General features: G+C 49.5%; 23 protein-coding genes, 8 tRNA genes and 1 riboswitch. Of the genes, 6 read left to right on the top strand and 25 right to left on the bottom strand.

Annotation, left to right across the window (positions count from 1 at the left end):
* Positions 1-259: 259 nt before the first annotated feature.
* The 11 genes from DW720_RS04495 to DW720_RS04445 all read right to left on the bottom strand — a co-directional run bounded on the left by DW720_RS04495 (position 260) and on the right by DW720_RS04445 (position 29,613).
* On the bottom strand, positions 260-1,663 hold the full coding sequence (locus DW720_RS04495) for a sodium:alanine symporter family protein (protein ID WP_118742869.1): 1,404 nt from the start codon (positions 1,661-1,663) through the stop codon (positions 260-262).
* 149 nt (positions 1,664-1,812) lie between these two features.
* Positions 1,813-1,917, bottom strand: a riboswitch (glycine riboswitch).
* Positions 1,918-2,037: 120 nt separating this feature from the next.
* Positions 2,038-3,021, bottom strand: a complete 984-nt coding sequence (locus tag DW720_RS04490) for a hypothetical protein (protein WP_107000467.1) — start codon at positions 3,019-3,021, stop codon at positions 2,038-2,040.
* A gap of 142 nt (positions 3,022-3,163) precedes the next feature.
* Entirely contained in the window at positions 3,164-16,759 is a 13,596-nt protein-coding gene (locus DW720_RS04485) for a prealbumin-like fold domain-containing protein (protein ID WP_118749292.1), read from the bottom strand.
* Between the two features lie 59 nt (positions 16,760-16,818).
* A complete protein-coding gene (locus tag DW720_RS04480) occupies positions 16,819-17,763 on the bottom strand; it encodes a hypothetical protein (RefSeq protein ID WP_118742871.1) in 945 nt (314 codons plus the stop codon).
* A 106-nt stretch (positions 17,764-17,869) separates the two neighbouring features.
* On the bottom strand, positions 17,870-21,772 hold the full coding sequence (locus DW720_RS04475) for a peptidase A26 (RefSeq protein WP_118749291.1): 3,903 nt from the start codon (positions 21,770-21,772) through the stop codon (positions 17,870-17,872).
* A gap of 116 nt (positions 21,773-21,888) precedes the next feature.
* Positions 21,889-23,118 carry a DUF6273 domain-containing protein gene (locus DW720_RS04470; protein WP_147353102.1) on the bottom strand — a complete coding sequence of 410 codons (1,230 nt, stop codon included), beginning with the start codon at positions 23,116-23,118 and terminating at the stop codon, positions 21,889-21,891.
* Positions 23,119-24,043: 925 nt separating this feature from the next.
* Positions 24,044-25,495 carry a 4Fe-4S dicluster domain-containing protein gene (locus DW720_RS04465; RefSeq protein ID WP_107000472.1) on the bottom strand — a complete coding sequence of 484 codons (1,452 nt, stop codon included), beginning with the start codon at positions 25,493-25,495 and terminating at the stop codon, positions 24,044-24,046.
* Between the two features lie 15 nt (positions 25,496-25,510).
* The gene (locus DW720_RS04460) at positions 25,511-26,695 is read right to left on the bottom strand and encodes a SpoIIE family protein phosphatase (RefSeq protein WP_107000473.1); all 1,185 of its coding nucleotides are present in this window, start codon (positions 26,693-26,695) and stop codon (positions 25,511-25,513) included.
* Positions 26,696-28,411 carry a [Fe-Fe] hydrogenase large subunit C-terminal domain-containing protein gene (locus DW720_RS04455; RefSeq protein ID WP_118468124.1) on the bottom strand — a complete coding sequence of 572 codons (1,716 nt, stop codon included), beginning with the start codon at positions 28,409-28,411 and terminating at the stop codon, positions 26,696-26,698. It lies immediately after the preceding gene.
* A gap of 37 nt (positions 28,412-28,448) precedes the next feature.
* On the bottom strand, positions 28,449-28,694 hold the full coding sequence (locus tag DW720_RS04450; protein WP_107000475.1) for an NAD(P)H-dependent oxidoreductase subunit E: 246 nt from the start codon (positions 28,692-28,694) through the stop codon (positions 28,449-28,451).
* Between the two features lie 304 nt (positions 28,695-28,998).
* Positions 28,999-29,613, bottom strand: a complete 615-nt coding sequence (locus DW720_RS04445; RefSeq protein WP_118468125.1) for an HAD family phosphatase — start codon at positions 29,611-29,613, stop codon at positions 28,999-29,001.
* A gap of 188 nt (positions 29,614-29,801) precedes the next feature.
* On the opposite strand from DW720_RS04445, the gene DW720_RS04440 reads away from it, so the two are divergent.
* Positions 29,802-30,137 carry a cyclic-di-AMP receptor gene (locus tag DW720_RS04440; RefSeq protein ID WP_022358984.1) on the top strand — a complete coding sequence of 112 codons (336 nt, stop codon included), beginning with the start codon at positions 29,802-29,804 and terminating at the stop codon, positions 30,135-30,137.
* 149 nt (positions 30,138-30,286) lie between these two features.
* Here the strand turns inward: DW720_RS04440 and DW720_RS04435 are convergent.
* From DW720_RS04435 to DW720_RS04395, 9 genes are all read right to left on the bottom strand, one after another.
* Positions 30,287-30,370, bottom strand: a tRNA-Leu gene (locus DW720_RS04435).
* 11 nt (positions 30,371-30,381) lie between these two features.
* Positions 30,382-30,461, bottom strand: a tRNA-Leu gene (locus DW720_RS04430).
* A 277-nt stretch (positions 30,462-30,738) separates the two neighbouring features.
* Positions 30,739-30,811, bottom strand: a tRNA-Ala gene (locus DW720_RS04425).
* A 103-nt stretch (positions 30,812-30,914) separates the two neighbouring features.
* A tRNA-Thr gene (locus DW720_RS04420) sits at positions 30,915-30,987 on the bottom strand.
* Between the two features lie 234 nt (positions 30,988-31,221).
* A complete protein-coding gene (gene rlmB / locus DW720_RS04415; protein WP_022358985.1) occupies positions 31,222-31,986 on the bottom strand; it encodes a 23S rRNA (guanosine(2251)-2'-O)-methyltransferase RlmB in 765 nt (254 codons plus the stop codon).
* 19 nt (positions 31,987-32,005) lie between these two features.
* Positions 32,006-32,443, bottom strand: a complete 438-nt coding sequence (locus DW720_RS04410; protein WP_118749290.1) for a ribonuclease III domain-containing protein — start codon at positions 32,441-32,443, stop codon at positions 32,006-32,008.
* A complete protein-coding gene (cysS, locus tag DW720_RS04405) occupies positions 32,428-33,837 on the bottom strand; it encodes a cysteine--tRNA ligase (RefSeq protein WP_107000478.1) in 1,410 nt (469 codons plus the stop codon). The genes DW720_RS04410 and cysS overlap by 16 nt, the downstream gene beginning before the upstream one ends.
* A gap of 18 nt (positions 33,838-33,855) precedes the next feature.
* The gene (ispF, locus tag DW720_RS04400; protein WP_107000479.1) at positions 33,856-34,431 is read right to left on the bottom strand and encodes a 2-C-methyl-D-erythritol 2,4-cyclodiphosphate synthase; all 576 of its coding nucleotides are present in this window, start codon (positions 34,429-34,431) and stop codon (positions 33,856-33,858) included.
* A gap of 97 nt (positions 34,432-34,528) precedes the next feature.
* Positions 34,529-35,476 (bottom strand): diacylglycerol kinase family protein, encoded by a 948-nt coding sequence (locus DW720_RS04395; RefSeq protein ID WP_329750704.1) that lies wholly within the window; start codon positions 35,474-35,476, stop codon positions 34,529-34,531.
* Positions 35,477-35,717: 241 nt separating this feature from the next.
* On the opposite strand from DW720_RS04395, the gene DW720_RS04390 reads away from it, so the two are divergent.
* From DW720_RS04390 to DW720_RS04370, 5 genes are all read left to right on the top strand, one after another.
* Positions 35,718-35,790, top strand: a tRNA-Val gene (locus DW720_RS04390).
* Positions 35,791-35,808: 18 nt separating this feature from the next.
* Positions 35,809-35,882 (top strand) — tRNA-Met (locus tag DW720_RS04385).
* A gap of 8 nt (positions 35,883-35,890) precedes the next feature.
* Positions 35,891-35,963, top strand: a tRNA-Val gene (locus tag DW720_RS04380).
* Between the two features lie 18 nt (positions 35,964-35,981).
* A tRNA-Met gene (locus DW720_RS04375) sits at positions 35,982-36,055 on the top strand.
* Positions 36,056-36,291: 236 nt separating this feature from the next.
* The gene (locus DW720_RS04370; RefSeq protein ID WP_107000973.1) at positions 36,292-36,957 is read left to right on the top strand and encodes a phosphatase PAP2 family protein; all 666 of its coding nucleotides are present in this window, start codon (positions 36,292-36,294) and stop codon (positions 36,955-36,957) included.
* A 288-nt stretch (positions 36,958-37,245) separates the two neighbouring features.
* On the opposite strand, the gene DW720_RS04365 is transcribed toward DW720_RS04370, so the two are convergent.
* The 5 genes from DW720_RS04365 to DW720_RS15605 all read right to left on the bottom strand — a co-directional run.
* On the bottom strand, positions 37,246-38,265 hold the full coding sequence (locus tag DW720_RS04365) for a glycosyltransferase family 2 protein (RefSeq protein WP_107000480.1): 1,020 nt from the start codon (positions 38,263-38,265) through the stop codon (positions 37,246-37,248).
* Between the two features lie 14 nt (positions 38,266-38,279).
* Positions 38,280-38,873, bottom strand: a complete 594-nt coding sequence (locus DW720_RS04360; protein ID WP_118491577.1) for a hydrolase — start codon at positions 38,871-38,873, stop codon at positions 38,280-38,282.
* A gap of 224 nt (positions 38,874-39,097) precedes the next feature.
* Entirely contained in the window at positions 39,098-40,378 is a 1,281-nt protein-coding gene (locus tag DW720_RS04355; protein ID WP_118749289.1) for a D-alanyl-D-alanine carboxypeptidase family protein, read from the bottom strand.
* A gap of 69 nt (positions 40,379-40,447) precedes the next feature.
* On the bottom strand, positions 40,448-42,547 hold the full coding sequence (locus DW720_RS04350; RefSeq protein WP_243099696.1) for an aminopeptidase: 2,100 nt from the start codon (positions 42,545-42,547) through the stop codon (positions 40,448-40,450).
* A gap of 100 nt (positions 42,548-42,647) precedes the next feature.
* On the bottom strand, positions 42,648-42,899 hold a 252-nt coding region (locus DW720_RS15605), incomplete at its 5' end, for a hypothetical protein (protein ID WP_207665581.1).

Genomic DNA, 42,899 nt, shown 5'->3' with positions numbered 1-42,899 from the left:
AAAGTAGGGCTGCCGCCCAGCAAAAATATTTGCTAATGCGACAGCCCCTTTTTTGAATGCTTGTTTAACGCTCGCTTTTTACGCTTACAATTCACTTTTATCGTAACTGTTCAGTACCTTCACAGTCACACGCAAAAATCCATTAAAAATTGCCTACGGCAATGGGATTTTTGCCTGCTGGCCCATGTTTTCGTACGGTCAGCGCAGTAAATGCGCAGACCTACTGAACAGTTACCTTTTATCTTCTCTTTATTTGCTCTTACTTTTCTTCTGCAGCCCGATATGCCTGTGTCACATTTTTCGTGATCGCTTCCGCTTTCCGGTCAGCCGCCACAACCACATGACTCAATGCAAGTAATGCCAAAACGTTCGGAATAACCATCAGCGCGTTGAAGAAATCTGCCAGAGCCCATACTAAATTTACCTTTAACATAGAACCAATGACAATACAAATCACAACGATGAAGGAATAAACCTTTGCCGCGCCCTCGCCGAACAGATATTTCGCATTCGTCAGACCAAAGAAATGCCATCCCAGAATCGTCGAAAATGCGAAGAACAGCAGGCAGATCGCAATAAAAATAGAACCAAAGTTTCCAAAACTCTGCATGAATGCCGCCTGTGTCAGCGCTGTACCATCCTTGCCGGAGCTCATCGCATCCGTTGTCAGGACTGCAAATACGGTCAGATTTAAAATAACAAATGTATCAATAAAGACACTGATCATCGCACAAAGCCCCTGATGATGCGGGCTTTCTGCTTTCGCACGTGCGTGAGCATGCGGTGTGGAACCCATACCTGCCTCATTGGAGAAAAGTCCTCTCGCTACACCAAAACGGATTGCTTCGCGGACGGTGATACCAGCACCAGCACCCATTACCGCTTTCGGATCAAACGCGCCCTTGATGATCATCATAAATGCTGTCGGCACGTAATTGATATGAAGACCAATCAGAATCAGGCTTCCTACAATGTAAACGCCTGCCATAACTGGCACAACCTTCTCTACCACAGCTGCCAGACGTTTGGTTCCACCAATGAAAATGAATCCTGCCAGTACTGCCAGCACAAGACCGATCGTGATCGGCGGAATATTGATTCCATATACCTGAAATACCTCTGTAAACGCAGCACCGATCGAGTTGGACTGTACCATATTGCCCATAAACCCAAGTGCTAAAACAATAAAGATAGCAAACAGAGTGGATAATACCTTTCCAAAATTACCTTTAAATGCCGCCTTGATGTAGTAGACAGGTCCGCCTGTCACCTCACCATTTACCTCTGTTTTGTAGGTCTGTGCCAGAACCGCCTCGGAGTAGATGGTCGCCATTCCGAAGAACGCGCTCAGCCACATCCAGAAGATTGCACCCGGACCGCCGCCAAACAGCGCTGTCGCCGCACCTGCCAGGTTACCAGTACCAACCTGTGCTGCGATCGCCGTCATGATCGACTGAAACGGGCTCATTTCCCCTTTTTCATGTTTTTCTCCGTTCAGGCTGAAATGTCCAAACACATGCTTGCAGCCCTCGCCAAATTTTCTTACCTGGATGAATTTGAGACGAATCGTGTAATAGATGCCCGTTCCACACAGCAGAATCAGCAGAAGAAAACTCCACAGAAAATCATTGCCTTTGTTTACCAGTGTCAAAATCGTGTCCATTTTTTATCCTCCTCTATGTTTTCGTTACGATTCCGGCTCTTTTGTAAATCCGGGATCGAGTAATAAAATAAGAGCTGATACAAATCAGCTCTCCAAAGAGTAGAACATATGCATACAATAGAACTCATCCCCTGGTTCCATTGTGATTGGTTGTATGCCCTGTCCTTTTGCCTGAGAGATCAACGAATACCATGGACGTGCATCCGTCTTACACCTTCGGCGCTCCTTCTTGGAGACTCTCCAGAGTGTCCCTGCCTGACTGACCTTCGATCACTCGTCAGGACGGTTCAGTAAACAGGAACGAACTTATGTGAGGTATGCTATCACATTTCTTCTGCTTTTTCAACTGATTTTTATAAATTATACGAAAATCCTCAAAATATTACGGTTCGCGACACGTTTTCCCCCTTTTCATTAAACTGCTCATACTTTTCCCCAATCAAAAGAGAATCCATCTGCGGGTATGCACCATCTTTTAAAATATACGATGGAATTTCCCCTTCTGGCTGCCATCCCGGCTTTTTCCCTCCCCATTCTTCCCGGTTTTGAGCTGCCTCTGCCTCCGTCACTTTCCTCCATGCCGATTCTGCTGCCTGACCACGCTTTCCCTGCTTTGTCAAAGGAATCACTTTAAAATGATATACGCCCGCAGTCTGCATCAACGGTACAAAATCGTACTGTTCAGCACTCGTCCGATGCGGATGTCCGACACGCTTCGCATCCCGGTAAAGCATCACCAAATATGCCGAAGCCCCCGGCGCTTTCTTCCACCTGCCAATTCCTCTTTTCTCCCAGTCTGCTGCATCCACCGTTCCTATTATCTCTCCGGCATCCTGTAATTCGATCGTCAAAAGCAACGTAGTGCCATTATCTTTCCGAACTGCCTTGCTGCATACCGCGCCAAGCCCTGAAAACTGGATGTCCTCCTGGCGAAGGACGGAAAAAGAATCATCTGCGTCGGATTCCAGTTCTATTTCGTATAGAATTTCCGGAGCAGGTTCTTCTGCATGGATTTCTTCTATCTTTCGTTCTTCTAAAGAAACTTCTTTGGTACCTATATTTTCAGAGTCGGCTTGTATGCTCCCTTTATATTGTTCATTTTCTTTTTTTCCCACCTCTGCCCCATCCATCGCCGGTCCGCTTGCCGGATCACCGGAGATTCGTTCCACACCAGTGACGCTATATGCCCTGTCCCGGCTTTCCGCCTCCAAAACAGGCATTCCCATTTCATCCAGCTCTTCTGCTGCCAGCCGAATCCTGACCCGATCGATGGATGCTGCGGCAGCGGAGAAACATCCCGCAGCCGTCTGGCTCAGTACGGCTGCTCCGAAGAGCAGCCCTTTCGCCATCTGATTCATAAAATTCCTCCTCTCCCACTTTATGTGCTCTCGAAATCTTTCTGTGCTTGATTTTGTAAAATGTTTTTTGTTAGCCGCAAAAGCAAGTGCAGAAAAGACTCCGAGAGTACATCTTTCTTCTGTTCATTTTTCTCTTATTTTTTTACTCCTCCTTGCCCTTATCATTCCTCTCCATATTCTTTTTTATATTTTCCTCCTTTCTTAGCCGCTCTACGAGCGCCAGTCCAGCCCCAGCGCTCATACATATCAGTCCAATCACCAGTTTCCACTTCCAAATCAGTGAAATCACTTCATTCAGACGCTCTTTTTCGTCCTCAACCTGATAAGCACCTTCTACTTCCCAGGTGGCTGATTCTCCATATCCCATCTTCGGAAGCGGCTTCATCTGTCTGCCGTCGAGAACAATTTTCCCATCTCCACAGATCGACTCTGGCACATGAACTGTTAAATAGCCCTCTTTCAGATCTTCTATCACTTTCTTTGGATGTTCCGGCTGACCGTGTCCCGGTCGCCCCGGATTCTCCGGCTTCAAGCAGTCATACATCCGCACAACCGTCACCGTTCCGCCCTCTGAAACCGTAAATGAAACTGGTTCGGCTTTTTCGTAGCCCTCCGGCGCTTCCAGCTCTTCCAGAATATAGCGGCAGCCCTCCTTTAAAATGCCCTGTATGCATTTCTCCTTTTCTTCAGAAATCCATTCCAATATTACCTTTCCAGTCTCATCAGAAATCCTCAGGCGGGCACCTTTTACAAATTCGCTATCTCCTTTCTGCTCCCTCCATTTCCGCTTCTCCACCTGCACTTCCGTCGGCCTGTCATACATCTTCACCTGATCGACTCGACCGTCCAGTGATACCGTAAATGTCACTTTTTCTGCTTTCCAGTACCCATCCGGCGCTATTTTTTCTACCAGCACATAGTTTTTTCCAGCGTTTAACTTTCCTTTTATCACATGGGCGCCCCGATCAGATACCCACGAATCAACCAAGGTTCCGCCTTCCTTCTCCTCCCAGAGTTCCATCCGCGCCCCCGGCAGTTCCTTTTCTCCCGTCACACTGTATTTTGTGATTTCCACGTGCGTCGGCTTATCCTGCATGGAAATCCGCTCGACCGTTCCATCCTCGGAAACAGTAAACGGAATCTCTTCCGCATACGCAAATCCATCCGGCGCTCCCGTCTCGCGCATTATATAACTCTTTCCCGGTGTCAACGTTCCAATTATCTCATGAGGATGATCCGCAGAAATCCATGATTCGATTACATTTCCAGACTGATCCAGAATCTCTATCTGAGCACCCGGAAGCTCCGTTCCGCCCAGATCTGTCTTTGAAAAGACCAGCTTTGTCGGGGAATCTATCATTCCAATTCCATCTATCTGTGCATCGTCCCCCAGAGAAAAAATCATCTGATTCGACTCCACCTCTTCCGTTTCTCCACCGTCCAGTTCCAGCAGTTCAACCAGGCGGTATCTATTCCCACGTTTGAGCACTTCGCGCACCGACCGATCATTCTGATGAAATTCCCAGAGCGCTGTATTTCCCTGCCGAGAGGTTCGTCCCGTGCTTCCTGTACTCTTCCACTCGATCGGCAGTCCATCCGGAGTCTGTGCCGGAACTTGTGCCCGAACCTCATAGTTTGTGCCCCACGGCATTCCTGTCAAAACAACCGATTCGCCACAAGAAAGCGTCAGGCTTCCTCCACTTCGCAGCGTTCCCGATTTAGAACCTGTGTACGAAATCAAGCCTGGAAGCTCTTTTCCCTCCGCATTCTTTAAGTATAACGTATATGTTATATCTACCTGCCTTAACAACGCCGCAGCAGTTCCCGTCACCCGCCCGGCGATAGCAATTGCGCCCGGAGATAGAATTGGATGGAAGGATTCATAGCTTTTGCCCGTTTTTCCCCATATCGTTGCCGTTACCGTCATACCAGAATGATTTTCCTGTCCGTTTTCATTTATATGCTCTCCAACCAGAACAGCCACCCGCAAAATGCCTCCTGATCCGGCTGCCACATTCTCTATATTCCAATACCAGGATTCACCTATTTGTTCCGCTCCGCCCATCGAAGCCGCTGTCATTAGTTCACACCCAGCTGGAATTTCCAGTCCAATCTTCATATTTTCTTTTTTATCTGACTGGTTCCGATATGTAATTTCATATACAATTACACTTCCCGGCAGCACCGCTGCTCCGTCTTTTCCAATCGTGGAAACGGCGCGGATGCCACAAGGGTCGCTGTATTCCGGATTTCGTATTTCATGGATATATCCCAGGCCATCTCTGTTTTCCGGGATCCAGCTTTCCACTTCCCTGCCATCTGTCTCTTTCTGATGATATTCTTCCAGACGATACCTCGTTCCTTTTAATGTTCGAAGCGTCAGCGGATAATGTCCGTTCTCATCCCAATTCAGACGGAATGTATTTTTTCCTATCGTCCGGCGGCTGCCGTCACTGAACTCAATGATCTCCCGCAGTTCGAAACGATGTCCTTCCGCCACCCCCTCTTTTTCACATTTTTCTCGTTCCAGATAAGGCACAGAAGCTTCCATCAGTGAAGAAAGTACAAATTCTTCCCCACTGTCCAAATCCCACAGAGTTCTCACCAGACGAAGCGCTTTTCTTCCCTGCACCTGCAGAGACGTTATGCTGTCAAATAAACCGTCTGCTGTCTCTGTCTCCAGCGCATTTACACCATCTCTGGCTGCGTTAATCCCCCTGCCTGTATCTGACACCGTGAAAATCATCGGTTTCTGCACAGTGTATCCATCCGGCGCTTCCAGTTCTTTCAGAAGATACGTGTGCCCGGCAATCAGCTTTCCTTCTATCACGTGTGTTTTCCCATCGCAGATCCAGGTTTCCAATGCCTCACCCGCTTCAGTGTACACACCATCCAAAAATCCCGCTTCATACACTGCCAGCTTTGCTCCTGACACAAAGAGACCCGTATCGAAATCCAGCTTGGAAATTTTGATTTTCGTTGTTTCATTCGGCACCGTCAGATTATACGTTAGCACCTCGCATTCCTTCTGATCTTCCATCAGCACCTCGTACACGCGCGGAATAAGTTGATATCCATCCGGCGGCATCGTCTCACGGACTTCGTAATGGTACGGAATCCAGCTTCCATTCCCCCCTATCGTTCCGATTGGCAGCAATGGGCTTTCCGCCTGACCGCTCTCGTCTGTCTCCATCTGAACCTTTTCTCCCGTCTCTCTGTTTTTCACTTCAAACACCGCACCTGCCAGTTTTTCCTCTGGCTTTCTCTCATCCACCTTTTCAACCCGAACCCGTCCCTGTTTCAACGTATTAACTGCTTCGATTGTCTCCCCCGAAGCAGCCGCCACCGTAAATTTCTTAGGTTCCATGAGGCGATAACCTGCCGGTGCCGAAAGTTCCACCAGATAATACACTCCATAGGCAATCGGAGAAATCCGATGCGGCTTCCAGTCCCCTGCCTTCCAGCCTGCCGGAATCTCCTGTTTTTCTGCTTCTTCCTCTGTAAATTTTCCATCCGATCCAGAAATCCAGCGTTCCACTAAATATTCTTTTTCCTGCATCAGGCTTCCATCCTGTGCCGCCCGGAAAACAGCAAGTTCTGCGCCTGCCAGATAAATTGCCTCTTCGGATGCCTCTCCTGAGCTTCCCAGCTTGGAAATATAGACAGACTTTGCCCTATTTTCCAGCCCGTAAAGCTGAATTTCAGCAGTTTCTTCGACAATCACCGGCTTCGGTGCTGCTTTCTGATAGCCGCTTGGTGTTTTCGTCTCCACCAGAACGTAATAGCCTTTCTTTCTGTTCGAAGCCAAATCATTTTTCGTCGGATTCAGCGGTAAATAATCAATCCGGTGAATCCCATCGGAGGTATCATAACTGACCAGAGTCCCCTCCGTCTGGTAATTCCAGCGGAAATCATAGCTGCAGCCTGCTTTTCCATCCGGCTGCAGATTTTTCGTTACCTGAACAAGCACCTGCGAACCATTTCCCAGATTCCAGAGCTGACGCACTGATTCGCCCTGTTCTGTCGCCGTTTCTTCCTGTTTTTCAGCGGTATATCCACACCATGCAACCGTGTTAAACCTTGTGTGATATTCTGCATACAGCTCCTGATAGCGGGTTGCAAAGCTGTCGCTTCCTTGGCTGTAGGCTTTCGCATCTTCGGTCTTCCAGCTCGTCACCCGTTTTTCCCGGTCATAGCGCGGTGTTCCATCCGCTTCCATGACAATTCCATTTTCATCTGTCACTGCCTCATACAGGGTCAGCTCCGCCGCATATGCATTCGGCAGACATTCTTTTTTTCCATCCTTCTTCTCATATTTGAAAAAGGCGGTTTTTATATGATCTTCCTGCATCGTGATGAGCTGCAGCTTAGAAGTTTCCTGGATTTCCACCTCCATTTGATTTGTCAGATATCCCGGAGGCGTCTCTATCTCCTCGAGAATATAATCGCCTGCCGGAATCCCCTCCCATGCCATTGGCGTCTTTCCGACGGTCCATTTGGCAGTCACTGTCTTTTTCTGGTTTCTCTCATCTAGTACCGTCCAGTTCGCCGGAAGTTCCCCTTTCTTTTCCAGATAATACCCGGACGGATGTGTTTCCAAATCATCACTCGCAACTCTTTTTGCTGGATAGAGCGCTAACACGGCTCCTTCCACACTTGAAAACGTATAACCTCCTTTTCCTTCCTCCCAGGTCTTAGAATCCGATTCGTTCAAAATGTGATCATAGTCCCGGACTGGCTGCTGATATTGTTCTGGCGCGTCGATCTTTTCGATCTGCACCGTGATCGGGCGGTTAGTAAGGCGCAGCTCCTGTACCTCACAGGTTTCCTCTACCGTAAGCCCTGTCGGCATCCGTTTCGCATAGCCGGATGGGGCGCGTGTCTCCTCTAAAATATACGTTCCCGCCGGGACGCGTTTTAAAACATCCACCTGCCCATCTCTGATCCGTGTATGGAACGGATCGTTTGGCGTTTCATCCCCGGTTATCCAGCTGTTTTCCATCAGATACGCCTCACCCTGACGGTGGTACAGCGGTCGATCATCTTCCCGTTTTTCCGGATCATTTCCAATATCATAGAGTGCTGCCTTCAACTGCAGATCCCATGCATTGGCATTGTAAGCTCTGAGAAGATCGCTGTATCGGTAACGCACATAATCGCCATCCCGATCATAAACGGGATATCCTTTAATATAGGTCTGAGCGGAACGCTGGTAATAAACCGGCAGCCCATTTTCATTCAAAACCGGATTGACATGGGGCTGCAGCAGACCTCCGTCATATGTTCCAATCGTGTACTCCTGTTCCGTATCAGCATACATCGTTGCCACACGACCGGTCTTTATCTTATCCCTGGCAATCACATTTCCATAGTGATCCTTAGATACCTGGATCGCCCACACCAATGTTTTGCCGGTTTTTTCCTCCGTCACATATGCCATTCCCGTGTACGGTTCTACCTCGCTGTCCCGGCTTCCGTCTGATGCCAGATGATAGAATTTTGTCCCAGACGGAACGTATTCAAACCGCCTTTCTTTCCGACTGTACGCCAGTTTTTCATAGCTGGGGCTTACAATTTCCAGAAATGGAACACCGTCTTTCATCGCATAGATCGGTTCGCCGTCTTTTGGACGCACCAGTTCGCCCTTTTCGTTATAGGCATACCGCACGCCCCGGAGTGTCGTAAATACCTCCAGAGCCCCGAGATCGTAATATAAAATGTCTGTATCTTCGCGTTCAACCCACTTGAGAATCCATCTGCCTTTCCCCTGGTCGTTGAACCGGTCATCCTGCGTATATCGTGTATAATTGTTATTTTCTCCTTTGTTATCTTCCCCCTCTTGTTCTTTATCCTTCACATACAGAAGCCGGTTTCCCGCATAACCTTTCTGCACATACATCCGGATCACATTTCCAAACGAATCGCGCACCACATTGACACCGGCATACGCCCGATCCTCACTGTCCCCGTTCTTCTTTACCTCGATCGCATCATACAGGCACATCGATGCACCTGGAAGATAGCGGTTGAGTGCGTGCGCCGTATCTGGAACCCGATGCCAGATCGCCTTTCCAGTAAAAACCTGATCCTCATAAATCAGGTCAATCCACTCCCCGGCTTCCTGTTTTGCCCTCAGACTATCCAGCCAGCCCTTTGACCACCCATATCCAAGGAACGTTCCCGACGCATTGTACGCCAGTTCCAGATTTTCAAGACCATAACGGTTCGAAAGCTCGGTCAAAGTTCCCTCTCGCCGATCGCTCAACTCAAACAAAATCTCCTTTTCCTCCTGTTTTACTTTCGCGATTTCCAGCCGGATCGGCGTATTTCCTACATAAATCCGCGCCACATCCCCCCGGTCCTGCGGCTTATTGCCATTTGGCTTCGTTCCATCCGGATTCTGGACTGCTTCTCCGTTGCTGCTTATCCGGGTTACCATTTCTCTATACACGGCAGCTGCCACCCGCTGACCGCGCTCTCCGTCCCGATAATACGTCACTTCATCCGAATACACTTCCACCGCTATCGGTTTCGTTCTCACGTATCCTTCCGGTACAGATAATTCACACAACACATAGGCTCCTGCTCCCAGCGGCTGCGGCGTGATCAGATATCCTGTATTCTGGTTGGACGGCAGAGTTTCCCCCAAACCACCAAAATCCTGCAGCGTCGAATAAACCCGGAATGTGCCCGTCCGCGTCCCAAAGGCATCCTGCATCACCACCTGATCGGTTTCACTGCAAATCGGAGTTCCTGCCGGGATTATGCCTGTATATTTTCCTGTATAAGGTGCTTTCCAGGGGTATTTTGACGGAATTAGCGTTTTCAAATCAACCGGCGCGATTTTCTTTGCCCCCATTGCCTCCAAAAATTCCCGGCTGGCTGTCACCTGTGTATCTTTTTCATAAAACTGCACCTCCCCCTCGCTGTACTTCGACGTGTCCCGGCTGGCGGCATAAATAGCGAACACCGCATCATCATGCAGAATATTCTCTCCCGTCTCCGAATCTAGTTTTTCAATCCGAAGCTTTGCAGCATAAAACGTATTCCGGTATTTTCCATCCGCGTAGCCGGTAAATCCCAACGCATCATAGGCAGACTCCGCCGCCGGTTCTGTCACACTGTAAGGCACCAATCCCTGAAAATACCGCCCGTCAAACCCGGTCAGCGCCCCGGTGATTGTCCTGACATGATCTTTCAGATAAAATCCCGCCGGATTGTTATCATCCGTCTTCTCTCCATACGGATATTCCACTGAATCTGCCCACCCTGCCTGCTCTGAGACCGAACCATAGCGGTAATAGCTTTCTACCTTCTCGTTGCTCCGGTACCGGCTGTTTGCATTTTCAGACCGATAAATGTCCTTGTACGGCGCCATTTCCCTCTGAGCGGGCGAAAATCCGCTGTAGTCATAGCTTCCGCCTGGATAGGAGATCGTTCCCTGCCGTTTATCCGCATCCAGACCATACTTATAAATCTCATAATTTCCATCCTGTCCATGTGCGCGGATCACATATTTCCTCAAATCCGCCTGATTCGTATCTCCCCACTCTTCATTCATCCGGATCTGATAGTTCGCCGCCAGCGTTTCCGGCGATGCCGAGGCGTCATATTGATAATCCGCTAACTTTTTTTCCGGAGATACGAGGTTTCCACCTGCCTCATAAACCGACGGGACTTCTATTTCTTTCGGCTGGTCGATCCGATAATGCTGGTTTTTGAAATCTTCCAGTGCTCCCGAATACGGCTGCTGCTCGACTGCCACATAGGTTCCGTAAGGAAGGTATTTCGAAACGCCATAATAATAACCTTCCTCGGATTTTTTTAATTTTTCTGCTGACAACGTTGTTTTGTCCCGATCGGAACCTCCATTTTCCGCGCTGTCCCACTCAATCGCGTATAAATCGTCCAAATCATAGGAGAAAAACGGCTTCAAATATTCCTCTGCTTTTAAAATTGCCTGATGTAATGCTTCATCATAGATATAATCCGGGTAGCCTTCCTGTCCGCCCGATGCTTGAATGTTCTGCTTCTTTACCTCATCCTTCAAATACCAGTCCATCGCAAACTGACGGACAGCATCCGACCGTTTTGCATTTTCTATGGCTGCTTCTGACGTACGGCTCTGGTTCTGTATCGCCGCATTGTTATGATGCACCGGATCTTTTATTTCTCCGCCACCGGTTCCAAAAATGCCCGTACGGATCCACGCAAACGGCTTAAAGGATGTATCTGCTGCATCTGCCCGCTGCCATTTATCCCGGTTCGCCACCGCCATCGCATCGAAAAATTTCTCATACTGATAGCCGGAAACTTCCCGTACCGCTCCCGCTCCATCTTCCTTGGTCCGCATGACCGTCTCAAGAAGTCTTGTATATCCCTGATTGACCTCTTTCGAATCCGCGATCTGCCCGTCTTTTCCATATTCGTACAGACGTTCCTTTGCCGTCACTGCGCTGTCCCAGACATTGTTATTGACGGAACCAGCCGTCTGGGAATCTTTTTTATGAGTTACCTGCGTGAAAATTTTCTGAACCGGAGCAAAGGATTCTCTAAGCAGTGGAAAATTCTTTTTTACCTCCGGCAACGAGACGACTTCCCCATCCCGGTTCATCCACACGATTTCGCCATCCGTATTTCGGTACAGACGTTCCAGATTGGATTTCAAATAGAGTTTAAAGCGGAAATTTGGCAGTGCTGAAGCGACATTTTCGTTTCCTCCCTCTTTTTCCGTAAACAGATCGGTGTGCCCACTTTCCGCATAAGTGTTATGTGCATAGGTGCCCTCCGATGTCGTCGCTATATTTTTGACGATTTTTATCTTCTGGCGGATCACTCGCTCCAGTACACCCAGCGGTTCTTTCCTTGTCCCGGCATCCTGATAGGTGGTCTCCTGCCCCGGGTACGCCAGTGCCACCGGGACCACATAGGAATCATCCCCTGTCAAGCCAGGACCTCCAGAATCGACATATGCCTTTGCCCGCGCCTGTTTTATCCACGTGTAATAGCTGGAACTGTTCATCTGGTGGCCGGCAAAGAAACCATTTCCAAGCATTGCGGCTTCTTCCTCGTTCAGTGTAACCTTCTTCTCTTTCAATACCGCCTTAAATCCCAGCTCTTCCAGCACGCCTGCATTTGTTTTTTTCACGCCAAAACTGTCGGTAAAATTCGCGTTGACCCGCAGTATGTATCTCCCATCTGCATTCCGGGCTGCTGCCTGATGAACCCATTTTGTCTCCGTTACCTCCCGCTGCTGTGTTTCTGTCTTTTCCCGGTAAACAACTACCTGGATCGGCTGCCCATCCGCATCATACGGAATTTCCCCGGTTTTGTAATAGACATTTACCTCATTTTCCTTCGGAACAATCGTACCATCTCCCTCAATCACAGCATCTGTCTGCAAAAGTGCCGACGCCATCACCTGATTTCCAGCGGTAGTTTCCCTATAATCAGTATACGTTCCAAATGCGTCCCGACCTCGATTATTTGAATATGGTATATACACATAACGCGGACACATTTCCATATTCTCCGGCAGCCACTCTGCCCGGTGAAAAATCAAGCTGTCTTTCTCCGGATCACTTCCCAGTACCATAAAATTTTCCGGTATTCCTAAAATTCCTGCATATACCGTAAATTCAAACGAATCCGAATACTCTTGCACCGCGTCCAGACCGCCATAGCTGATATATGGATGGGTATGATAAAAATCCAGAATGGAAGTGATCACGTCTCCCACTGTTATTGAGATTCCATCTTTTGTTTTCGGCACCGCAATCGTCTGGACTGGCGAACCATACACCGTTTTTTCTGCCTTTTCTCCCGGTGTCACACCGCTGACGCCGTACACGTCCCGCTCTCCTTCCCGGACGCCCCGGTCAAATACGCCGGTATAGATACTGGAATATGCATTTTCTCCTGCTCCCGGTGTCCTCGGTGTTATTTTCGCATGTCTGCGGAGTACCCGCTCGGCTTTCCCTTTCAGATAACAAAAGTCATCCACATCAAATATCTTTGCCAGCTTGTCCGCATTTTCTTCCTCGGTCATTCCCGTTTCTGCCTGCAAAAGAACTGATTCCACTGTCTCCGGCACAAGTTCCTGCACCCGGACCTGGCGCATCCACCCCGCCGCATACTCAATCGGAACTTTTTTATTCATCGGCGTGCCATCCGCATTGTACTTTGGATACTGATAGTCGTTCTCTGCCACTGCCAGTTCCCCGGTATAAACTTTTTCATACTCACCTGTCCCAGCTTCCACCGAAACCGTTCCTTTTCCCTCGTCTTTTCGATAAAAGCTCACGCCCTCCGGCAGCCCTGACACCACAATCTCATAAACTCCCTCTTTCGTGTCCTTTGACTCTGCCGAAAAGAAAATTTCATTCGTGTCAGCTCCGCCATCGCCTGCCTGCTCTTCCCCATACATCTGCATGGAAATATGGGCATATCCTTCTCCCGGTTCCAGGACCGCCGCCTCCAGATCCTGTCCCAGGTTTGTAACTGCGTGAAGTTTATTTCCAACCGAAAGTTCAAAGCCCTCGGATCGGCTTAATTCCTTGACATAATATTCCCCCATCAGAAGTGGGCGTCCAATCCAGGCATTCCCATTCTTTGACGTATTGTTATAATAAATCCGCTCCCAGGCTTTATCTGCCGTATAGTCATCGATCGCCGCATCTTGTGTATACAGATTTCCCGGCGCTTTCTTTCGCCATCCATCCGCTGCATCCGCAATCGACCCTTTCGAATAATCATAGGTTCGCCCCGGCGCCTCTGTACATGCCAGAAACGAGGCATCTCCATTTTTGTCTGTCGTCGCCACCGCCACCAGATGATTGGCCCGGTAAACTACCCCTGTTTTCCCATCCGGATGCAACAGATCTTCTGCTGCAAACAAGCCATACACTGCGCCTTCCAGCGTTGCATCCCCCTGTGAGTCCCCAAGCGCATTGTAAGACTCATTTTCGCCCTTTTTCAGATCCAGATCCTTTTTATTGATATGTACCTCGCCCTCTGTCCGGTGATCGTAGATCCTCCAGGCATCTTTCTCGCCGTCTGCCCCATTGCAATGGCTGAAATTGCCAGCACTTCCCGGCTCTATCGCTGAACCCACACTCGCGGAAACAAGCGCCGATTCATAGGCTGGGAAAAATAGAGACTCTGCTGCCGCACCCGCCAGTGTTTCCGTTCTTTGTGACAACTGAGGATTTTGATATAACAAAGAAGGTGAATGCCAGCTTGTATAAAAACCTGCCTCGGTTGTCAATAAATCTGAGCCGGTTGCTATATATCGCCGAATACTTTCACGTTCCGCTTTTTCTGCTTCTTCTAAATCATCATCCGCTTCATCAATAAACACAAAACCTTTCTGGACGCGATTTACCAGATGGTCCGAAATAGATACTTTCAGCTCCGAGGCAGTTGCGTCCTTCTTCTCCTGTGTCAATTTTCTGCCTTTTTCATTTATGTCCTGTTCGTTTTCACTTGTCTTACTCCTATTTCTCCCCGCTTTGCTTCCTGTATCTTGCGGTTTTTCTCCTATCTCCGCCTCCGACGGTGTCGCTTTCCCCAGAAGGGCTGCATCCAATGCCGTAAACAAAACGATCCGCTGCGGCAAAGCACGCATTTTTAACGGCCCTGGAAATACAGGACTCTCCCCCAGAAAAGCCGCTAAATCTTCCCGGATTGTCCAGCCAGACGCACTTCGACGCTCCCAGCCATTTTTTCCAGAAATTCCTGTCTTCCCCGCACTTTCTCCATTCTGATTTTCGGAAGCCTCTCCGATGCCCTGACTCTTTCTCACACTCTTCGTTCCCAGCACCACATCACGCGAATATCCGCCTCCAAAGGCTGCATTTGCCCCATGCTCAGATGCATCGGTTGTGATAATCTCAATCGGCAGGTCATCTGCATGTCCATCATGCAGAATATATCCATCCCGCGCTTTAAATTCTTTCCAAGTATAACTGTACTTCATGGAAATGAACTTCTCATACGTCTGCCCACAGTCCTCCTGGCAGCCAGACTTTGCATACGAAGTTTCCCCGTCTGCCCCTGTCGTCGGTCCCGCATCGGGTGTTTCTCCCTCGGAGCCGCCGTCTGACGCGATACCTTCTATCTCCCCTGCATCGACCTCCTCCATTATCCAGTGGAAATGGACGCCCTCAAAGTCTCCGCCCGCCTTTCCTTCACATTCCTCTTCACACAAAAGCCAGCTATTTGCCAGGCGGATATTTTCTGCCTGCGCCGCCTCAATCTCATCCTCATTGATGACTTCTCCCTCTTCGTCCTCCTCTTCCTCTGGAACAGGTACAAAGGCCGGTGCCGGATGACCGTCACAGAACGTCTTATCATAGTGATAACCGTGTTCCACTGTCTGGGAGGCGTAGCCATCGCCATCTGTTACCACCGAACCCGCTTGTCTGAAACCATCCCAGAGAACCGGCTCATCCTGATAATGACTGGCATATGGTTCTCCGCCCTCATACAATTCGGCAGCTCCGTCCCGCTCAGTATTTACCCTGTTTTTATCGTCAAAGCGCTCAAAGAAGCCAAACCGCGCCCCTTTCAGCGCTTTCCCTGTCTCATGATCGTATTTATACATCTGCAGATTATAGGTGGAAGTAAAATCCTCTTCATGCCTAAATACCTCAAACTGAATGCCTCCCTGCTCCGGTACCGGGGTTGGATCGCCCGCCAATGCAGCAAAATAATTGACCGGAACCATTCCGAGCTCCATCCATGCCATCCGCTGATGAATCCACGGATCACTTTTGGCAGGCGTTCCGCCTCCGTGTGTCCCCGAACAGGTCACACACTCCCAGATTTGAAGCGACTGGTCAATCGCCTCCTCCGCCGAAGCATATCCCCCGCCGCCCGAAGCGTATGGGGTTCCTTCCACCCGGAAACGAATCAGGGCTTTCGACGGTTTTGGATTTGGATTTTTAAATACAATCTGCGAGTCGGTTTTTGTATACGTCCATCCATCGGTCGGAACCGGACTGAATGAAACACCGTTATTGTTTGAAAATTCAAGCGGTACAGAACGGATAAAATCCCAATCCGAGCCATCCGGCGCAAACGACAGCGTCAGAGTCGCCGCATCTACCTGTTTTGCCGTTCCCAGCGAGGTGCTGGAAGCTATCACATTTGGAATCTTTCCGCCGCCGACACCGGTATTTTCCTTTCCGCTGCCTCCGCCAGACAGCATTCCTCCCATTTGCATGTACGCCTCACTATTTGACGCAGCTGCCTCCAGCCACGGATATTTTGCCCGCACAGCTGGAACATAGAGGATTGTTTTCAGATCTTCCTCGGACACCATCTTGATAATTTCCGGTTTTCCCTGCGCTTTTGCTGCCACATTGATCGCCCGGATAAATGTATTTGCCTTTTCATCCCCCAGCGCTGCTCTGAGCGAGAGCATCGCCCAAAATACATATTTCTGTTCCTGACTGCTCAGCGGAACGGATGCCTGGGAGGGACGGTGTGCTTCATAGAGATCCCCTTTTTCTGCAATTCCCCAGATCGCATAACCGCCCTTATCGATACAATAAAGCTTGTGTCCCAGCAGCGTATCGCCATGGGCTGTCGTCAGTGTTGTCTGCTGACCGCTCGCAGGTGCCGCTTTCGCCGGAAAAACCGGGAATCCTGGCAAAAAAGCCATTCCTCCCAATATAATTGCCAGTACAAACGCCATCCCCCGTTTCACATTCTCTCTGTACCGATACTCCCCCATAAACTTCCTCCTCATTTTTACTGCCCGCGCCCCTTAACACCGGCAGTCCCTCGTTTTCTTTATTTTTCAGTTCCCCAAACTGATTTCAGTAGCGAGATAATCCCCGTTTCATACTCCTGTCTTGGTATTTCCTGTCGTCCCCACTTTTCTTCTATCTGCCCCATCGGTGCCTGTATTTTCTCCCAGGCAGCCTCGGAAATCGTCCCCTCTCCCCGCATACTCAAGGTCAGCGCCAGCACATTGGCAAGACTGTCTGGATCCGCTTCATAGTCCTTTCTTCTCTGCTCCCGCTCCTTATTTTCATAGCGGTAAAACTCCGTCTCAAAGTCAACCGGGTACGTTTTCGCATTTGAAAATAGCGGCAGACTGGAGGTCGGATCCGTCGCATACCACTGTGTGCCGATCCGCACCAGGCACGCATCATGGAGATATTCCGGCGTGTAGGTCACACACTCCAGCCCTACGATCCGGCATAGGAACTGAAATTCTTCCGCGAAATCCCGGCAGACGCCAACGCCTCCTTCCAAAACCGGGAAATCCTTTGCTTCTTCCGGTGAACCGTAATGATTCTGGTTAAAGCCTCCCTCTCCGTTTGCAATCCGGTTATGCACATACAGAAGACGCGTTTTTTCATCCGAATGAAGCCAGTCAAAGCTATTGACAAATTTCTGCAGTTCCTCGAGCGAAGCCCAGCTATAATTTGCTTTCGGTTCCCCTTTCGTATTCCACCCTGGATTTGCTTCCCCCGGATAACGGACTGCCTCTTTCAGGTAATATTCCGGATCGGTGATCTCTGGGTGCTGCTCTGAAAAAATACTTCCATTTCCATAAAAACTCATCTCTCCATTCTGCCACTCCCATATCAGGCTTTCTGTGTCCTTCCATTCACCGCCATGCGTCCCCTGATTGCCCGCATAAGCGCTGAAACCTCCGGCTGCGATCATGGCTGCTGCCAGTACGGCTGTACATCCCGATTTATTGGTTGTTTTCTTATCCTGTTTCATTTTTTATACCCCCATTTTTCATTCTTTTTGTCTCATTCCACTTCATTTTTATGGAAAAAATCCCTCCTTTTTCCTGTTTACCTCTGTTTTCTTCTTTCCTCCTCTCTCAGCTTCTCGTCTGTACTATTCCGTCCAGCACCCAGGCACCATCCGCATTGACTAAATTTCCATCGGGCGTGTGCGTATTTCGATACAAACGTCCCCTCATTCCATCAGATTTTTCCTGAAAATAGTAACAATGAAACACTCCATCGCTTCCCGGCAGCCAGTTCCAGCCAGTCAGCATACGCCCCTGTGTTCCATCTATTTCCTTCCAGAGATAATATGTGTTTCCATCCACATCCGTATACCAGCCGTTCACCATCCTGCCATCTGCATCAAATCGGAACCAGTCAAACGTACTCTGCCCCTTTGCCGGATCGGCATATGGATTGTGGACAGCCGCCCATTCAGAAGCATAGCTTCTACCGCCCGCTTCAAACTGCCAGCTTCCATCTGCATTCTTCCGCCAGTTTCCAGCTACTACATATTCCGGTATGACTGCCGCATCCGCATTCTGCCCGGGGCCTGCCTGTCCTTCTGTCAGATTTCCAATACCCGCTCCTGTCAAATCACTGAACCCCGATGCCGGTCCGGTTGCATTCGCTGCACTGCTTCCTGCCGCTGCCCCCTTTCCAGAAGAAGAGCCTCCACCCAAGCCGCCGCCCGAATGAGAACCTCCGCCCGAATGGGAACCTCCGCTGTATGTCTGATCGACCGCCTCATACTGAATTGTGACTGCCGCCCGGTCCGTGAAGCCACCATCCTCGGTTTTCACGGTCACATATGCCGTATGGCTGCCTGATTTTAAGTATTGACGGTCAAGCTCCTGTATCCAGGAAGCCGTCGTATTGACCGTCACGGTTCCATCCGATGATACATACAGCGAATCATCACTTGCCTGATATGTCACTTTCTGGTTAAACGCCTGCGCCGGAAATACCGACGCTGCCAGCTTTTTCGCACCGGTTCCCGTCCATGCCTCCACCGGACGATAACCCGCCCCCGTCCGTGTGCGTTTGATCTCGTATTGCAGCGTTTTCGGTATAAGTCTGATGCCTTCCACACAAATCTTCGATTCGTCCACTGTCCGGAAATCCACCTGTACTCTGCACGATGCCGTCTGCCGGTTTCCAAGCATATCATCGCCGATCACTGTCACCTTCGTCGTGCGGCTGCCGGAAGCTGTCTGTATTTCATATGGTGTATTCACATGTCTGCCCTGATCTGCCGCGATCAGATCCCGGATCCATTTTGCATCCTTTTTCGCCTGCACACCGGCAGACTTGTCCTCGCCGTCCACCGAAATCAGTGCTGCGTCACCGACAGTCCACGATATATCTTTCCGGTCAAAATAATCGGGTGTAAAAGACGCACTCAAGACCTGCGGTGCCGTAACCCGGATCATTTCATCTGGATGTTTCCGATTTCCGTTTAATGTCCGCACCACCTCAAATTTCAACTGATCCTGATTTAGTGCCGCACCTTCATTGGCTACATAGGTCTGATCCTTGATCTGGAACGTAACCTCAATCCGCGCATTTCCCCGGCACGGCTTCCCATCAAAGCTCGCCGCCGGTTTCGTCTCTGCCGTCAGCACCGCTACGCCGCCGTTCTGATACCCTGCTCCGTATATGTCGCTTCCGATCGCATACTGGTATCCGCGGTCTGCCTGCTCTTTTTCCAGCTTCCGTACTATATCAGTGATAAACGAACTATTTAAATTTACCTGAACCGACGCGCTCTTTTTCGTATAACCATTTTCCTCATCGTCATTTGGAAGTAACGTAATCAAATCTGAATCATCGATACTCCAGCGCACCGATGCATCCGCCACATCATTATTCCGATCCACAATCGCCTGCACCGTCACCGGCTGCACCTGTGTTCCCGCCTGCAGATTTCCATGGATGTACGTCGCAATTAATTTTCCATTTCCATCCATCACGCGTGTGACTTTCGTCGGATGTTTCCGGTTTCCGGTCCGCTCCTGCACCACCTGGAATTTCGTCACGCCCGGCGTCAGCCCGACCGAAACTGCCACCTTTTTATAAACCGCCGACACCTGCGTATTTTCCTCCGGCATCGTAAAACAATACTCGCCGCCGTTTACATAAGTAGTATCTTTCCGGCTCTTCCCACGCGTATACGTCGGAACTCCCTCCATCTGAAAGCGTGCTTTTTCCGCCTGCTTTGCCGAGGTGCTGACCGTCACCGTCTTTCCCGGTGCCACCGCACCGCGGTGTTTTTTATCGAGTGTCCGGTAATACGCGCCATTTCCCCACGCTTCCAGCACTGCCACATCGTAATAATTCGTTCCATTGGAGACGGTATCGACCTGCGGAATCGTAATCAGATAACCACGGACCGGGCGTCCCGCATCATTTGGTGCAAAATGGTCAAGATCATACCCGACCGACTCCGCATCCATCTCCCCGCCCAGCTCTTCATCCACAATCGAGAGAATCCCCTGTTCCAGTTCTTCATAAAAATATCGCTCGTCCACATCCCGCGTGACACCGCCGGATACCAGCGTGAAGAAATTGTCCTTCGCGTGGGAATATCCGATGTGCGCCGCGTATGTATACTGGTTATCATCTGAAATGCCGCTTCCACAGACATTGTTTGCGATTTTCGCTTCCGTATCCGCAAACAGGTACGCGATGTCATCCCCATATTTAAAATAATTAGCTGGTGCGCGGTATCCGATGAAGGTTCCTCTGTGTCCGGCAACCCCGGTTCCCGACTGACCGATCATTCCCTCAAACCGCCCCACTTTCAAGTCTCCGCTGATTCGTTCTCCAACGAGTCCTCCGACATTCTGGCTGCCAGAACCGCCGATCGTGCCATTTACATAGGTATTGTAGAGAGCCGCCCCATTCTGAAGCCCCACAATTCCGCCGACAGTCGCATCCGTTCCCTGAATCCGCGAGGTACTGTTATCCCCGGTGCGGACCTGGCAGTCAATGATACGAGAATCATCCGCCGCTTCCCCGGCGATTCCGCCCGCAAGCGCCTGCGCTCCGGCTGCACGTCCCGTCGTTCGGACGGTTACCTGTGCCATTCCGTTTTCCACCGTGCTGCCTTCCATGTGCCCGATCATTCCACCGACCGCTCCGGTTCCTTCCACATCGCCTTTTACCTGACAATTAAAAATCTTGGAATTCTTCGCATTTCCTGCCAAAATTCCCACCTGACGCACTCCCTTGACCGGCTTTCCTGGTTCCAGAGTCAGATTTCGGATCTCCGCCCCATCCAGCGCACCAAAAAATCCAACATTCGGCGAACTGCCTCCTGCAAACCGGAAATTTGAAATCTTATAACCGTTTCCATCCAGATTTGCCATAAACGGGTGCGTCACCTCCCCTGAAAATTCCGAATCATCCCGGTAATAACCGATCGGATTCCAGTCCATTCCTCCCAGATCGATGTTCGCCGTCAGCTCAAACCATGCGCCCCGGTAATCCCCTACGATCTCTTCTTCCACCTCGCCGTGATCCGGCTGCATGCCAAATGCCGCCAAAAAGCTAAGTCCCATCAGCTGATGTTTCGTGCGTACCTGATACGGTTTTTGTTTCGTTCCAAGTCCATGTGTTCCATCCAGAAAGCTCAAATCCGCCACATCCCAGTTTTCCCAGAGATTTCCGAGGCTGGCGCTGACGATAACGCGCGGCATGATTAATTGTGAATGAGTTGCCTCTATGACTTTGGAAGAACGTAATTCTGAGGGAGTTGCCCTCACATCCGCATTCATAAGCTCACTGGACGATGCAGCCAGTTTCTGCCATTCTTTCTGACTTTTTATGGCATCGTCTGTATCATCCAACTTTTCCTTTCTTTCCGAAACAATCCCCAAATCCCAATCCTCAAACACAAACCCGCTCGCCGCAAACGCCGGCAGCGTCGCCGACAAAAGCATCGTCGTCATCACCGCAAATGGAATCACTTTTTTCATCTTCTTTTTCCCCATACACGTTCCCCTCTTTCCCCAAACATTAGATTGATTTCCCCTTGTCCAATCTTTTCTCCTAATCAAACTGCCAAACAGCTTCACTCCCGCTTTCCAAGCTCAACAAGTATTCTTTTTTACATCTGTGACAGTGCAAATGCCGGACGTACTCCATATGTCTCACTGTCCGTCCTCACCGGACGCAGACAGCCATTTACCAGATCAACGCCATAAATCTGCTGATTATAAATGAATTTCCCGTTTTCATCCTGCAAATAAAAAGGCGTCCGCAGATAATATCCCTGTGAATAGGCACTGACCTGACTTTGTGGGTTATCATCCCCGGAATCAAACCGCCATAGATATTCCCGGTACGCAAGTGCCTCTTCCAATGACAGGCAGAAAAGCTGGTCGTTCATAAGCTGAAAACCAATATCATGACGCGCCAGTTCCCGCCCGGACGTTTGCGAAAATGCACCAGCCGCCGTGCTTCCCATGTACGCGGTCTGGATTCCCGTATGGATCGGTTCCAGACAGAAGCTGCTGTTCTGACTGTTTTTCTGCAGCCATGCGCGCACCTGCGAAGTTTTATAATTATTGTCTTTGCCAAACGAGAAAATCTTCATCTTTTTTCCCGGTGCCGTGTCCACATCCGCCCGGATCACGCGGTCACAGAGAAACAGCGCTGCTTTCCGGTGTTCATTCTGCCAGTCATGGTAATCGTCGTCGATACAGGTAAATGACAAAATCTCTCCGCCCACCTCGCGCAGTTGGACATCGCCCTCCTTCCAGATCACTTTTTCGGGCATTTCACTTTCACTCCAATCCACGCTTCCACAGCGGTCACAGATTTGATCCCCGTTTTCATCCAGGTGCCCCAGCGCCGGAAGGCGCTCTATCTTTTCTTTCTGACATCGTCCGCAGACATACACTGCCCGCCCATTCTTTAAGCAATCATTTTCCTCCCACTCCCATTGGCTCCACTGATGCGTACAAGTACGGTCATCCCATTTTCTCCGCACCCGGATGCGCGTGATGATATATTCCTTTCCATCCACCGAAAAGGAATCCTCTTCCACCTCAGAATAAACCGCGTCGTATTCCACCCCGATTGTTTTTGCCGATGGTGTAAAATCCTGACCAATCAGATAAAATTCATGCCACGCTGCATCCCCGATCGCAGATACCAGATTCCGGATCCTGGCATCATTTTCCGACTGATTTTGAACGGTCAGACCGGAATCGCTGCCCGATACCGCCGCATCCTCGCGCCCAAATATGGCACACTCTGCCTCCCATGCCCTCTGTTTCCATCGTTCCAGGCGTTTCCGAAGCGCTAGCATGGCGGCATCCTCCTCTGCTCCCATTTCTGGGACCTTGCCGCCTCTTTCATATTTGATATAAATTTTTTCAGTTCCTGTTCCATACAGTTCAAATATTTGCGGTGACTGTACCGCTGATTTCCAGATATGCCCGTCGCTCCCTATGATTTGCTCTGGGAAAGATACATTCAGGGAAGTTCCTTCCAAAACTTTGCCCGTTTGCGTATGAAATATAAGATGATTTGCATTCTCAGCATCTATAAATGAGACGCTGTAGCCGACTATGACAGCTGTTTCTGCCTGTTTCACTGCATTTTCAGCTGCCAGCGCCATTCTACCGGATGAAAATATCAATATCAGTGATATTCCCAAAATGGTACCATTCCGGCAGCGACGCCCTTTATGAGCCCCCATGTTTATTTTTAACAACTCAAACCTCCCCCCTCAAACCTTTTTCACATCTCTTTTCTTATCCTCTTTCGCAAGTTATATAAGTTCTAATTTATATCAAATTTCTATTCTCTATTTTCATTCTTCTAATTCAAAACACATCCTCACTCTGAGTTAAACAACGGTTCTTTCCGTCTATAAAAAGCTTTCATTTTGCATTGCATATATCATATAATATATTGCACATTTTTTATAACGATACAGTTATCCGATTCTCCCAAATTTTCCTAAATCATCGAATTCTGTGCGAAACGCACCTCACAAATTACCAGAATAAAAAGATAAATTAGAACGAAACCACCTGCGACCGCAGTTCATTTCGATAAGATATATTGAGTCTAACACATCTATTCTCTAAATGCAAGAACTCTTTTGGAATTTTCACAACGAAAAACGCCCGCCCCAGAAAATAAAATTCATATCCCAAATTTCATTTTCCAGAGCAGGCACTTTCCCACTAACTCATATATAAATTCCTATTTATTTTATCTCAGCCACATTCTCCCAAGGGTATCCCACATCAATGCCGATGCATCGAGAACGACGACATATCATACGCCTTCAGGTTCTCATGTACTTCTCTTGCATCTGCCTCGGCGATGAGTTTGTCTCTCGACTTCTTCGCCTCCAGCTCGGCTTTGTGCTTGCTCGGTCCGCCGACACAGCCGCCGACGCACGCCATACCCTCGATGAAGTCCTCCGGCAGACGTCCCACTTTCAGAAGAAGAAGGGCTTTCTTACACTCAGCCGCACCGTTGCAGCGCGCTACCTTGATATCGGTATTCTCACCAGACTCCTTCAGACATTCTAATACCGCCGCTGTTACGCCGCCGCCGTTGCCGAAGCGTTTTCCAAATACACTGGCTTCCTGCATACTGTTCTCTTCCGGCTCCAGATTTACGTCTTTCGCCCGCATCATCGCACGGATCTCTCCGTAAGTCATCGCATAGTCCGCATTGCCCTGGATATTCAGATCCAGCGTCTCGCTCTTCTTCGCGATACACGGTCCGATAAAGACAGTGACAACCTCCGGATCCTGCGCCTTCAGCATACGGGAGACCGCACACATCGGGGAAACCGTCGTGGACATATTGTCAAGCAGCTGTGGGAAATGCTGTTTGATCATGTTGACAAATGCCGGACAGCAGGAGGTCGTCATCTTCTTGCCCTCTTTGTAAGCTTCCGCCCACTCTTCTGCCTCGGCTGCCGCGGTCATATCGCCGCCCAGACCAACCTCGATCATATCTGCAAATCCAATCTTCTTTAAAGCTGTTTTCCAACTTGCAAACGTGATGTCCGGTCCAAACTGGCCTTCGGTCGCCGGTGCCAGCATCGCTACGACCTTTTTGCCTGCGTTGATCAGGCGGATCACATCGACCATGAAGGTCTTGGAACCGATCGCACCGAACGGGCAGGAATGGATGCAGGCGCCACACTGGATACATTTTTTCTCATCGATCACACATACACCATACTCATCGTAGGTAATCGCATCCACTGGGCAGACCTTCTTACACGGGCGCTCCAGATGGGCAATCGCATTGTATGGGCATGCCTGGGAACACTTTCCGCACTCGCGGCATTTATCCGGGTCGATGTGCGCCTTGGTATTTCCCATGCTGATCGCTCCAAACGGACAGGAGTTCTGGCAGGCTTTACCCATACATTTACGGCAGTTATCGGTGACTGTGTAGGACGCAATCGGGCACTCCTCACAGGCTGCATTGATAACCTGTACGACGTTGTTTGTATTGCGGTCAGACGGACATTTACCTTCTGCCAGACGGATTCTCTGGCGGACAATCTCTCTCTCCTTGTATACACAGCAGCGGTACTGTGCCTGCGGACCAGGGCTGATTTTGTACGGAATATCGTCTCTTCCGTCCTCTAACTGATCATTCCAGGCAAGCTTTGCTACCTCATAAAGTATCTCATGTTTGATGCGCAGAATTGTCGCGTCATTCGTTACCATGTTTTATCCTCCTTATTAATAATACGTTACCGTAACTTTCTTTCCCATACCTTCGACTGCTTCTTTTAGCTGTTTGACCAGGTTCTGGCGGATTCCCAGATCAAACGCCAGCCCTGGATTCTGGTAGGCGCTGTTCGCCGCCGTTCCCACAAACATATGTAATTCCGTGCAGTCTTCTATCAAAATCTTCGCGATCATGGACGCACCATTTTTCTTGTCCAACTCGCTGAAAAACTCAGAACTTAAATCGCATTCGATCAGATAGCGTTTCAGAAGTTCGATCGCTTTCCGCAGCGTCAGAACTCCCTCCGTCACCAGATCGATGCCTTCCATAAAAGCGATCGGCGGAATATCCGGGTCGCTGTAATCCATTGATACCCGCAGCGGTCGTCCCAGCTCCCGCGACAGGATCGTCGCGCTGGTTCCGCCCGATACAATGTGCTTTGCCGACTCATCTTTCATAAAATCCGCCGTGATCGTCTCATCGTCGTTGCGGTCGAGCGGCGGTCCCGTCATCAGGTTGACCGGTTTCCGGTCAATGATCCGAGCTACCACAACCGTCGTATCATCGCCCGGTTTTCCCTCGTAAATCTGGCTGCATTCCGCACAGAGTGCCGCCGCCATACGTGCCGACGAAAGAGAGGTCAGGCATTGTTCCGAAACAAACTCTGCCACCGACTCCCACGGCCAGCCAAATTTATATTTGCCGCTCTTTCCGACTCCCGCGTGCGTCACGCCGTCGCTGACAAGTACCAGCGCATCACCCTTCTGAACCTGGAACCGGCACTCGCTGATCTCCTTGTCCTTGACAAGTCGCTTGTATTTCTGCAGCTCCACCACATGACCACAGCGCAAAAAAATGCATCGCGGGTTATCATATTCAACTAAATATACCTCGCCGTTGTTGAAAATCTGGAGAATCGAGAACGTCGCATACGCCACCTGTCTCGTCTGACAGATCGGAAGCGTCTGCACAATCGTCTCCACACATTCCTCCAGCGTGGCTCCATTTAAAAACATCGTACCCAGAATCTTTGCCGTAAGCGTCGAAAGAATATTCGCCTTGACGCCGCTTCCCATGCCGTCCGCCAGAATGATAACGTCCGAATCTTCCGTTTTCAGGCACTCTACCGTATCGCCGCACAGGATCTCTGAATACTTATTCAGACTTTTAAACGTGACATCTACGGTTACTCCCATTTATCGGACCTCACTTTCGCTCTCATCGTCAATCAGGGAACAAAGCTTCATCAGGGTTGTCTTCGTCTCCGCCGTCGTCTCACCCAGGAGTCCGGCAATATTCTGTGCAACCATCATCTGTTTGTAAATGACATTCTGTGCCAGATCAATGGTCGCCTTTTTCTTGGCATATTCCTGTTTTGCCTGTTTTTCCTCGCGCGTCACATCAATGATCGTGGCAATGACAAAATTGCCGTCATCGATATACGCAATGTTTTGAAGCGTCACAAGATTCCGATCCGGATAGATCACCTTCCGGCTGTGGACGCTTGTGTGCGTCCGGAATACCTCGCGTACATCCTCGGCGTTGATAAAGTCCTCCAGCGGTTTTCCCTTGATCGCCTCCGGTTTGACGCCGAAATACATTTCTGCCGCCACCGAACACTCTCGGATCCGCATATCATCGTCGATGATCATGATCAGGTTCGGGGATGTATCCATCACCAGATGGGACAGCGACTGCGCCCGGTCATGCAGGTACGGAATACACATATCGACCTCCGCCTTTTTCTGGAAAACAGCGATCGCCTTCTCCCGGCAGGTCGGATAACCGCACGCACCGCAGTTTAATTCCTGCTCCGGCGTCATCTTGCCCGTCTTTTTCAAGATCTCCCGGATCTCTTCCTCGGTCGGAATCGGCTCCTTCTGGGAACGATCCGCAAACGTCCGGTGAACCTCCACCTGGCGCGCCGCCTCATGCATCAGGGATAGATCTGCCGGTTCCTTCGGAAGCATCGCTTCCAGATCCAGCTTAACTTTAAAACTCGACACTGAGGTCGCCGTGGATGGTCCATTGACACAGCCTCCATGACAGGCATTCATCTCGATGAAACAGCCAGCCACCTCGCCGGTTTTCATCGCCTCACAGACATCCAGGCAGTCCTTCACGCCGCTGACGTAGAACTTGCGATACTTGTCCGGTTTCTTCTGAGTCGCCGTCACCGCCGTGAGCAGTCCGCCGCTGACCGGATAACGCAGGTTCGCGCCCGGTTCACGATCCTCGAACGGTTCTTCCTCACATGCTTCGATCTCGATCTGTTCCTCTGACAGCCACTGTTTTAAATCCTCAAATGTGAGGACTGCATCCGGCTTCACAACCCTGTTTTTCTCTTTTTCCGCGATACACGGTCCGATCACGACTACCTTCGCCGCCTCGCCAAACTCCGCATACAGCATGCGCGTATGGATCCCCGACGGAATCAGCACCGGTGCCAGATATTTGATGAGTTCCGGATAATGAATCTCAATCAGGTTCACGATACTCGGACAGGCAGTTGTGATGATATTTTTCATCTCGCCCTGCTCTAATAAACGGACATACTCTTCCGTCGCCAGCGCGGCGCCCTCCGCCGCATCACAAACATTCGTAAATCCCAGCTTTTTTAATGCTGACTTGACCTGCCCCCGCTTTTTATACGGCAGAACCCCCATATAGGAAGACGACAGCGATGCAATGACCGGTGCGCCGCTCTCAATCAGCTTTTTGACCTTGGAAAGTTCGCTCGGAACACGTTTTGCCGACTGCGGGCAGTTCAAAAGGCACTGCCCACAGAGAATACAGCGATTTGGCATGATATATGCATGACCATCCCGGATCATGATTGATTTCACTTCGCAGCCCCGCACACATTTATAACAATGCTTACACATCGTCGCCTTAAAATCAATAATCGGCATAGACTCTCCCTCTCTTTTTGCCGTTATATGTAAACGATTACGCGTTCAGGCGTCCCAGAATCTCCTTCTGGAAAAATTCTTCGGTTGTCTCCGGTTTTACGGAATACAGTTCTCCGTCTATCGTCACACAGACACCTTTACGGCAGTTGCCGCTGCAGAAATCTCCATTTAAATCTACCTCACTGTCCAGATGATTCTCTGAAACCAGCTTCTGCAGCTTCTGGATTACCTCACGGGATCCTTTCAGATGACAGGCACTTCCGATACAAATCGATACTCTCATATAATGACCTCCTCACTATCCGTTATAAAACAGACGCAGCCTTTCACCGGAGATTCCCGGTCAAAAAACTGCCTGTTCACATGCATCTTCCAGGGGAATTTACTAAAAATGCATCTTTCCCCATTCTTCTTCATTATCTCATATTGTGATATTATTATCAATCAAATTTCTTGCTGATTTTGTATTTTTTTTAGACCATAAGTGCCTGATTCCAAAACCTTTTCACTTTCTTTTCATCAGCTTATGACTCTCCCGGTGTTTTTTAGGAAAATAATCTTTTTATCGGCCACCTTGCACTGCTTTTCTATAATATTTCCATCTCCTCCATGTACGCCCGCAGCCTCTCCACATTCCCGTCCGCAAAACAGTAACCATCCATGCCGCAGCCCTTCGCGCTGTCGATGTTATCCTGACGGTCATCGATGAAAAAGCATTCTTCCGCTTTGAGATGAAATTTTTCAAACAATCTCTCATAGATCGCCGGATTCGGCTTCGCCAGCTTCTCCTCCGCTGAGACAAGCGTGCCATCAAAATATTCAATGCCCGGAATCTCATACTCGAACACACGCAGGCGCACGGAACAATTCGAGCAGAGGTAGATGCCGCAGCCCTTTTCTTTCAGTTCCTTCACCAGCTCTCCCATCCCCGGCTTTGCCCAGATGTTGTACTCATGCCAGTGTTCCAGACTTTCCTTCGCCAGCCAGCGCAGATGTTCATTTGGCAGGCGTTTCTGCACCCGCTCCAGCGCCTGTGCATCCGTCAGCGTTCCCTCGTCTAAAAGCGACCACTCCTTCGAATCAAACAATTCGCGGCGCATCCACTCCACATCCTCCGGATTATCTGTGTACTCCCAGCACACCTTGACCGGATCATACTCCAGTAAAACCATTCCCATATCAAATACTATATTTCGAATCATACTTCTGCCTTTCTCTCATCCCGCAAATCTGCCGCCATTCCTGCGGCAGATGGAATTTTCAGTCCAAAAAATTCTCACCTGCAAGCAATCATAATCATTTATATTTTAACATAAATTTCTCATTTTTTTATTTCCATTTTCATAAATTAATGGTACAATAATAGAAAATTTTTCAGGAGGTACCGCTTATGAAAATGATTATCGCAATCATTGGCAGTGAGGACGCCGATGATTTAGTATATGAATTAAACCAGCACTCCTTCTTTGTCACCAAGCTTTCCACGATGGGCGGCTTTCTGAAAAAGAAAAGTACAACCCTGATGCTCGGTGTCGAAGATGAACGCGTCGAGGACGCCATCTCCATCATCAAAAAAATGTCCGGTGCCCGCGAGCAGCTTGTATACACGCCGCCGACCATGGCCGGAAACTGCTGCCCGACCGTTAATATGACCGTTCCGATGAACATGAAAGTCGGCGGAGCAACCGTATTTGTAATAAATGTAGAAGAATTTCAGAAATTCTAATTTTTTGATTTATATTACAAATTCGAATTACAAAAGGGGCTTTCGCTTGCGCGTCTGCCCCTTTTTGATTCCTTGTATAGAAAAAGAAAAACTCCCGGAGAAATCATCTCTGGGAGTTCCACGCTGCACTCAGGTTCTGCAGCTAATCATGCAGAAGAAGGGACTTGAACCCTCATGATGTTGCCATCACACGGACCTGAACCGTGCGCGTCTGCCAATTCCGCCACTTCTGCGTAATTTCTAGTGCGGGCAACAGGACTTGAACCTGCACACTCTCGTACCAGAACCTAAATCTGGCGCGTCTGCCAATTCCGCCATGCCCGCTTGCTTGTCTTTCTGACTCACAAGTGAGTTTATTATAACATAGGGTAGTTCAAAATGGAAGAGTTTTTTTTATTTTTTTGAATTTTTTCGAAAGTTCTTTTTTAAAAAATGTGCGGCAAATTCATCGATACTGAAAGTCCGTGTGATCTTTCGTGTGATCCTTGTACCGAAAAGTTTGTACCTATAACGGAATATTTTGTTCCGCTTGAAATCTTAAAAACACAAAAAAGCCTTGAAAACAAAGGAAAAACCAGTGTTTTCAAGGCTTTCTCTATCATGGAGACAACGGGATTCGAACCCGCGACCTTTGCGTTGCGAACGCAACGCTCTCCCAGCTGAGCTATGTCCCCGTCCAAACTGTTATCATTATAGCACAACTGGAATGAATTGCAAGTAGAGAATAAAAAAAACGGAAACCCTTGTAAATCAAAGGCTTCCGTTCTTTTCTAGCAGAGCTGCTGACGGGAATCGGACCCGTGACCTCCGCACTACCAATGCGACGCACTACCGACTGTGCTACAGCAGCATCTTTTTGTTTTCGGCTCATCTCTAAGCCTCGATTAGTTTATCATGATACAATCGTTTTGTCAACGGTTTTTTTGAATTTTTTTTATTTTTTTAAATTTCCCGTTTTTTTCATCGGATGCCTCCGTTTTCATTCGCAGACATCCGATTCTCATTTCCTATCTTTTCATATTTTTATATGATTCCAACGGGGAGGGGAGTAGCGGAATCGGTTGCCCGATACCTTTCACTTACCCTACATCATTCTCTGACGCACAATCTCATATGCCAGCACACCAGCTGCCACCGATGCGTTCAGGGAGTCGATATCTCCCTTCATCGGGATCGATGCGATGAAATCACATTTTTCCCGCACCAGACGGCTGACACCTTCGCCCTCATTGCCAATCACCAGACCGATCGGTCCTTTTAAGTCGAGGCGGTACATGCTCTCTCCGCCCATATCGGCGCAGACAAACCAGAGTCCTCTCTCTTTCAGCTCCTCGATCGTGGCTGAAATATTGGTTACCTTCGCCACCGGCGTATAATTCAGCGCTCCCGCCGAGGTCTTAGCAACCGTCGATGTCAGTCCCACTGCGCGGCGTTTCGGGATGATCACGCCATGTGCGCCTGCCAGATTGGCAGTACGGATGATCGCACCCAGATTGTGCGGATCCTCAATGCCATCCAGAATAAAGAGAAACGGCGGCTCGCCTTTCTCTTCTGCCAGCTTTAGCATATCTTCCACCTCTGCATAGCGGTATGCCGCTGCCTGTGCAATCACGCCCTGATGCTTGCCGGTCTCAGAAAGCTGGTCGAGTCTCTCCTTCGCCACATAGTGGATGATCGTATTCTGCTTTTTTGCCTCTCTCGTGATCGTCTTGACCGGTCCATCCTGGCAGCCATCCAGCACAAACAGCTTATCCACCGTCTTGCCCGAACGGAATGCCTCTAAAACGGCGTTTCTGCCTTCGATCATCGTCTCTTCAAATCTATTTTCCTGCTTATTTTCCTGTTCCATCTATCTTCCTCATCATGATTTATAACGATATTAATTCTCCCATCTGTTCCAGCCCTTTTCCCAGAAGTTCTGCCATCCTGTCAAACTGCTCGGTCAAATAGAGATAGCCCATCAGCGCCTCAAATCCGGTCGCCATCCGGTAATCCTTCATCGTCGCGTGCTTCGGCATCGTAAAAGATTTCGCATTGCGTCCGCGTCGGTATGCCGTCTTCTCCGCATCCGTCAGCTCTTCCTCCAGTAGCAAATAAAAACGTGCCTGTGCGTCCGCCTTGACCAGGTTCGCCGTCTTCTTGTGCATCTTGTTGACCTGCATATTGCCGCGGTTCATGACAAGGGTACGGATCGCCAGCTCATAGACCGCATCTCCGATATACGCCAGCGCCAGCGGGGAATACTCTCCCACCTCAACGTGTTTTAAATGCAGCGCCTCCTTGAACGCATTTAAGCCCGTTTCCATTTGACGCCCTCTCTCGTATCTTCCAGAATAATTCCCATATCGAGAAGCTGTCCACGGATCTCATCCGCCAGTGCGAAATTCTTGTCTTTTCTCGCCTGCTGGCGTTTTGCGATCAAGTCTTCTACTTCGCTGTCCAGAATCTCTTCCTTCTTCTCCGTGATAATACCGAGCACATCGCAGAGTTTGTCCATCGTCTCTTTGACATAAGAAACGTATGCCTTCGTCGATGCTTCCGAAATCGTGGAGTTGCTCAGGCGTACAATCTCAAAAATGGCTGAAATCGCATCTGCGGTGTTGAAATCATCGTCCATCGCCGTCTCGAACTTCTGAACCAACTCCTCGACTGCTGCCTGATTCTGCTTCTCCTCCGCCGTCATCTCGCCCTCTTTCGCTGCTTTCAGGCAGTCTGCCTGATGCTCTGCCGCAGTGCGGATGCGCTCTAAGCTGTTTTTCGAAGCTTCCATCAAATCCGCGCTGAAATTGAGCGGGCTGCGGTACTGGGCGCTCAGCATGAAGAGACGCAGAACCTGCAAATCGTATTTCTCACTGATCTCACGCACGGTAAAGAAGTTTCCAAGAGATTTGGACATCTTGCGGTTATCGATATTTAAGAATGCGTTGTGCATCCAGTAGTTGGCAAAAGTCTTGCCGTTCGCGCACTCGCTCTGCGCGATCTCATTTTCATGGTGCGGGAAGATCAGATCCTCTCCGCCTGCATGGATATCGATGGACTCGCCAAGGTATTTCTTGGACATCTCGGAGCACTCGATATGCCAGCCTGGACGGCCCTGGCACCACGGAGACTCCCAGAACGGCTCTCCTTCTTTTTTCGGTTTCCAGAGAACGAAATCGGTCGGATCTTCCTTGCCTTCCTCGCCGGTTACCTTGATCTCACGGAAGCCGGACTGCAGATCGTCCAGATTTTTATGGGACAGTTTTCCGTACTCTTTAAAGGATTTGGTGCGGAAATAAACCGTGCCGTCAGCTGCCACATACGCATGTCCTTTTTCGATCAGCGTATTGATCATCTCGATCATACCGCCGATCTCCTGAGTCGCCTGCGGATTCTTCGTCGCCGGTTTGACGTTCATCATCTCCATATCTTTTTTGCACTCTGCGATATAGCGCTTGGAGATCGTCTCCGCATCCACGCCCTCCTCGATGGCTTTCCTGATGATCTTGTCATCCACATCAGTAAAGTTAGATACATAGTTTACTTCGTATCCTTTGTACTCAAAATACCGGCGGACCGTATCAAATACGATCATCGGTCTTGCATTTCCAATATGAATAAAATTGTAAACGGTCGGTCCGCACACATACATCTTAACCTTGCCCGGTTCGATCGGCACAAACTCCTCTTTTCTGCGGGACAATGTGTTGAAAATTTTCATAACCTCATTACTCCTCTTCTATTTTAAATCTGCTTCCGGTGCTGCCTGACAGCCGCCACAGCCGCCGCATCCACCGCAAGCCGCTGCCTGCGTCATCATTTCACTATCATAACAGTAATTCTCCACTTCCGTCAACAGGGTAATCGCCTGTGAGGAAATGCCCTCGCCGCTGCCTGTAAAACCAAGGCCTTCCTCGGTCGTCGCCTTGACACTCACACGGCTGACCGGAAGCCCCAGCGCATCTGCAATATTTTCTGCCATCTGTGGGCGGTATGCCGCCAGCTTCGGGCGCTGCGCAATGATCGTGGCATCGATATTTTCAATCACATAGCCGCGTTCCTGCAGAAGTTTCCCTACCTTTTTCAGAAGCTCGATGCTCGACGCACCCTCATATTCCGGATCCGTGTCCGGAAAATGCTGTCCGATGTCGCCCAGTGCCGCCGCCCCTAAGAGCGCATCCATCACCGCATGCACCAGCACATCCGCATCCGAATGTCCTAACAGCCCCTTCTCATACGGGATCGTCACGCCGCCTAAAATCAGTTCCCGATCCGGAACAAGTTTATGCACATCATATCCCTGTCCTATTCTCATCGTATTCCAGTTCCTTTCTTGGTCATTTTGTAACTGTCCGGACTGCCCGCAGTTACTTTATTTAATAAATTATTTTATACTTTTGAAAAATATACACTTATCCAACAATTTTTAATTTACGCTCAATACAGCGGACTTCCAGATTGCTCTGGTACTGACAGCTCTCGCCGTCCACGTGAACTGCCATCGGGCGTTCCGTGTAGATCTGGACCTCCCGGCAGCTGAAGCACCGAAGCCCCCGGTTGTGGGAGCGCCGGAACAACGCCCGGAGCAGGGTTCCAAGCACCTGCCGCTTCGAGGCATGGCTGACAATGCAGACCTCCAGGTTGCCGTCGCTGCTGTCCGCCTTCGGCGCAAACCAGAATCCGCCGCCCTCGCAGGGTTGAATCTGTGCACTGATAAAATAAATATAATTAAATTCCACCCGGCGCGTTCCATCGAGCAAAATATACCCCCGGATCGGTTTCGCCTTCAAATACTGTATAAATCCCAGTATCCGGTACGACAATCGCCGCAGATGAATCCGGTTGCAGATATTTTTGATCGCCGAACGCTGCATATGCTGGCATACTTCCGCATCCAGCCCGATCCCCGCGCTGACGATAAAACGCCGATGTCGGAGCACATCATCGCCGTATGCAATCACACCATAATCGATCTGCCGGATCCGCCGCGCCTTAAAAATCCGGCGCAGTCCGCGCATCGGTCTTCTCGAAAGCCGGAGCCCGCGCGCCAGATCACTGCCTGTCCCCACCGGAATATAGCCCAGCGTCACCATGTCGCAGGAAACGATTCCGTCCACGACCTCATTCATCGTCCCGTCACCGCCCACGACCACAATCACCCGTGCCTCCTTGCAGTGGGACGTCAGCTTCCTTGCATACTCTGTCGCCTGCCCCGCATATTCTGTCAAATATGCCTGATACTCAACCCCGTCCCGCACAAGCCGCTGCTCTATTTTCTTCCATATCTTATAGCCGCGGCCACTCTGTGAAGCGGGATTAATAATGAAATAATACATTACTCCATCCTCATATTTTGCCATAACGTCCCCTGCTTTCCGAAAATACAGAAACTCCCCTGCCGGGGCGTTATATTTTATCTTTTACCCTGCCAGAATACCTGTCACAGGATACAGCGCCATTACAATTTTGCATGAGATAAGTATACCATACTTCCTTTTAAATGATAAGAAAATTTCTATAAATTATTTTCTCAAAAGTGTTGACAATCTTGAAAATTTATATTATACTTGCAAAGCAGTCGTGATTTGTGCGAGTGTCAGCGGGATCTTAGCTCAGCTGGGAGAGCATCTGCCTTACAAGCAGAGGGTCACAGGTTCGAGCCCTGTAGGTCCCACTTTTCTAAATTTAATATGGCGAGATAGCTCAGTTGGCTAGAGCACGCGGTTCATACCCGCGGTGTCGAGGGTTCGAATCCCCCTCTCGCTATTTTATCTGGGATCTTAGCTCAGCTGGGAGAGCATCTGCCTTACAAGCAGAGGGTCACAGGTTCGAGCCCTGTAGGTCCCACTTTTTAAAATTTAATATGGCGAGATAGCTCAGTTGGCTAGAGCACGCGGTTCATACCCGCGGTGTCGAGGGTTCGAATCCCCCTCTCGCTATTGATGAAGCAGCTTGCAGTTGAGCAAGCTGTTTTTATTTTACTTAAAGTCCCTGTCCATCCATAAAATTTTTGTTTAACAAATTTCACATTCCATAACCTTTTTCTTAATATTTATAACAATCCCTATTTAGCCTTGAAGTTGGCGGGTGAGTGTGCTATAATCAGACGAACTTGGAGAGATGTTAAAATAATGTTAATTTATTTATGATAAAAAGAAAATCGAGGTTGATTGATATGAAACATTTTCTGAAGGAACTCCTGAAGAAATACGGGCATATATGGATTCTGGGATACGGATTTATCTATCTTCCGTGGTTTATGCATCTGGAAAAAACCGTGACCTCCAATTACCATATCATGCACTCATCGCTGGATGATATGATTCCGTTTAATGAATACTTCGTCATCCCATATTTACTGTGGTTCGCCTATGTGACCGCTGCGATTGCATACCTGTTCTTCAAGAACAAGGAAGAATATTACCGGTTATGTGCATTTTTATTTACCGGTATGACGCTGTCACTCTTAATCTGCACCCTGTTCCCGAATGGAACTGACCTGCGGACCGCCGTAAACCCGGACAAGAACCTCTGTTCCCGTCTGGTCTATATGCTCCACCAGGCTGACACGAACACGAATGTATTTCCAAGCATCCACGTGTACAATTCCATCGGAACCCACATCGCGGTCATGAAGAGTGAGTCTCTGAAAAAGCACAAAGTAATCCGGATTCTTTCCGGTATCCTGATGGTCGCTATCTGCATGGCAACTGTCTCGCTGAAACAGCACTCGGTTCTGGACGTCGCAGGCGCGATTCTTTTAAGCGCAGCTATCTATCCGTTAGTATATGCGGGAAGCACGCAGGAAGAGACAGAGAACGAACCGGAATATATTCGCTAAAGGATTTCTCAAGACAAGTAAACATAAGCTGGCGCCAAAGTATGACAGGTGCCAGCTTTTTATCTGCGATAAATCCCCCCTGCCGCAGCCATTACGAAAACTAGGTCTCTAACATTCATCACGTGGTAATCCCTTATCGAATCATATCTAATGATTGACATAGAATCAGAAAATCCGACCATCTGGAAACACTCGACTTTCCAGACGATCGGATCTTTTAATTTCACTTTTATGATAGATTTGATTTCGTTTTCTAATCCATATTATTTCAATTTTTATAATGAATTTCTAGTTAAACCCATAAAACTTCTGCGAAATCTTATAGCAGGCGATCGACACCTTCCGTCCGCCTTTTCCCGGCAGGTTTACGCCCTGTCCGAGGAAGCCCCAGCGCAGGCGCATATACAGCGTGAAATTCTGCTGTTTCAGATACTGCCACAGTTCTTTTTTCTTCTTCAGATTCTCCTCTGTCTCCGAGCGAATCGCCAGAATTGAAGTAACTGTCATCATGATCTCCAGATAGCGGACCATGTAGTGGCGCAGCTTTGGATTCTTGATCTTGGTCACATCGTAATATCCCAGCATCAGCTTCGTGACGAGTATCTGCTGATCAATACGGCTGATCATGACTTTTTCATTGACCGACTGATCGTCGCGTCCGATGAAATAGCGGTAGAAATTCACATCCAGGTAGTACATGGATTTTACGTGTGGAAGCGGCTGATATACAAAAATATTATCCACGTAGAACGTATGCTTTGGCAGTTCCAAGCCGCAGTTCCGAAGCATTTCCACACGGTAAATGACCGAATGCATCAGGATATACTGTCCCAGACGGAAGCCTCTTGCACCGTTCCAGTCGATGAGCTGGCGTTTTGGGAGCGCCATGTTGTAGTTCATAACTTTTTTGTGCTTCGCGCCCTGTTTTTCATAGACAAAATTCGTGATCAGCATATCCAGCGTCACATTATCATGGACGAATTTGCGCAGCGTGTCCAGGACCTCCATGTACGCTTCTTCGTTGACCCAGTCGTCGCTGTCCACGACCTTATAATAGACGCCCGTCGCATTGCGCAGTCCCGCATTGACGGCCTCGCCGTGACCACCGTTTTCCTGATGAATCGCCCGGCAAATCCCCGGATAGTTTCTCTCATACTCATCGGCAATCTCCGCCGTATTATCTTTTGTGGAACCGTCATCCACGATCAGGATCTCCACCTCATCGCCGCCCGGCAGCAGGGATTCGATGCAGTTACGCATATATGCCGCCGAATTGTAGCACGGAATCGCTACCGACAACAGTTTCATTGGTTTATTTTCTCTCAAAACTCCAGTTCCTCCATCTCTTTTTTGACCCGATCCTCACAGGAGCGCATGGCGAGAATCGTCTGTTCCATCAGTTTGTCTAATTCCCAGCCAAGCTGATCAGCCCCGCGGCGGATCACATCTCTGGAACATCCAGCCGCAAATTTCTTGTCCTTAAATTTCTTCTTAAGACTTGAAAGCTCCATGTCCTTGGTGCTCTTGGACGGGCGCATCTTCGCCGCCGCCCAGATAAGCCCTGTCAGCTCATCGGCTGCAAACAACACCTTTTCCATCTCATGTTCCGGAGCCACATCCACCCGTATGCCGTAGCCGTGGCTGACAACCGCATGGACTAAATCTTCCTCTGCGCCTCCGTCGCGCAGAAGCTCCGGTGCCCGCTCGCAGTGTTCTTCCGGATAAAGTTCAAAATCAATGTCATGCAGCAGTCCTGCCATGCCCCAGAATGCTTTTTCGTCCCCGTATCCCAGCTGCTCGGCATACCACTCCATGACGCCTTCCACGGTCAATCCATGTAAAATATGAAATGGTTCTTTATTATACTTGCGAAGGAGCGCAAGCCCCTGTTCTCTGCTCAGTGATGTCTGTTTCATCCTCCGTGCCTCTCTTTCTCTTTCCACGTTTCCGTGTCCAGATCCTTGTTTGAGTCCTGATTGGAAATATTTTTCTGTGCAAAAAATACATTCTTTTCAAGATTCTCAGTAATTCACACTATCTATAGTTATAACAAAATTAACCAGCAAAATAAAGCAGATTTTTGTAAACGTATTGTGAACAAGTCGTTGCTGTTCACGCATACGTGCCCAGTAATAACAACTCAAACTCCCCACGTCTTCCACATTGACTGAAATTCTCTTTCAAAATAAGTTACGCATCGTCTTAAACACCACCCATAATCAATCTTCTCCACTGTTTCTGCCGCATAGATCGGATAAGCAGCCACCTGCTCGTCATTAATATAATAGGATGCCTGCCCGACCTCCTGTCCTTCATGAACCGGTGCTTCCAGCTCGGTCGGGTACTCATAACGGATGTCTGGCTTCTCGTCCGCGCGCAGAAGCATCAGAAACGTCTGTTTTTCCGATGGCAGATTCAGTGTGAGCGCCGTCGTTCCTTTCACGCCCCGCCTCACCTCCACCTCCGGAAATGTTTTCTCCCGGTCAAATATATCATACCAGTTATATGTATCAAATGCATACTGATCGAGTTTCCGCATATCCGCCCATTTGTACGTCTTGTGCGGCGGCCACCCGCAGCCGAGAAGCGCCACCGTAAATGCTTTTCCTTCTTTTTTTAACGCCGCTACATAACAGTACCCGGCTTTCCCGGTAAATCCTGTCTTGCCCGACAGCACCTCCGCGCACTGGCTTAAAAGCGCGTTGTGGTTTGCCAGGTAAAATGAACGGTTTCCCGACTCATCCTGAATCGTCCGTGATGCCGTACGGGTAATTTCCAGAAATGTTTCGTGGCACGGCGACTGGAACGCGCAGTAGCGCATGATCCGCGCCATATCCGCCGCCGAAGCGCTGTGTTCGTTTCCATCCGCATCCGCAACGTCCAGACCGTTCGGTGTCACGAAACAAACATTCTTACATCCTATCTCCCGCGCTTTCCGGTTCATTTTCTCCGCAAATTCTTCCACGCTTCCCCCGATGTGCTCCGCCACCGCCACGGCGCTGTCGTTGTGGGATTCCAGCATCAGGGAATAGAGTAGATCCGATAGGCGGTACCGCTCCCCCGCCCGCATATTGAGCTGGACATCCGGCATGGAGGCCGCTTTCTCTGATACCCCGACCCAGTCATCGGGATTTCCCTGTTCCAGTGCGAGAATGCAGGTCAGAATCTTCGTCGTGCTTGCCATCGGATAAGCGGTATCCGCATCTTTCTCCGCCAGAATACGCCCACTGTCCGCATCCATGAGAACCCAGGCGCGGGCGTGAAGGGTCTGTTGTAGAGAAGTCTCTTTCTCTCCCAGAATCTCTTTATTTTCTATGTTTTCACGAACAAAAACCGCCCCGCCGGCCGGAACCAACTGAATCATCGCCAGTATACTTCCTGCCAGCAGAACGGCTATCCATTTTCTGATTCTATCTCCCATCCGGCTGCTCCGGAATCCCTTTTCAGGAGATTATATGAGAATAAACCTGTTTTCTATGACTTTTTCTTTTTATTTTTCCAGTGGCTCATTCAGCTTCTCCGTCCCCGGCAGCGCAAACCGTCCGCCCGCGATGATCTTTACACTCGTTCCATCTGGATGAATCGCCTCGATCGTATCCAGCTCGGAGTACGGGATTGTAATGTCTGTATGGCAGCCAAAATATGCCTCCTGCGGGTTTTCTTTGCGTTTTGCTGAAATCTCATTCTCACGCGCCACCATCTCGCGTCCATCCGGGTTGAAGACCGGGCAGTCCTCCATCCAGCTGTAGCAGGTATCGCCTACCGCAAAGTGCGGTCCCATCTTCTCGGCAATCAGAATCGGGAATTTGTCGAGAATGCCGTAGCGCAGCGCTACCTCATACGCAGTTGTGTTGGTGCCAATCGCAAACTCGCCCATCGGCAGCGTCTCATGGTTTTTGAGGATCATCTGTTTCACTAACGCCTTATTTTCCTCTTCCGTCTCAAAGTTTTTGCAGGTATAGGAGACAGCGATACCATTTTCAAACCGGATTTCCAGATCTTTGAACTGAAATTCCCCGATATAGACGCTGCCGACATGCAGAAGCCCGTTTGTCCCAGCAAGCTGCGGGGAGGTAAAAACTTCTCCAACCGGAATATTTACATCCGCCACGCAGTTTTCGAAATTCGACTGTTTCGTCGGCTCAGCAAGCGTGTGAAGCTGTACGGTCAGATCGGTACGGTTGCCGCCGCGTCCGCTGATGTGGACTTGCGATGCCTGATCCAGTTCGTTGATCATGATCTGCTGGATGTCGCGGTACAGCTCATAGTCCAGCGTATTGATGCGGATCGTCTCCTTAAAAACCGCCTCAAACTCCGCTCCGATCTCCGGAAGCGGGAATGCAATGATTGTGAAGCTCGTCTCCGTTCCCGGAATATACGCGTCCACAATCTGCATCGCCTCATTGCTGTAGGATAACAGCAGTTTCTCCTGTTTTTCACTTAAAGAAAAGGCTGCTGCTGCATTGACCGGCTCAAATCCGGCCTCGCCGAAGGTTTCCACAACTGCCGGACCGGCATATACCGACGCCAGATCCTTGTATGTCTCATATGCCACCTTCAAAATAGACAGTTTCCGCTCACGAAAGGCCTTGTCCAGGTAAACCGCATTGTCGTAGCGGTGATCATACTCGTACTGGCGGTTCGCCGGTGTGCCATAGTAACCGTTCGTGCGCGCCGCCATCCGGTTCACCGTGCCGATGGAGGCGCGGGCAATGATCGGCTCCAGACCGAGTTCGCGGAAATTTTCCACTGCCATCCGGATCATGCGCTCAAATCCGATGTGATAACGGATCTGCACCGTTTTCTTGCCCTCATAGCTGCGTCCGGTCGCCGCAAATCCCTTGCGGTAGCCTTCTGTGTAGGTATCTGCCATCCGGCGTACCGTCTCCTCCGGCAGCTCATTCATAAAACGCGCCGTCGCAAGCTCTGTCTCCGAGATATATTCGCCAAACCGGTACAGATAACGCAGATCGCTCAAATCACTGTCCATGATGATCGATTTTCCGAAATCCAGCGACGGATCCAGCGTCTCACGCACCCGCCACGGAAGCATCCGGTCACAGTAATCGCTGACAAAATAATAAAGCGGCTCGCGAAGCTCCGCCACCTCCGGAGTACCGCCCTCAAACAGGTTGTAAACCTCAATAAACAGTTCCTCCAACACCGTCACATCCACCAGACGGCTCTCATAGGCGTAAACGATCGCGCTGCGGATCTCCGTATAGAGAAATGACAGCCACGGACCATAGTCCTCTCCCAGCTCTTTTGCCGCATAGTCCGGGTTCGCAAAGCTCTTTCCATACGCCCCAGGAAGTATATCCGCATAAAGCGTCCGGTTAAATTCTGCCGCCTCTTTCTGGCTCATCGCCGCCAGCGTCCCATCCATCTGTTTCTGGAAGGTTTCTTCTATCAGCTCGATAAACTGGACGGTGCGCTCAAAAAATGCCCGGTATGGCTCACCAACCGTCGCTTCTTCTTTCATATGGCCGATGCGCTCCATCGCGAGCTCATGGCGCTCCGCAACCGCCTCATTTTCTTCTTTCAAAAGTTCCCAATATTTCATGTTCAGATATTTCCCTCCTTCTGCCATCGCCAAATTTCCCTTTCAAACCACGCCCGCCGCAAAGGCTCTTACCGGCGTTCCATTGGTCCGGCATTCCAGGCAAGCCACGCATAAAACCCATTCATTCTTAGCCCCGGATGCCAATCAAAATCGTCACAATCCACCAGATGACCAGAAGCCCCGACAAAATCGTACCAATTTTCGCGAATATATAATTTTTTTCTTCTTCTTTAAAAGATTTCCATCCGTACATCAGCGACGCCACGGAAAATAATATGCTCGAAAAGCACATCGACAGCGCGCCGACCGGCGTATTGCCCTGGCTGCGGACACTGAATGCCATCCCTGCCACGCACAGCAGCAGACCGACTCCCGCCAG

Origin of the sequence: Clostridium sp. AM27-28, assembly GCF_003480955.1 — a bacterium.
Lineage (GTDB): Bacteria > Bacillota > Clostridia > Lachnospirales > Lachnospiraceae > Otoolea > Otoolea fessa.
This window is presented reverse-complemented; position numbering and strand designations above follow the sequence as displayed.

Coding starts and splice junctions, on each gene's coding strand:
- DW720_RS04495 (WP_118742869.1), bottom strand. CDS start 1,663: ATGGACACGATTTTGACACTGGTAAACAAAGGCAATGATTTTCTGTGG.
- DW720_RS04490 (WP_107000467.1), bottom strand. CDS start 3,021: ATGAATCAGATGGCGAAAGGGCTGCTCTTCGGAGCAGCCGTACTGAGC.
- DW720_RS04485 (WP_118749292.1), bottom strand. CDS start 16,759: ATGGGGGAGTATCGGTACAGAGAGAATGTGAAACGGGGGATGGCGTTT.
- DW720_RS04480 (WP_118742871.1), bottom strand. CDS start 17,763: ATGAAACAGGATAAGAAAACAACCAATAAATCGGGATGTACAGCCGTA.
- DW720_RS04475 (WP_118749291.1), bottom strand. CDS start 21,772: ATGGGGAAAAAGAAGATGAAAAAAGTGATTCCATTTGCGGTGATGACG.
- DW720_RS04470 (WP_147353102.1), bottom strand. CDS start 23,118: ATGGGAGCAGAGGAGGATGCCGCCATGCTAGCGCTTCGGAAACGCCTG.
- DW720_RS04465 (WP_107000472.1), bottom strand. CDS start 25,495: ATGGTAACGAATGACGCGACAATTCTGCGCATCAAACATGAGATACTT.
- DW720_RS04460 (WP_107000473.1), bottom strand. CDS start 26,695: ATGGGAGTAACCGTAGATGTCACGTTTAAAAGTCTGAATAAGTATTCA.
- DW720_RS04455 (WP_118468124.1), bottom strand. CDS start 28,411: ATGCCGATTATTGATTTTAAGGCGACGATGTGTAAGCATTGTTATAAA.
- DW720_RS04450 (WP_107000475.1), bottom strand. CDS start 28,694: ATGAGAGTATCGATTTGTATCGGAAGTGCCTGTCATCTGAAAGGATCC.
- DW720_RS04445 (WP_118468125.1), bottom strand. CDS start 29,613: ATGATTCGAAATATAGTATTTGATATGGGAATGGTTTTACTGGAGTAT.
- DW720_RS04440 (WP_022358984.1), top strand. CDS start 29,802: ATGAAAATGATTATCGCAATCATTGGCAGTGAGGACGCCGATGATTTA.
- rlmB (WP_022358985.1), bottom strand. CDS start 31,986: ATGGAACAGGAAAATAAGCAGGAAAATAGATTTGAAGAGACGATGATC.
- DW720_RS04410 (WP_118749290.1), bottom strand. CDS start 32,443: ATGGAAACGGGCTTAAATGCGTTCAAGGAGGCGCTGCATTTAAAACAC.
- cysS (WP_107000478.1), bottom strand. CDS start 33,837: ATGAAAATTTTCAACACATTGTCCCGCAGAAAAGAGGAGTTTGTGCCG.
- ispF (WP_107000479.1), bottom strand. CDS start 34,431: ATGAGAATAGGACAGGGATATGATGTGCATAAACTTGTTCCGGATCGG.
- DW720_RS04395 (WP_329750704.1), bottom strand. CDS start 35,476: ATGGCAAAATATGAGGATGGAGTAATGTATTATTTCATTATTAATCCC.
- DW720_RS04370 (WP_107000973.1), top strand. CDS start 36,292: ATGAAACATTTTCTGAAGGAACTCCTGAAGAAATACGGGCATATATGG.
- DW720_RS04365 (WP_107000480.1), bottom strand. CDS start 38,265: ATGAAACTGTTGTCGGTAGCGATTCCGTGCTACAATTCGGCGGCATAT.
- DW720_RS04360 (WP_118491577.1), bottom strand. CDS start 38,873: ATGAAACAGACATCACTGAGCAGAGAACAGGGGCTTGCGCTCCTTCGC.
- DW720_RS04355 (WP_118749289.1), bottom strand. CDS start 40,378: ATGGGAGATAGAATCAGAAAATGGATAGCCGTTCTGCTGGCAGGAAGT.
- DW720_RS04350 (WP_243099696.1), bottom strand. CDS start 42,547: ATGGCAGAAGGAGGGAAATATCTGAACATGAAATATTGGGAACTTTTG.